General features: G+C 56.0%; 51 protein-coding genes (1 of these 51 only partly in view). 40 read left to right on the plus strand and 11 right to left on the minus strand.

The genetic code is table 11. The features are described from left to right. From E1J53_RS19555 to E1J53_RS19610, 12 genes are all read left to right on the plus strand, one after another. Positions 1–129: the end of a hypothetical protein gene (locus tag E1J53_RS19555; protein WP_134274040.1), read on the plus strand. It extends 1,071 nt beyond the left edge of the window; only the last 129 of its 1,200 coding nucleotides appear in the window; the start codon falls outside the window, past its left edge; the stop codon is at positions 127–129. 334 nt (positions 130–463) lie between these two features. Beyond that, positions 464–958 (plus strand): T9SS type A sorting domain-containing protein, encoded by a 495-nt coding sequence (locus tag E1J53_RS19560; protein ID WP_134274038.1) that lies wholly within the window; start codon positions 464–466, stop codon positions 956–958. Position 959: 1 nt separating this feature from the next. After that, a complete protein-coding gene (locus E1J53_RS19565; RefSeq protein ID WP_134274036.1) occupies positions 960–1,868 on the plus strand; it encodes a hypothetical protein in 909 nt (302 codons plus the stop codon). A 114-nt stretch (positions 1,869–1,982) separates the two neighbouring features. Continuing rightward, positions 1,983–3,539: a hypothetical protein gene (locus tag E1J53_RS19570; RefSeq protein WP_134274034.1), complete on the plus strand. Its 1,557-nt coding sequence runs from the start codon at positions 1,983–1,985 to the stop codon at positions 3,537–3,539. 104 nt (positions 3,540–3,643) lie between these two features. Next, positions 3,644–4,669: a UDP-N-acetylglucosamine 4,6-dehydratase (inverting) gene (gene pseB / locus E1J53_RS19575; RefSeq protein WP_134274032.1), complete on the plus strand. Its 1,026-nt coding sequence runs from the start codon at positions 3,644–3,646 to the stop codon at positions 4,667–4,669. Next, positions 4,662–5,864 carry a UDP-4-amino-4,6-dideoxy-N-acetyl-beta-L-altrosamine transaminase gene (gene pseC, locus E1J53_RS19580; protein WP_134274030.1) on the plus strand — a complete coding sequence of 401 codons (1,203 nt, stop codon included), beginning with the start codon at positions 4,662–4,664 and terminating at the stop codon, positions 5,862–5,864. The genes pseB and pseC overlap by 8 nt, the downstream gene beginning before the upstream one ends. Further along, positions 5,857–6,534, plus strand: a complete 678-nt coding sequence (pseF, locus tag E1J53_RS19585) for a pseudaminic acid cytidylyltransferase (protein ID WP_134274028.1) — start codon at positions 5,857–5,859, stop codon at positions 6,532–6,534. Before pseC ends, pseF begins: the two co-directional genes overlap by 8 nt. Beyond that, a complete protein-coding gene (locus E1J53_RS24730; RefSeq protein ID WP_134274026.1) occupies positions 6,531–8,069 on the plus strand; it encodes a bifunctional UDP-2,4-diacetamido-2,4,6-trideoxy-beta-L-altropyranose hydrolase/GNAT family N-acetyltransferase in 1,539 nt (512 codons plus the stop codon). Before pseF ends, E1J53_RS24730 begins: the two co-directional genes overlap by 4 nt. After that, complete coding sequence (gene pseI / locus E1J53_RS19595) at positions 8,066–9,124, plus strand: pseudaminic acid synthase (protein ID WP_134274024.1); 1,059 nt, start codon at positions 8,066–8,068, stop codon at positions 9,122–9,124. Before E1J53_RS24730 ends, pseI begins: the two co-directional genes overlap by 4 nt. A gap of 38 nt (positions 9,125–9,162) precedes the next feature. Continuing rightward, on the plus strand, positions 9,163–10,665 hold the full coding sequence (locus E1J53_RS19600; protein ID WP_134274022.1) for a lipopolysaccharide biosynthesis protein: 1,503 nt from the start codon (positions 9,163–9,165) through the stop codon (positions 10,663–10,665). Beyond that, a complete protein-coding gene (locus tag E1J53_RS19605; RefSeq protein ID WP_134274020.1) occupies positions 10,665–11,555 on the plus strand; it encodes a glycosyltransferase in 891 nt (296 codons plus the stop codon). Before E1J53_RS19600 ends, E1J53_RS19605 begins: the two co-directional genes overlap by 1 nt. Positions 11,556–11,726: 171 nt before the next feature. Beyond that, on the plus strand, positions 11,727–13,358 hold the full coding sequence (locus tag E1J53_RS19610) for a TrkA C-terminal domain-containing protein (protein ID WP_134274018.1): 1,632 nt from the start codon (positions 11,727–11,729) through the stop codon (positions 13,356–13,358). A gap of 196 nt (positions 13,359–13,554) precedes the next feature. Here the strand turns inward: E1J53_RS19610 and E1J53_RS19615 are convergent, their stop codons facing one another. Then, on the minus strand, positions 13,555–14,136 hold the full coding sequence (locus E1J53_RS19615) for an RNA polymerase sigma factor (RefSeq protein ID WP_134274016.1): 582 nt from the start codon (positions 14,134–14,136) through the stop codon (positions 13,555–13,557). A 599-nt stretch (positions 14,137–14,735) separates the two neighbouring features. Between E1J53_RS19615 and E1J53_RS19620 the strand changes: the two genes are divergently transcribed. The 5 genes from E1J53_RS19620 to E1J53_RS19640 all read left to right on the plus strand — a co-directional run bounded on the left by E1J53_RS19620 (position 14,736) and on the right by E1J53_RS19640 (position 20,323). Further along, positions 14,736–16,856 carry a nitrite/sulfite reductase gene (locus E1J53_RS19620; protein WP_134274014.1) on the plus strand — a complete coding sequence of 707 codons (2,121 nt, stop codon included), beginning with the start codon at positions 14,736–14,738 and terminating at the stop codon, positions 16,854–16,856. A gap of 33 nt (positions 16,857–16,889) precedes the next feature. Next, complete coding sequence (cobA, locus tag E1J53_RS19625) at positions 16,890–17,687, plus strand: uroporphyrinogen-III C-methyltransferase (protein WP_134274012.1); 798 nt, start codon at positions 16,890–16,892, stop codon at positions 17,685–17,687. Next, positions 17,687–18,484 (plus strand): bifunctional precorrin-2 dehydrogenase/sirohydrochlorin ferrochelatase, encoded by a 798-nt coding sequence (locus E1J53_RS19630; protein ID WP_134274010.1) that lies wholly within the window; start codon positions 17,687–17,689, stop codon positions 18,482–18,484. Before cobA ends, E1J53_RS19630 begins: the two co-directional genes overlap by 1 nt. Next, a complete protein-coding gene (locus E1J53_RS19635; protein WP_134274008.1) occupies positions 18,481–19,170 on the plus strand; it encodes a phosphoadenylyl-sulfate reductase in 690 nt (229 codons plus the stop codon). Before E1J53_RS19630 ends, E1J53_RS19635 begins: the two co-directional genes overlap by 4 nt. 115 nt (positions 19,171–19,285) lie before the next feature. Next, positions 19,286–20,323, plus strand: coding sequence for an NAD(P)/FAD-dependent oxidoreductase (locus E1J53_RS19640; protein ID WP_134274006.1), 1,038 nt, complete (start codon positions 19,286–19,288; stop codon positions 20,321–20,323). Between the two features lie 315 nt (positions 20,324–20,638). On the opposite strand, the gene E1J53_RS19645 is transcribed toward E1J53_RS19640, so the two are convergent. Beyond that, the gene (locus E1J53_RS19645) at positions 20,639–21,295 is read right to left on the minus strand and encodes a porin family protein (RefSeq protein WP_134274004.1); all 657 of its coding nucleotides are present in this window, start codon (positions 21,293–21,295) and stop codon (positions 20,639–20,641) included. Between the two features lie 147 nt (positions 21,296–21,442). On the opposite strand from E1J53_RS19645, the gene E1J53_RS19650 reads away from it, so the two are divergent. After that, the gene (locus E1J53_RS19650) at positions 21,443–22,240 is read left to right on the plus strand and encodes a hypothetical protein (protein WP_134274002.1); all 798 of its coding nucleotides are present in this window, start codon (positions 21,443–21,445) and stop codon (positions 22,238–22,240) included. A 256-nt stretch (positions 22,241–22,496) separates the two neighbouring features. Further along, a complete protein-coding gene (locus E1J53_RS19655; protein ID WP_134274000.1) occupies positions 22,497–23,216 on the plus strand; it encodes a glucosaminidase domain-containing protein in 720 nt (239 codons plus the stop codon). A gap of 168 nt (positions 23,217–23,384) precedes the next feature. On the opposite strand, the gene E1J53_RS19660 is transcribed toward E1J53_RS19655, so the two are convergent. Next, entirely contained in the window at positions 23,385–23,786 is a 402-nt protein-coding gene (locus E1J53_RS19660; RefSeq protein ID WP_134273998.1) for a DUF5606 domain-containing protein, read from the minus strand. Between the two features lie 75 nt (positions 23,787–23,861). Then, a complete protein-coding gene (locus E1J53_RS19665) occupies positions 23,862–25,856 on the minus strand; it encodes a thiamine pyrophosphate-dependent enzyme (protein WP_134273996.1) in 1,995 nt (664 codons plus the stop codon). A 69-nt stretch (positions 25,857–25,925) separates the two neighbouring features. Here E1J53_RS19665 and E1J53_RS19670 point away from each other — a divergent pair, with 69 nt between their 5' ends. From E1J53_RS19670 to E1J53_RS19695, 6 genes are all read left to right on the plus strand, one after another. After that, the gene (locus E1J53_RS19670; protein ID WP_134273994.1) at positions 25,926–26,789 is read left to right on the plus strand and encodes a nuclear transport factor 2 family protein; all 864 of its coding nucleotides are present in this window, start codon (positions 25,926–25,928) and stop codon (positions 26,787–26,789) included. Continuing rightward, positions 26,789–27,859 (plus strand): M20 family metallo-hydrolase, encoded by a 1,071-nt coding sequence (locus E1J53_RS19675; protein ID WP_154640251.1) that lies wholly within the window; start codon positions 26,789–26,791, stop codon positions 27,857–27,859. Before E1J53_RS19670 ends, E1J53_RS19675 begins: the two co-directional genes overlap by 1 nt. Positions 27,860–27,916: 57 nt before the next feature. After that, positions 27,917–28,846 carry a calcium/sodium antiporter gene (locus E1J53_RS19680; protein WP_134273992.1) on the plus strand — a complete coding sequence of 310 codons (930 nt, stop codon included), beginning with the start codon at positions 27,917–27,919 and terminating at the stop codon, positions 28,844–28,846. Positions 28,847–29,093: 247 nt separating this feature from the next. After that, entirely contained in the window at positions 29,094–30,311 is a 1,218-nt protein-coding gene (gene hemA / locus E1J53_RS19685) for a glutamyl-tRNA reductase (RefSeq protein WP_134273990.1), read from the plus strand. A gap of 75 nt (positions 30,312–30,386) precedes the next feature. Next, the gene (locus E1J53_RS19690) at positions 30,387–32,096 is read left to right on the plus strand and encodes a M23 family metallopeptidase (protein ID WP_134273988.1); all 1,710 of its coding nucleotides are present in this window, start codon (positions 30,387–30,389) and stop codon (positions 32,094–32,096) included. Positions 32,097–32,154: 58 nt separating this feature from the next. After that, positions 32,155–32,643 carry a hypothetical protein gene (locus E1J53_RS19695; RefSeq protein ID WP_134273986.1) on the plus strand — a complete coding sequence of 163 codons (489 nt, stop codon included), beginning with the start codon at positions 32,155–32,157 and terminating at the stop codon, positions 32,641–32,643. A gap of 113 nt (positions 32,644–32,756) precedes the next feature. Here E1J53_RS19695 and E1J53_RS19700 read toward each other — a convergent pair whose 3' ends face one another. After that, positions 32,757–33,401 (minus strand): hypothetical protein, encoded by a 645-nt coding sequence (locus E1J53_RS19700; RefSeq protein WP_134273984.1) that lies wholly within the window; start codon positions 33,399–33,401, stop codon positions 32,757–32,759. 145 nt (positions 33,402–33,546) lie between these two features. Here E1J53_RS19700 and E1J53_RS19705 point away from each other — a divergent pair, with 145 nt between their 5' ends. The 4 genes from E1J53_RS19705 (at position 33,547) to E1J53_RS19720 (ending at position 39,968) form a co-directional block, all read left to right on the plus strand. Then, positions 33,547–36,660, plus strand: a complete 3,114-nt coding sequence (locus E1J53_RS19705; RefSeq protein WP_134273982.1) for a PVC-type heme-binding CxxCH protein — start codon at positions 33,547–33,549, stop codon at positions 36,658–36,660. Positions 36,661–36,725: 65 nt separating this feature from the next. After that, complete coding sequence (locus E1J53_RS19710; protein WP_134273980.1) at positions 36,726–37,712, plus strand: ThuA domain-containing protein; 987 nt, start codon at positions 36,726–36,728, stop codon at positions 37,710–37,712. 15 nt (positions 37,713–37,727) lie between these two features. Further along, positions 37,728–38,825, plus strand: coding sequence for an AraC family transcriptional regulator (locus tag E1J53_RS19715; protein WP_134273978.1), 1,098 nt, complete (start codon positions 37,728–37,730; stop codon positions 38,823–38,825). A gap of 69 nt (positions 38,826–38,894) precedes the next feature. Beyond that, positions 38,895–39,968, plus strand: coding sequence for a serine hydrolase (locus E1J53_RS19720; RefSeq protein WP_134273976.1), 1,074 nt, complete (start codon positions 38,895–38,897; stop codon positions 39,966–39,968). On the opposite strand, the gene E1J53_RS19725 is transcribed toward E1J53_RS19720, so the two are convergent. The 3 genes from E1J53_RS19725 to E1J53_RS19735 all read right to left on the minus strand — a co-directional run bounded on the left by E1J53_RS19725 (position 39,965) and on the right by E1J53_RS19735 (position 43,057). Beyond that, a complete protein-coding gene (locus E1J53_RS19725) occupies positions 39,965–40,390 on the minus strand; it encodes an SRPBCC domain-containing protein (RefSeq protein ID WP_134273974.1) in 426 nt (141 codons plus the stop codon). The two genes, E1J53_RS19720 and E1J53_RS19725, sit on opposite strands and share 4 nt — an antisense overlap. A gap of 60 nt (positions 40,391–40,450) precedes the next feature. Next, a complete protein-coding gene (locus E1J53_RS19730) occupies positions 40,451–41,020 on the minus strand; it encodes a Crp/Fnr family transcriptional regulator (RefSeq protein WP_134273971.1) in 570 nt (189 codons plus the stop codon). A gap of 144 nt (positions 41,021–41,164) precedes the next feature. Beyond that, positions 41,165–43,057: a sodium/solute symporter gene (locus E1J53_RS19735; RefSeq protein WP_134273968.1), complete on the minus strand. Its 1,893-nt coding sequence runs from the start codon at positions 43,055–43,057 to the stop codon at positions 41,165–41,167. A 237-nt stretch (positions 43,058–43,294) separates the two neighbouring features. Here E1J53_RS19735 and E1J53_RS19740 point away from each other — a divergent pair, with 237 nt between their 5' ends. From E1J53_RS19740 to lysM, 3 genes are all read left to right on the plus strand, one after another. Further along, on the plus strand, positions 43,295–44,437 hold the full coding sequence (locus E1J53_RS19740; protein WP_253932115.1) for a histidinol-phosphate transaminase: 1,143 nt from the start codon (positions 43,295–43,297) through the stop codon (positions 44,435–44,437). Between the two features lie 119 nt (positions 44,438–44,556). Beyond that, positions 44,557–45,699: a permease gene (locus E1J53_RS19745; protein ID WP_134273962.1), complete on the plus strand. Its 1,143-nt coding sequence runs from the start codon at positions 44,557–44,559 to the stop codon at positions 45,697–45,699. Between the two features lie 73 nt (positions 45,700–45,772). Continuing rightward, a complete protein-coding gene (lysM, locus tag E1J53_RS19750) occupies positions 45,773–46,222 on the plus strand; it encodes a peptidoglycan-binding protein LysM (RefSeq protein WP_134273959.1) in 450 nt (149 codons plus the stop codon). Positions 46,223–46,296: 74 nt separating this feature from the next. Here lysM and E1J53_RS19755 read toward each other — a convergent pair whose 3' ends face one another. Further along, positions 46,297–46,878, minus strand: a complete 582-nt coding sequence (locus E1J53_RS19755; protein ID WP_134273956.1) for a hypothetical protein — start codon at positions 46,876–46,878, stop codon at positions 46,297–46,299. 171 nt (positions 46,879–47,049) lie between these two features. Between E1J53_RS19755 and E1J53_RS19760 the strand changes: the two genes are divergently transcribed. The 3 genes from E1J53_RS19760 (at position 47,050) to E1J53_RS19770 (ending at position 48,823) form a co-directional block, all read left to right on the plus strand. Continuing rightward, entirely contained in the window at positions 47,050–47,589 is a 540-nt protein-coding gene (locus tag E1J53_RS19760; RefSeq protein WP_134273954.1) for a hypothetical protein, read from the plus strand. 5 nt (positions 47,590–47,594) lie between these two features. Next, positions 47,595–48,194: a hypothetical protein gene (locus E1J53_RS19765; protein ID WP_134273951.1), complete on the plus strand. Its 600-nt coding sequence runs from the start codon at positions 47,595–47,597 to the stop codon at positions 48,192–48,194. Positions 48,195–48,361: 167 nt separating this feature from the next. Beyond that, positions 48,362–48,823 (plus strand): DUF4174 domain-containing protein, encoded by a 462-nt coding sequence (locus E1J53_RS19770; protein WP_173021573.1) that lies wholly within the window; start codon positions 48,362–48,364, stop codon positions 48,821–48,823. 54 nt (positions 48,824–48,877) lie between these two features. Here E1J53_RS19770 and E1J53_RS19775 read toward each other — a convergent pair whose 3' ends face one another. Both E1J53_RS19775 and E1J53_RS19780 read right to left on the minus strand, forming a co-directional pair. Continuing rightward, positions 48,878–49,396: a C40 family peptidase gene (locus E1J53_RS19775; RefSeq protein WP_134273946.1), complete on the minus strand. Its 519-nt coding sequence runs from the start codon at positions 49,394–49,396 to the stop codon at positions 48,878–48,880. 156 nt (positions 49,397–49,552) lie between these two features. Continuing rightward, positions 49,553–50,161, minus strand: coding sequence for a 50S ribosomal protein L25 (locus E1J53_RS19780; RefSeq protein WP_134273944.1), 609 nt, complete (start codon positions 50,159–50,161; stop codon positions 49,553–49,555). 332 nt (positions 50,162–50,493) lie between these two features. On the opposite strand from E1J53_RS19780, the gene E1J53_RS19785 reads away from it, so the two are divergent. The 5 genes from E1J53_RS19785 to E1J53_RS19805 all read left to right on the plus strand — a co-directional run bounded on the left by E1J53_RS19785 (position 50,494) and on the right by E1J53_RS19805 (position 57,592). Further along, positions 50,494–50,841, plus strand: coding sequence for a cytochrome c (locus E1J53_RS19785; RefSeq protein ID WP_134273941.1), 348 nt, complete (start codon positions 50,494–50,496; stop codon positions 50,839–50,841). 11 nt (positions 50,842–50,852) lie between these two features. After that, a complete protein-coding gene (locus E1J53_RS19790; RefSeq protein ID WP_134273938.1) occupies positions 50,853–52,001 on the plus strand; it encodes an anhydro-N-acetylmuramic acid kinase in 1,149 nt (382 codons plus the stop codon). A 131-nt stretch (positions 52,002–52,132) separates the two neighbouring features. Then, positions 52,133–53,113 carry an NAD-dependent epimerase/dehydratase family protein gene (locus tag E1J53_RS19795; protein ID WP_134273935.1) on the plus strand — a complete coding sequence of 327 codons (981 nt, stop codon included), beginning with the start codon at positions 52,133–52,135 and terminating at the stop codon, positions 53,111–53,113. Positions 53,114–53,324: 211 nt separating this feature from the next. Beyond that, positions 53,325–56,231: a SusC/RagA family TonB-linked outer membrane protein gene (locus E1J53_RS19800; RefSeq protein ID WP_134273932.1), complete on the plus strand. Its 2,907-nt coding sequence runs from the start codon at positions 53,325–53,327 to the stop codon at positions 56,229–56,231. 50 nt (positions 56,232–56,281) lie between these two features. Next, positions 56,282–57,592, plus strand: a complete 1,311-nt coding sequence (locus E1J53_RS19805; RefSeq protein ID WP_134273929.1) for a RagB/SusD family nutrient uptake outer membrane protein — start codon at positions 56,282–56,284, stop codon at positions 57,590–57,592. Positions 57,593–57,671 lie beyond the last annotated feature (79 nt).

Below are 57,671 nucleotides of genomic sequence, written 5' to 3' on the forward strand. Positions count from 1 at the left end.
GGTGCCGTGTTCGCCACCGCGGAGCAGCGCAAGCTGGAAGACTGGCTGCGGGAGGCTTACCGGACGTGGAAGCACGGCGGAAGTTTGCCCTGGACGGTGGATCGCGAGGCGCTGCGGCGATTCCGATGATTTGGGGAGAGGTTGAATTTTGGCTGGAAATTTGTGTATAGTTAAATTACAATCTGTGTAAATTTAATTTTACGGTTTTCTTCAGGTGATCATATTCCGTTTATTATCCTTGCGCACCTTCTGAAACCTTAGTAATTTATTGTATATTGCCGATCCACCATCGCTTGATACCCATTCTTTAGACACCTTCAACCATTCCCCATTTAAGTCCGTAAATACTTATTTAAGAGCCCATCGTGAATGGGGCTTGGATTTGTGTGTTGAATGTTAATTCGGAATCTTTTCTGATGGAATATAAAACACCTATTCCTGCACTAACCTCATCTAACCATCTATGAAACTTTCTTTTACCCTCCTCATCTTTATACTCTTTGCTGAGGCAGGGTTTTCCCAGGAAGGGGATTCTCAAGTAGTTTCTCCGGCGGGCGCGTCCTTTGAAGGAAAGGATGCCCAGTTGGATTGGACTCTTGGTGAACCAGCCACCCTGACCATCCGGCACGATAGCCGCCAGATCACTCAGGGATTCCATCAGCCCAACTTTCAAATTACGAGCCTTCGGGAATTTCCGGCTTCGATAGGGGCCATTAACGTTCTCCCGAATCCGACTTCCGGCAGAATGGACATGCAATTTTCCCTCCATCAAGCGGAAACGATCAGCATTCGTCTTTTTGATTTCCAGGGGCGAACGCTATGGCAAAAGGACGTTGCCGGTACAATATTTACGGAGACTACCAATATTTCCGCGCTACCCGCAGCAACCTACCTGCTCAATTTTTCCGTAAAGGGAACGCCATTTTCTCAAACCTTACGTATTCAAAAAATCAAGTAACGTGAAAGCAATTCACCTAATCATTCTCTTCACCCTATTTGTCGGATCGCTTTTCGCCCAAGCCCCTCAAGCCTTTAATTACCAGGGCGTCGCCAGAGATTTATCTGGTAATCCGCTACCTAATCAAGACATCCAGTTGAGAATAACGGTAAAGCTCGGAGATGTTGCGGGTACTGATGCCTACCAAGAAATCCATCAGGCCACGACTTCTGATCTGGGGCTCTTCAATTTACAAGTTGGCATGGGCACACCGACTATAGGCGACTTTAGTGGGATTAGCTGGGGAAGCAATCGTCATTACTTACAAATTGAAATGGACGAAGAAGGGGGTAATGATTTTGACCTTCTGGGCACCAGTGAACTTCTTAGTGTTCCTTATGCACTTTATGCAGAAAATGGCGGTGGACAATTCGAGGAAGTAGACTCTACTTACGTTACCCAGGGTGGTAGTGAATATACCTTGAGGGGGCTTCAATTCTCCGAAGGATTGTCTTCTATTTCCCTCTATCAGGTCGAAGAGCCAAGGCTATTCCACGATTTTTTCCCGCAGATCAAATTTGTTGACATCTCTCCCACCTGGGGCAGGTCCGCCTACAACATTAGCCTCATTACCCGAGAAGAATACAATAATGTTCCCACTCTGGAATTCATGGCAGGTATTCCTCAGGGGCAAACCAGGCATTTTGCTTTCCGTACTGCCGGAACCGCTAAGCTATTCATTCAGGGCAATGGCAATATTGGATTGAGTACCTCTGAACCTGCCTCCCGCTTACAGGTGGCAGACGGTGACATCTACATTGAAGACGTAAATCGGGGGGTGATCATGCGTTCCCCGAATGGTCAATGCTGGAGGATGACGGTAAACAACGCCGGGCAGCCGGAGATGACCGCAATTGCTTGTCCTGAATAACGCGGAAGGGCCGCAATGGTCCGTTAAATTGCTTTAGAGACTCCATTAGCTGATGGTAAAAACTTCTTTTTTCTGAGAACACTATTCCTTTCTGTGCAGGGCCCCCACAAGCGCATGCAGAAGACCGAATTTGAGATCATGCGCTCGAGGGTTTTATTAGGGGATGAAGTATGGGTTGTACGTTGCGGCGGAGGTTTATTGTCTTGTCGATACAATCTAATCCATCATCCAATCGACTGTGCAAAATGTGACGCCAATTGCACCGACTTGGCCAAGCTTTCGGGGGTGCCTCAAGACCGGATGATAACCCTGGATCATGGACTTACTCCTCCTCCGGGAAGCTTTGCGCTGCCCCAAACTACTGAGGAACTTTTAGCCTATGAGTTTGAAGGAGTTAATGTTGGGAGGGGAGTTGCTTCCACTCTGGTGTCTATGCTAAGAAACCATGATGTAGAACTGGAGGGGCGACATCGGCAAATCGTCGAAATAATGCTTCGGGCATCAATTTGCCTCGCCCGAAATGCGGACAAGATTTTACGGGATATTGCCCCGCAGAGAGTCTTCCTCTGGAATGGCCGGCACGTCCAGTGCCGGAGCATGATTGAGGTTTGTAATAAGATGGGCATTCCTTTTACCACTTATGAGGTAGGGGGTAAACCGGACACTTACCAAGTGTTTGAAAATGGTCTTCCTCACAGTATTCAGGTGCGGGACCGAATGGCGAATGCACTTTGGGGAAATACGGAGGTGGAAACCAGAGAAGCACTGGCTAACAATTGGTTTCGGGCCAAACGTATGGGCAAGAACCTGGATGATAAGGTTTATACCGGAGGGCAATCTAGTGGTGCGCTACCCCCAGAGTTTGACCCGCAGAAACGAAATCTCGTAATATTTAACTCGAGTGAGGATGAGATGAAAAGCATCGCCGAATGGCAGACGAATCTGTATGCCGATCAGAATGATGCCATCCGGCAGATCGCACAAGCAACTCTGGATTGGGAAGACTTCTCAATTTTTGTGCGAATCCACCCAAACCTGACGGGGTTAAAAAATCGACAAATGAGGGAACTGATGTCCTTCGATTTTCCTCACCTTTCGCTAATCGCAGGTGATGCCCCAGTGGATAGCTACGCGATTATGGAAGCTGCCGACGTGGTGCTATCCTTTGGGTCCACTATCGGAATCGAGGCTACCTATTGGGGGCGGCCAAGTATCCTTTATGGTAGGGCCTTTTATCAGGAACATGATGCAGTTTATCGGCCAGATAGCCTGAAGGGGCTACTCGTACTGTTGAAGACAGTTGACCTGCCACCGAAGGCAAAAAGTGCTACGCTGAAGTACGGGTTCTTTGTGAGTCAAAATGGGAAGCCTTACCAATTCATCGAATCCGTTTCTGGAGGTCTGGCCACGGCAGGGAAGAAACTGCCTACACTTCGTCCAATGTTTTTGCGGAAGCTGGTAAAATTTGTGCGTAGGCATGTTGGTATTTATCGCACGAACTTTTATTCCATTTTTAAGTCTAAAGCGCCTTCTTGGTACCAATACTCCCAAAGACCGCAGTTAAAGGATTTTTCTGATTTTGAACAGAAGTATTTGGAAAAGAAGCATTGGTCCTCTACAAATTTCTTAGAAGATTTTAGCGGTGATGGCGCTCCCCGGCTTAAGGAGTAAGCCGGTCAGGGGCGTTTCACGGGGAGGTAAAATCAACCGGAAGTGAAGCAATCAAAGACCTGTTTTGAGAAGGGACTCCTCGCTTCTTGACTATATTTGCCGGCATGAATAAACTTGATCTGACGGGCAAGTCAGTATTGATTACGGGAGGGACCGGCTCACTGGGCAAGGCCCTGACCCGTAGGATTTTTAGCGAATGGCCAGAGGTGGGCAGGTTGGTGATTTTTAGCCGCGACGAGCAGAAGCAGTTCCAAATGGCCCAGCAGTATCCTTCCGGCAAATACCCGGCTATTCGGTTCTTTATTGGCGACGTGCGGGATCGTGAACGCTTAGTACGTGCGATGCGAGGCATTGATTATGTCATCCACGCAGCGGCCATGAAACACGTTCATTTAGCCGAGTACAACCCTTCCGAGTGCATTAAAACGAACGTTGGGGGAGCAGAAAACGTGATTCACGCCTGCCTGGAAACTCAGGTAAGCCGCGTGGTCGCACTTAGCACGGACAAGGCATGTGCCCCGATAAATTTGTACGGCGCTACGAAGTTGACCAGTGATAAACTCTTCATCGCTGCTAACAACATTCGGGGAAAAAACCCTATCCGCTTCAGTGTCGTTCGGTACGGCAACGTTATGGGTAGTAACGGGTCGGTCATACCCTTCTTTCTTAAAAAGAGAGCCGATGGGTTTTTACCGATAACGGACCCGAGAATGACTCGCTTCAACATTAGCCTTGACGGTGGGGTTGATATGGTCTTTCATGCCCTTGCCAATGCCTGGGGAGGCGAAATTTTCATCCCAAAAATTCCCAGTTATCGGATTACGGATGTAGCAGAAGCAATTGGTCCAGAAATGGAGCACCCAATTGTGGGAATTCGCCCCGGAGAGAAGATTCACGAGGAAATGATTACGGCGTCTGACTCCTTCAATACCTACGATATGGGTAAGTATTACGTTATCCTCCCCACGTCCTCCGTTTGGAATCTCGAGGAGTTTAAGCAAGAGTTTGGCGCCAAATTAGTTCCTGCTGGCTTCAGTTATAACTCCGGAAGTAACACCGAATGGGTTAGCGTTGAAGAACTCCGTCAATTAATTCGCGATCATATTGACCCTACCTTCTCCCATGCCTGATCACTCCATCCCCTACGGCCGACAGCACATTACGGACGACGACATCGCGGCAGTTGCTGAAGCATTGCGGCACGACTATCTGACTACTGGCCCGGGAGTGGCCGCGTTTGAGCATGCTTTTGCGGACTACGTTGGGGCTAGGTACGCTGTGGCGGTGGCCAATGGCACCGCCGCCTTACACCTATGTACTCTGGCCTTAGGCGTAAAAGAAGGCCATCGGGTGATCACCAGCCCCATCACTTTTGCTGCGAGTGCAAACTGCGTGCGGTACTGCGGAGGTGAAGTCTGGTTTGCCGACATTGATCCCGATACGCTAACCTTAGACCTAACTCGAGTAAGGGAACTGATCGAAACCCATCCTCCAGGATTTTTTCACGGTATAATCCCCGTAGACTTTGCCGGCTATCCGGTTAATATGGAGGCATTCCGCGCATTAGCGGAGGAACATAACCTTTGGATTATTGAGGATGCCTGCCATGCCCCCGGGGGCTATTTTCACGATAGCGAGGGACAAAAGCAGCTCTGTGGTAACGGTCAGTATGCTGACCTGGCAATATTCAGCTTTCACCCCGTAAAGCACATCGCTTGTGGGGAAGGAGGAATGGTCACCACTAATGACCCCGCTCTTCATGAACAGCTTTTACAATTGCGGACGCACGGAATCACGCGGGACCGTTCCATATTTGTTGGGGAAGATCATGGTGGTTGGTATATGGAGATGCAGCAACTGGGCTACAATTACCGTATTCCAGACATTCTTTGTGCTTTAGGGCTAAGTCAGCTCAAACGAGCTGAAGCAGGTATGGCTCGTCGTCAGGAAATAGCCCGTTATTATGATTTAGCGTTTGCTGATCTGGGCGTAGCCGCAGGTGCTAAGCCTGATCCGGCGGTAAAGCTTATTTACCACGGTGTCCCCGAAGGAAATCTACTGCACGCTTTTCACCTTTACGTCATTGAGGTGGAAGATCGTAAAGGACTTTACGATTATCTGAGGAATCATGGTATTTACGCACAGGTCCACTATATCCCCGTTCATACCATGCCCTACTATCAGAAAATTGGTTACGAAGAAGCGGATCTTAAGGTTGCGGAGGCTTACTATTCCCGGGCATTAAGTCTGCCAATGTATCCATCACTGACGGAGGAAGAACAGCGTTTCGTTATTGAAACGATTGAGGCTTTTGTTAATGGATAAAATTTGCATAATTCCGGCTCGCGGTGGGAGCAAAAGAATACCCAGGAAGAATATTCGGTTGTTTTTGGGGAAGCCAATTATTGCTTATTCAATCGAGGCGGCCATCACTTCAAATCTATTTGATGAAGTGATGGTGAGCACTGATGATGAGGAAATCGCTCAGATCGCAAAAGGATTTGGTGCTGAGGTCCCATTTATGCGTAGCAAGAAAAACGCTGGAGATTTCTCAACGACCCTTGAGGTAATCGAAGAAGTACTCGACGACTACGTACACGATTTCAGTGAGGTTTGCTGCATCTACGCCACGGCACCTTTTGTCACCTCGTCCCTTCTCCGGTTAGCATATACTGAGTTTTCTAATAAAGGCTATGATAGCTGTTTCCCCGTAATTCCTTACGGTACCCCGATTCAAAGAGCACTTAAGCGGAGTGCTGAGGGAGAAACGGAAATGCTAGACCCCTCCAAGATGAATGCAAGATCGCAGGATTTAGAACCAGCGTATTTTGATGCAGGTATGTTTTATTGGCTAAGACCAGAGAAGGTGCTTCCCCAAAAAAGAATGTGGACTGATCATTCTGGAAGTATCGTTCTTTCTCCGCTTCAGGGACAGGATATCGATACCGAAGAAGACTGGAAGCTTGCAGAATTAAAATATCGATTACTTAGGTGAACGTAGCATCAAGAAAGCCAATCATCATTTTTCGTGCCGATGGTAATCGGTCAATGGGGCTTGGGCATCTGTATCGATCAGCGGCACTCGCAAGCATGTTGCGAAGTCATTTTTGGTGTGGATTAATCAGTTTCGGGGCACCGGTTGAAGTACTGGAGAGAATAAAGCTAAATTTTGATCATGTCGACCAGTTGGGTTTCGGGGATAAGGAAACTTTCATCCGTAAGCTTGCGGAAGATGAAGTTCTCGCGGATGGTGAGATTGTTGTCCTTGACGGATACCATTTTACCACAGATTTACAGGAATCTTTAGCGGTCGTTGGGAAAAAGGTTGTTTGTATCGATGATGTGTACCGCTATCATTTTACGGCTGATGTTATCATCAACCATTCTCCTTCAACCGATTTATCGGACAAGTATAGTCATGAGGACAAAACGGCTCTTGCTTTCGGATTAGATTTTGCACTTTTACGAGAACCATTTTTATTAGCTGCCCGAGAGGCAGCACCGGTAGCGCGCAGCGATCGATTTTACATGTGCTTTGGCGGGGCCGATCCACAAAATATCAGTACTCTACTCCTGAGCCGCTTGTCTGATCTTGGATTTGACAATCCCGTTGACGTGGTTTTGGGAGCATCTAATCCCTTTTTGCCGGAAGTACGCTTAGCCGCAGACCAGTATCCCGGTCCGGTTAAGATCCATCATAACCTGGGAGACGAGGAGATGATTGGACTTTACCAAGGCGCTCGACTAGCTTTTTTACCCGCCTCAACGACCATGTTAGAGGCCATCGCCTGTAAAGTACCCATCGTGATGGGCTATGCCGTTGACAATCAAATGGATATTTACCATGGTTTCCTTAACACGGAATTGTTTGCAGGAGTGGGCGACTGGAATAAACCGCAACGCCTCAAAGCAGCAATTGATCAGTGCCTTGCCGAAGACAGAGTGACCTATGGTACGAAGGTAGACCAACTTATCGATGGCTACAGTAACGTCAACCTCTCCGGCATTTTTAAGCAGCTGGCCGCTGGAGTAGAACCCATTGTTTGCCGAAGAGCAACAAAAATTGAAATGCATCAGTATTTCAAGTGGGCGAACGACCCAGTGGTGCGAAGCACGGCGGTAAAAACAGATGTAATAAGCTGGGAAGAACACACTAAATGGTTCAGCCGCAGGTTAGTAGATCAAGATTCCCTTTTGTTGTTTTTCTTGTACCGTAATCGCCCTTGCGGACAGATTCGATACGAAGTTTCCTCGTCGGGTAGTGCCATAGTCAGTATCAGCATTGACCCCGGTTTCAGGGGGCAACGACTGGCCAGCCGGATGCTGGCAATCGGACAAGAGCAATTTCATTCCCGGTTCCCCGAGATACCCTTAATCGTAGCGTACATCAGACCCGACAACCTTGCATCAAGAAAAACTTTCGAACGTGTTCAGTTTTCTCTCATAGAAGAAGTAAATCTGCGCGGCACCGACCTTTTGCGCTATGAAAGACGTGAACGGTCACTATCGGATAAAAACGATGAGTCATGAAAATAGGAAGATTCCAAGTAGGTGAAAATCATAGACCCTTCATCATTGCCGAAATGTCTGGTAATCATAATCAAGACATTAACCGGGCTAAAGCTCTGGTCAAAGCCGCCGCCGAGGCAGGTTGTCATGCTCTCAAATTGCAGACGTATACTGCTGATACAATGACCATTGATCACCGGGGCGGACTCTTTGATATCACCGACCCCGATAGTCTTTGGGCAGATCGGAACCTCTATGAATTGTACCAGGAGGCCCATACGCCATGGGAGTGGCATGAAGAACTGTTTACTTACGCTAACTCGTTAGGAATGGAAGCATTTTCCAGCCCCTTTGACGAAACGGCAGTAGATTTTCTGGAGTCTCTAAATGTTCCTGCGTATAAGATTGCCTCCTTTGAAAGTAATCACCATCCGTTACTCCGAAAGGTGGCGGCAACGGGAAAACCAGTGATTATCAGTAGCGGCACGTCCAAGCTGGATGAACTATATGAGAGTGTTCGGATTTTACGTGCCGCTGGTTCTGGGCCAATTTGTGTTTTGAAGTGTACCAGCACCTATCCCGCTACTCCTGAGAATACCAACCTCAAAACTATACCGGTCTTTAAGTCCGTTTTTCCGGATTGCGAAGTTGGACTTTCTGATCATACGATGGGGGTCGGGGTTGCCCTGGCCGCAGTTGCTTTGGGGGCCACCGTGGTGGAAAAACATTTCACCTTGCGTCGTGCCGATGGTGGTGTAGACAGTGCTTTCAGCATGGAGCCTGAAGAGTTGGCTCTCCTCGTTACAGAAACTGAGCGAGCATGGCAGGCATTGGGTGGGATACAGTTGGACACTCAAAAAGCAGAGGAAAAGAGCAGACAATTTAGAAGGTCTATTTATGTTGTAAAAGATATTCAGAAAGGAGAAATCATTACGCCAGAAAACGTTCGGGTCATTCGTCCCGGAGACGGATTACACCCAAGGTATTTCGACGAAATTCTTGGAAAGTTTGCTGGCACCCCATTGAAAAAAGGTGCACCACTTCGCTTAACTGACTTAAGCGGTACCCAGAATTAGACTTCCGATTTTCTTGAAGCAAATAGTTGTTTAGGTTAATGGGAATAATCGCACGGCAAAGTATTAAAAGTAGTTCCCTGAATGTAATCAGTACAGTCCTGGGCGTAATTGCCATGCTGTTTATTTACACTAAGGATCTCGATGCATATGGTTTTTTACAAACCTTAATTGCCCTGGCGTTAATACTTTCCCCCTTCGCCAGTCTTGGAATGATTGGAGTGGCGATTAAGTATTTCCCAAATTTCAATAAGGACCCCGCAGATCGCTCAGTATTCTTGGGGTTCTTATTGCTAATTACTACCCTTGGTTCCATTCTGTTGGTCGGAGGATATTTCTTGATTGGAATTCCGATTCTCAATTTGCTGGACAAGCCAACAAATAACTTTGATCTCTATATTGATCACGCTACTTCAATTTGTGTCTTGTCGGTAATTCAGGTGTTCATCACGCTGCTGGAGACCTACACCATCAATTTTTATCGACTCACGATCCAAACCGCAACTACGTTACTGCTGCCTAAAATCGGGCTGCCAATTATCATTTTGCTATACGTAAGTCAGGGGTGGGAATACGGCCAATTGGAATTAGCGCTGATCTCACTTCAATCGATTGTACTCTTTAGCCTCGTAGGGTATCTATATTATTTAGGAGAAAGAAAAATTAGCTTTCATATCGGCCCGGTAATAAGGGATGATAAATTCCGTGAACTCGTAGAATATGCTGCTTTCGGTATCCTTGGGGCAGTAGGCTCCAAAATCGCACTATCAATTGATACGGTTAGCCTCGCTTCCTACGTAAGTCCGGAAGAGGTTGGCATTTATCGCATTCTTGTTTTTGCCGCTTTGGTGATCAATATTCCTTTTCGATCATTGGTTCGGATTAGTATGCCAGCACTTAGTAAGCACATCGCAGATGAAAACGTCAAAGAGATCGATCGACTCTATCAAAGAACCTCACTGATTCTCTCGTTTCTCGGGGTCGTCCTTTTTACGGGAATCTACATTTCCCTTAATGACATTCTTGCCCTGACGGGTAAGCCGGATGCGTTTGTCGGTGGCTTGTTAACCTTTGCCTTTCTGGGAGTTGGCAGACTATTTGACTTGTCCAATTCTATCAACGGGCAGATTATTTCTCTCTCGGACATGTTTAAGTACAATCTGGCACTAATTCTATTACTGGCCGTCCTTAACATTGTGCTCAATTGGGTTTTTATCGCTCGGTTAGATATGGGGATGTTTGGAGCGGCTTTGGCAACATGCCTTTCATTGGCTGTTTTCAATACCTTTAAAACGGTGATTGTTTATGTTCGTTTTAAAATTCAGCCATTTCAGATTGCCCAGCTCCTTTTTCTGATACTGGGTATTTTGCTAATCATTGTCTGGATGGTTATTCCGCTAAATTTCCACCCCGTAATCAATATCTTATTGAGATCAGCAATCACCGGAGCATCGTTCGTCTTGTTCGTTATGACAACCAACTTCCTGCCTGACCTGCGGGAGGCTTCCAGGAATTTTTTACAAAGATTTAGTATATTTTCTTGATGCCTTTTCCCGTCCACATCCTCCTGCCCACCCACCAGCGTTACGAGCTGCTCACCCGCTGCCTGGACAGCCTGCTGCAGGTCCGTGAAGAGCTCGCGGAGCTGACCATCCACGTGATTGAGAATGGTTCGGAGGGCGCCGGAGCGCTGGTGCAAACGTATGCCGACCGACTGCCGGTGACCTACCGGCAGATTGCCGAGGGCAATAAGAGCAAGGCCCTCAACGCCGTGGTGGAAGAACTGCCCGACGCGGCCTTTCTGATTTTCTTCGACGACGACATTAAGGTGGAACCCGGCACGATCCGACGGCACCGCGAAGCCGCCGAACGCTACGGCCCCGGACACTATTTCGGCGGGGCCCTGCGGGCCGATTACGAAATCCCGCCCCCCCGGGAGCTCCTGCCCTACTTTCCCCCCAGCTGCCGGGACTTCGATCTTTCCGAAGGGAAAGCCTACCGGGAGTTTGACGGCTTTCGGGGCTTTTTGGGGCCCAACTGGTCCTGCTTCCGCAGCGACCTTCACCGGGTGGGGAATTTCTCGCCACTTTATGGGCCCGGCGCGGTGGGTGGGGCCCGCGGACAGGAATGGGAAGCCCAGAGCCGCCTGGCGGCGGCGGGCGTCACCCCCGTTTTTGTGGGCGGCTCCTGGGCCAGGCACTGGGTGCCCCGCCGGGCCATCAGCCGGCAGTGGGTGGTGGACCGCATCTACCACGGCAGCATCCTCCGGGGAAAAGAAAACCCTTCGCTGGCCCACAGCCTGGTGATGCTGGCCAAACTGGCCTACTCCGCCTTGCTGTTTCCCCTCCAGCTCGACAGCGTCGGCCACCCCTACCGGATCAATAAGGCCGTGGGCTATTTCCGTGGTATGGTGGATCGCTACCTGGCGCCATAAACCAGGAAGAAAGGAAGGGCCGTTAATTTCCTGCGGTTCAACCAAAACCAAAAACCCGGTTCAGGCCTTTTCTTCGGAACGTCGGTCCGGCCATGGCCGCCGGTAAGAACTGTGCACCTGCGTCCTCGCCCCCCCAACTAAAGCCACGCGACGCATTCATCCCCTTCGCCCGTGATTGAGACCTTCCTTGAATCCCCGCTCCTGCTGCTCTTTACCGTCATCGCCCTGGGCTACGGACTGGGCGAAGTCCGCATCCGCAAATTCAAGCTCGGGGTCGCCGCCGTCCTTTTCGTGGGCCTGGCCTTCGGGGCACTGGACCCGGGACTCAGCGTGCCCCAGTTCATCATTTTCCTGGGGCTGGCCATGTTCGTTTACACGGTGGGACTGAGCAGCGCTCCGGCCTTCTTCGCCAGCTTTCGGCGGCACGGCTTCAGCGATCTGTACTTCGCCACCTTCACGGTGCTGTTGTCCGCTGGACTGGCCTATTTCCTGGGGGAATGGTTTGCCTTTGATGCGGCCCTGACCGGCGGTCTCTACGCCGGCGCTTCCACCAATACCCCCGCACTTGCCGGTTTATTGGATGCCATTCAGTTGGGCGCGGACGCAGGTGCCGTGGAGGTCCAGAGTCAGCAAGCCGTGGTGGGTTACTCCCTGGCCTACCCCATGGGCGTACTGGGGGTTATCCTGGGACTGGTGCTCCTCAAGCGGGTGCTGAAGATCAACTTTGCGACGGAGGCCAAAGAACTGGCCCGCGATTATCCGCTGGGGGATAAACTGGTAAACCGGACCTTCCGGGTGGAACATGAGGCTCTGGCCGGCAAAACCCTGCGGGAGTTCATCCGTAACCAGACCGTCCGGGTCGCCTTCGGCCGCCTTTCCCACAACGGCAACACGACGCTGACGACCTGGGACAGTCGCCCCGTGCACGGCGACCTCATCGTGCTCATCGGCACGGAGGAAGCGGTTCGGGAAGCCTCGGCGCTCATCGGTCCGCCGGCCGAAGGGGAGCTCACCTACGATCGCTCGGTTTTTGACGTCCGGCGCATCTTTATCTCCAACGAAGACATTGCGGGTAAGACCATCGCTTCGCTCAATCTGCAGCAAAAGTTCAACGTCCTCATCACCCGCGTGCAGCGCGGAGACATGGACCTGCTGGCCACCGGCGATACCGTGCTGGAGCTGGGCGACCGCATCCTCATCGTGGCTCACCGCTCGGACCTGCCCGAGCTATTCAAAACCTTCGGTAACAGCTATGAGGCGCTTTCCAAGGTTAACCTGCTGTCCTTCGGGTTCGGGATTACGCTGGGACTGCTGCTCGGGATGGTCAACATCACTCTCCCCGGGGGCTACTCCTTCAGCCTTGGGTTTGCGGGCGGGCCCCTGATCGTGGCCCTCATCCTCGGGCAATTGCGCCGTACAGGACCCATCGTCTGGACCCTGCCCTACGGCGCCAACCTGACGCTGCGGCAGGTGGGCCTGATCTTCCTGCTGGCCGGAATCGGCATTCGCTCGGGACAAACCTTTTCGCAGACCATCGTCACCGACCTGGGGTGGAAACTTTTCCTGGCGGGGGGGATCATCGCCATCGTCACCACCCTCGCCACCCTGATCATCGGCTACCGGATCTGGCGTATTCCCTTCAGCTTCCTCGGCGGGATGGTGGGCAGCCAGCCGGCCGTACTGGACTTCGCCATCGAGCAGGCCGGTAACAAGTATCCCACCATTGGCTACACCCGGATGTTGCCGGTGGTGCTCATTGGCAAGATTCTGGCGGTGCAGATCCTGTATAATTTGTTGGGGTAATCTAAAAATCTCGCCAGGGATAAACGAAGAAGGCCCGCTTCCAATCGGAGGCGGGCCTTCTGCTTTGTGCTACTTTCCGCGGCACCTTCGGTGCTTGGTTCCCACGTTGGTTTTATCAAATAGCATTACCGCGGGGAAGAGAAAATATCTTAACGAGTAGTTGAATACGTTGGTGGGTGCAACCACCAATGGGTTACTACTGGAGTGCGATCTGCTTCTCGTCAATCATTTTGCGCATGTTGATCAGGGCGTAGCGCATCCGGCCCAGGGCCGTATTGATGGATACCCGCGTCAGCTTGGCGATTTCCTTGAAGCTCATGTCGGCGTAGTGGCGCAGAATAACCACTTCGCGCTGCTCGGGTGGAAGCGCATCAACGAGCTTGCGCACCTTGTCGTGCGTCTGGCTGCGAATCATGCCCTGCTCGGCGTTACGCTCGGAGCTCTGCAGTACGTCGAAAATGTTGAAGGTTTCCGTCTGGCCAACCTTGGGGCGGCGCTTGTTGCGGCGGAAGGAGTCTACGCACATGTTGTAGCTGATGCGCATCGCCCACTGCAGGAACTTGCCTTCGTGGTTGTATTTGCCACGGCGCAGGGTGTCAATGATTTTGATGAAGACCTCCTGGAAGATGTCTTCGGCCTGACTGTGGTCCTTGGTGAAGAGGTAGATGGAGGTGTAGATCTTCTGTTGGTGGCGACCGAGGAGCTCCTCGAATGCCTGATCCTTTCCTTCCAAGTATAGGTTGATCAATTGCTGATCATTCAGCGACTTAACGTCCATGACTAACGTAATTAAAAAGCAGTTTGGGATTATTCCCGAAGGATGGCCGTTCAATTCCGGCCTTAGTTAGTGTAGACGTTGCTGTATAGAATGTCGCTTTTAATGAAGGGATGAGATTACCCGTAATGTTCTTGGGATGCACCAAAGATAAGTATACGTTTTCCACATACACAAGAAAAAAATGTCTTGACCCCGCCTTTAACGCCCCCTTAACGCCATTTTTGCCATACAGGATTTGGTTTTTTGGGGTCCAACGACGGAAAAAGTGGTTTTTAATTATCTATTCAGTAGAATTATCCGTTGCGCCCTCCGCGCTTCGGGAGGAATTGTTTATTGATTTTGGGGGAGATTTACGAAAGAATCCCCGAATTTCCACCAGATTGCTTCGGTCCGGAGGTCTGACTTCCGGAGCTCGGGTGAAGGAGATGAAATTTCAATTTATAAAAATATTTATTTGTTAATGTTTGAAAGAATAATTTTTTTGTCAATTCGTAGTTGACTTATAATTAGATAGTTGGTCTTGAATATTGTTGGTTTATATGTTTGTTCTTTCATATTTCGATTCGACCGGAACGGCTGCCCACGGGTAGATTCGGCATATGAAAACGACGGAAGTACCCTCCCTGAATCATTTGAACGCCCCCGATCGGGCGGACATTGAAGAACTGACGCGACGCATCTACGCCTACCAACGTGGTCAGGAGGATGAGGACCGTTTCAAGCATTACCGGCTTACCCGTGGGGTCTACGGACAGCGGCAGTTGGGGGTACACATGTTTCGGACGAAAATACCCTTCGGGTACATCACGCCGGATCAGTTAATCGCCCTGGCGGATATTTCCGAGCGCTACACCAATGGTCGTCTGCACATCACCACCCGACAGAACATCCAGCTGCACTACGTAAAGCTCAACGACAGTCCGGCCATCTGGCGGGAGCTCAGCGAAGCGGGCATGACCGCCCGCGAAGCCTGCGGAAACACGGTACGCAACCTGACGGCCAGTCCGCTGGCGGGCGTTGACCCCGAAGAGCCCTTTGATGTTAGCCCCTACGTGTACGCCGCCTTCGATTATTTCCTCCGCAACCCGATTTGCCAGGAGATGGGGCGAAAGATTAAACCCGCCTTTTCTTCCTCGGAAAAGGACAGCGCCTTTACCTACTTCCATGATTTCGGATTTATCCCCCGTATCAAGGACGGTGAAAAGGGATTCAAGGTGGTCGTGGGTGGCGGCCTCGGGGCCGTATCCATGGTGGCCAAAACCGCCTACGAATTTCTTCCCGCCCACCTCATCATTCCCTTCATGGAGGCCGCCATCCGGGTGTTTGATCGCTACGGGGAGCGTGAAAAGCGGATGAAGGCCCGGATGAAGTTCCTCATCAAGGACCTGGGCTTCGAGCGCTTCATGGAACTCGTGGAGGAGGAGTGGCCCGCCATCGCCCACAAAGAATACGTCATCGACGAAGAGTTTGTGCCCCGCCTGGGGCGGGTGCCGGCGGACAACTTTCCCGCAGTAGCACCCCTTAATCCCGCCCTCTACGACCGCTGGCTGGCCACCAACGTGCTCGAACAGAAGCAGGGCGGTTACCGGGCCGTGGCCATCCGCGTCCCCCTCGGTAACCTCGAGGCGGAGCAAACCCGTTTGCTGGCCGGCGTGATCAAGGAATACGCCAGTGAGGACGTACGCCTGACCGTTCAGCAGGGAATGATCCTGCGCTACGTGCCCCCCACCGCCTTGCCTCACCTCTTCAACGCCCTGTACGCCCTCAACCTGGGGTTGCCGGGCTACGATACTACGGCCGACATCACCGCCTGCCCCGGTACGGATACCTGCGCGCTCGGCGTGACGAACTCTACCGGACTGGCCGCCCGCCTGGAAACCCTGGTGCAGGACGAGTTCCCCTACATGGTAACTGAGCGCAAAGTGCGCATCAAGATCAGTGGCTGCATGAACGCCTGCGGGCAGCACATGGCCGCCAACGTCGGCTTCCACGGTTCCTCCATCCGGGTGGGGGAGCGCATCGCTCCCGCGATGCAGATCGTCGTGGGCGGCGGCATCGCCCCGGATGGCCGCGGCTTCATTGCCGAGAAAGTCATCAAGGTGCCCACCCGCCGGGTACCGGCGGCCGTACGACGCCTGTTCGCCGACTACGAAACCAACGCCACCGAAGGGGAGTACTACAACGATTACGTCGCCCGACTCGGCAAGCGTTATTTCTACAGCTTGCTGAAGGACCTCGGCGACGCGAAAACGATCACCGACGAAGAATTTTATGACTGGGGACAGGACCACGAGTACCTTCAGGAAATCGGGGTCGGAGAATGCGCGGGCGTGAGCCTGGACGTGATCGGGGCCATCCTCAACGACGCCAGTAATAAGGTCATTGCGGCGGGTACTTCCCTGAAGGCCGAGGCCTGGGCCGATGCCGGTTACCACGCCTACTCGGCCATGATCACGGCGGCCAAGGCGCTGCTGCTGGCCGAAGACCATAAGTGTAACACCCACATCAAAATCCTCACCGATTTCGAAGAACACTTCGGCGACCGCTTCCCGGAGTTCAGTCCCTTCGCCCAGCGGGTGCTGCGGCTGAAGAAGCAGGATCCCCAGCCGGAGTTTATGCGGACTTATCTGGAAGACGCCCGGGCCTTCGTGTCCAGGGCCATCAAAACCCGGGAGCAGCAACTGGACAAAGTTGTCGTCGGCGAATACTACAAAGCCTAAGCACTTCCCAATTACCCCAAGCAACCATCCGCCATGTCTTTTCCCTCCAGAAATTCCCTTAATACCCGCCACCCACGGGCGGCCCTCACCCTGGTGGGGGCCGGTCCGGGGGATCCGGACCTCATTACCCGCCGGGGCCTGCGGGCCCTACGGTCGGCCGACGTGGTCCTCTACGACGCCCTCGTATCCCGGGAACTACTCGAAGAAACCTCCGACCATTGTCAGTGCATCTTCGTGGGCAAGCGGGCCGGCTGCCACTACAAAAAGCAGGAGCAAATCAACGAATTGATCGTTAAGCTGGCCCTCGAACACGGCCATGTGGTCCGCTTGAAGGGCGGCGACCCCTTCGTTTTCGGACGGGGAAAGGAAGAGCAGGATTATGCCGCCAGCTTTGATCTTCCCGTTGCCGTGGTGCCGGGCATCAGCAGCTGCATCAGCCTGGCCGGACTCCAGGGCGTGGCGGTCACCAGCCGGGGCTACGCGGATAGTTTCTGGGTCGTGACGGCCCATACCCGCGAGGGCGGATTGAGCCAGGACCTGTTTCTGGCGGCCCGGTCGAACGCCACGGTGGTCATCCTGATGGGGCTGGGTAGACTCGATCAGATCTGTGCGCTCTATGACGCGGAGGGGAAAGGTAACCTGCCCGCGATGGTCATTCAGAACGGCAGTCGCCCGAACGAACGGGTCTGGGTGGGTCGCGTCAACGACATCGCCGAGCGGGTGATGACGGAAAAAGACCGGGGGCCGGGCATCATTATTCTCGGAGAAACGGTGCGCCAGCACCGCGACTTCATTCACGCGGTTTCCGCCGCCGTAAAATCTGCTGCCTGATGAACAACCCCCTCTATCCGGCTTTCTTTCGCCTCGATCGCCTGCAGATGCTGGTGGTGGGAGCCGGGGAAGTCGGCGAAGAAAAGCTGAGCTTCATCCTCAAGAGCAGCCCCAACGCCCGGGTGACCATCGTGGCCCCGTGGATGGGCGAGGACCTAAAGCGATTACTGGATCAATACCGGGCCGAAGCTGATACTTTGGGCGACGCCGCGCAGGATGCCGGGAATAGCCCGGAGGCCGTGACCGACGGCGCGGAAACTCCCCGGGGGCACTGGCGGACCACCGCCGGTGGTCACGTCACTTGGTACGATCGGGAGTTTCGGGACGCGGACGTCGATCAGGCGGACCTGGTGGTGGCCGCCACCAACTTCCGGGAGGTCAACCACCGGGTGTGGCGGGCCGCCAAAGCGGCCCGTCGGCTGACGAACGTCGCCGATACGCCTTCCCTGTGTGACTTTTACCTGGGCAGCATCGTGACGCGCGGCCCCCTGAAGGTGGCCATCAGCACCAACGGACAATCACCGACCTTCGCCAAGCGCTTCCGGCAGTGGCTGGAGGCCGAGCTCCCCGAAGCAGAAACCAGTCAGTTGATCACCAATCTTAAGGTCTTCAGGGATCGGTTAACGGGGGATTTTGCCACCAAGGTCCGCGAACTGAATGCAGTAACGAGTGGTTTGCTTAGTTCGCCAAAGCCGGCACCACCATCTAACTTTGCACCTGCGCGTCAGCGCCCAGATGCTGCATCCGAGTTGGCACCAAAAGAAGATGCCGCTCCGGTTGAAAATACTGTTGAATGAGTTTTACGCAACGAAGAAACGCCGTCACCATTGACATTGAAGCCCTGAACGAGACCTTCGCTTCAATGGATTTCGAAGACCGCATCCGCAAACTTTACGAATACTTCCCCGTAGAAGAGGTGCTCTTCACCTCCAGCTTCGGCACCAAGTCCGTGGTGATGCTGACCCTGGTCAGCCGCGCCAATTTGCGGCAGAAAGTGCACATGCTGAACACCGGCTATCACTTCCCGGAAACCCTCGCGTACAAGGACACCCTCCAGGAGTTAACGGGACTGGAAGTCGTAGAAATTCACCCGGATTCGGAGCGTCACCGACTGACCGAAGAGTCGCAGATGTGGGACAGCCAGCCCGGCCGTTGCTGTCACTACAATAAGGTTATGCCCCTCAAGGCCGTCAAGGCGGAGCATACCGTATGGATGTCCGGAGTCCACAGCTACCAGACGATGAACCGGGCGGCCATGGAAATCTTCGAGGAAGTGGACGGGCTCATCCATTTTCACCCCCTCATTGACATCACGGAAGGTGAGTTTCTCTACCTGCTGGAGAAAGATAAACTGCCCCGCCACCCCCTGGAAGCCCAGGGCTACGGTTCGATTGGTTGCCACCACTGTACCCGCCCCGGACAGGGCCGCGCCGGCCGCTGGGCGGGTAAGGACAGAGATGAATGTGGCCTTCACGTAAAATAATTGTCGTTTTCCGGCAGGGTTGAGCTAATTCTCCGACCGGAGTGGCCCCAAATGATGTTGATCATTTTAACCCCGAGTACTGTTCTCTATTTTTCCGCTTTATATTTCCACTGATATGATTCAAACCGATATTCTCATCATTGGAGCGGGCCCCGTAGGCCTGTTCACGGTTTTTGAGGCCGGGCTATTAAAGTTACGTTGTCACCTCATCGACAGCCTCGGCCAACCGGGCGGACAGCTAACGGAGATTTATCCCAAGAAACCCATCTACGACATTCCCGGTTACCCCAGCGTGCTGGCGGGTGAACTCGTGGACAACCTGATGGAGCAGATCGCCCCCTTCAACCCCGGCTTTACGCTGGGAGAGCGCGCGGAGCACATCGAAAAGGTGGGCGAGAAAATGTATCAGGTGACGACGAGCAAGGGCACCGTTCACCGGGCTCCGGTCATCATGATTGCCGGCGGCCTCGGCTGTTTCGAACCCCGCAAGCCCCCCATCCCCAACATCACGGATTTTGAAGACAAGGGTGTGGCCTACGTCATTCGGGACCCCGAAGTCTACCGCAACCGGCGGGTACTGCTGGCCGGTGGGGGAGACTCCGCCCTGGACTGGACGATCTTCCTGGCCGACGTGGCCAGTGAGGTGACCCTGGTGCACCGCCGGGACTCCTTCCGGGGTGCGCTGGACAGCGTGGAGAAAGTCATGGAGCTCGCGCAATCCGGAAGAATCAACCTGATCACCAACGCCCAGGCCGTTGGCCTGGCGGGAGCCGATCACCTGCAATCCGTGGCCATCAAGCACAAGAGCGGGGAGGAAGAGTCCGTCTCGGTAGACGAATTTATTCCGCTGTTTGGCCTGGCTCCCAAGCTGGGACCCATTGCCGACTGGGGACTGCAAATCGAAAAGAACGCCATCAAGGTGGATACCCGCGACTACGGCACGGGAGTGCCGGGCATTTACGCCATCGGCGACATCAATACCTACGCCGGTAAACTGAAGCTCATCCTGTGTGGCTTCCACGAAGGCACCATTGCCGTACAGTCGGCCTTCAGCTACATCTACCCGGATAAGAAACTCAGCTTTAAGTACACTACCGTCAATGGTGTCCAGGGGCTGCCCAAGGACGAAGAAGCCGCGGCGACGGCTTCGTGAGGTTCTCTGATGAATTAAAAAGCCCGGCATCCCAGGATGGATGTCGGGCTTGTTTCGTGATTAATAGTAAAACGAATGCCCCTTCCGAGGGATAGAGGAAGGGGCATTTCAGAATAATGTGTTGTTCAAATGTACTTGCTCGTAGACCTTATTATGCTAAATCTGCCGCGAAAGTACGGCGGATATGCTTAGTGTAAACGGGTAGATAAGCATTAAAGTGATTAAACGCATTAAAATGGTGTCTAATCTGTTTTAAAGGTAGGAACGGAGGGCAGAAGGGAGGCAAAAAAGAGTAGCAGTTGTCTTCATTTGACATTAAAAGTCAAATAAGAAGGCGGCATGTCCGCCGTACCCCTGCCGGCGGCTGATGGCCGCCACCGTCGTGCCCGTTTTGATGAGGTCGTTAAATCCAAGCAGGTAGCGGCCCTGAATCTGGAGGGTAAGGCGCTTTAGCTCGAGGTTAAGGCCAAGGCCGGCAAGGAGGCCGTAGTTTGGGCGGAAGGGAAGGGAGAGTCCGTAGTAAGAATTTTCCGGTAGTACGGACGGGTCGAGCTCTGCGGGCAACTGCTCCTGCTCGCTCAGGGGGAACGACAGGTAGGGGCCGGCCTGTAGCATGGGCTGGATCATGCCGTTGCCAAAACTGAATTGCGTAAACATGGCTACTTCCAAATACTGGGTTTTGCGTTCGTAGCGGCTGGAGAAGCCCTCACCGAGATCTTCCCGCCAACCGGCCTGTACGAAATTTAATTCGGCCTGGAAGCCGACCAGTTTGTTGTCAAAGTACCGTAGGTTCACCCCCAGGGTGATGCCCTCCAGCGGCTCAACGGTTGCCGCGGGCGTGAAGTCAACCTGGTGCGCAAGTTGTCCGCCCCCGAAGCCGAACTGAAGCCGGTTGATTACGGTGGTGGAGTCCTGGCCGTTGGCGGTACCGAGAAAAGAAATCAGGAAAAACAGAACGAGGATCAATCGCATGGGAAAGGGTAGGGTCAAAGCATAAAGGTCGCCTTTAACCTAAATATTCTGTGGCCTTCCCCGGTTATATCTTTACCAAAGCGGAAATTGCCCCGGTAGCGGGCGAGTCCCGTCCCGTTAAAACAACTCATCGGAGTGTATCAGCGTATGCTAGCTATGATTCCCCGGTTACTGGCCCTGAGCCTGGGCCTTTTGTTCGGTGTCTCCGCAAGGAGTCAACCCGACATCGTGGATTTTTACGTCGATCCGGTGGGGAAGATTTACTACCTGAGAACGGATGACCGGCTGGTGACGGACAACCTCCTGGGGCAAAACGAATTTGATTTTTACGACAGTTCCCTGGGGGCACCGGAAGTGGTGGACGTCACCAATCCCTTCTCCATTCTGTTGTTTTATCCCGATTACGGAGAAGTGGTGGTCCTGGACCGGACCCTCAGTGAACGGAGCCGACTGGACCTGTTCAGTTTACCGGATATCCTGCAACCGACCCTCCTGGCCCGAAGTGCCGACAATTTAATCTGGGTCTTCGATAGCTGGGATTACAAACTGAAGCTCATCGACGAAACGGGCCGACCGCGACAGGAATCGAACGACCTGCGGTTAGAGATCGATCTCCGAATGCCTCCGGACCACCTGTACGTAGACCGCGACCGGGTGGTGCTCCACTTCAGGGAAGACCAGCGGTTGGCCGTTTTTACCAACTACGGCCGTTTCACCGGTTGGGTCTCCCTGCCGGAAGTGGAAGATTGGCGGTGGCAAGCTCCCGTATTGTTTGGTCAGCGGGGCACGGAGGCCTGGGCCTGGACCTCCGGCCAGCGGCAGGTGGAGGCCCGGACCCTTTCCCCCGCAATGCGCAACCTCCGGTTCCTGCGCGCCGCGAAGGGGGAAGCCTGGGGCCTGGACCCGGCAACCCAGCGGGTGAAGCGGACAACGCTGCCGAAGTAAAATGTTGGTGATAAAATTTAAAACAAACATTTTGTTTTTATTTGTCGGTAGCCCTATCTTTGTGACGGGCGATTTGTGTAATCCTTCTGCCTGATCATGATTTCTGGTACGATCGGATAAGTCACAACCCAGCGGGCCTTACGCCCCACTTTTCGGACTTAATGAATGGCCGGGGGCTAACCCGGCCGAGGTACACTCAGAACAACCTGGTGATTGGTTGAATGGGGGTGGTTTGCCATCCCGCAAGGTTGCAAAAATGACTACTGTACTACATCAGCTGCTGGGCTTTGCCCTGCGCCACTGGCTGCGCTTATTGATTGTGGGGTGTGCCCTGATCCTCCTGACTAAAAAGCAGGTGAACTTTAACGTCCGCCTGGGCAGCCCGGATTCGGGCCCCGTACCTGAGAAAATGGCCCCGGCCTCGCTCAACGAGGAGCCCTCGGTTTTGACCGACGCGTCCCCCGAGGCATCGGGCGGCAGCTTACTGGATCGCCTGAACGTCTTCGGCACGAAGGATGAGCTTGACCCCTACGAGTTACTGACCCGGACGGATGAACAGCAGATCGAGGCCTTTATCCGCCGGTTCAGCAACGTTGCCCAGGCCGAGCAGGGAAAGTTCGGCATTCCGGCGAGCGTGATCCTGGCGAATGCCCTGCTGCAAAGTCAGGCCGGAACGTCCGGTGTCGCCACGGACTACGTCAACTACTTCCATTTGCCCTGCACCACGGATTGGCCCGGCACCCGCGCGCGCGCCCACAACCAGTGCTTCCGGCGCTACGAGACGGCCTGGACGAGTTTCCGGGACCATAGCCTCTACATTACCCAGGGAGATTTTGCCCGGATGCGGCAATTCGGCGAGACCGACTACCGCCGCTGGGCGGCGGGGCTGCAGGAACTCAAGTTTAACGATAACCCGAAGCTGGCCGAGCAACTGGTGCGGACCATCGATCGGTGGCAATTGTTTCGGTTCGACTAGGCGCAACATCAATAACTTGCGTCAGCTGTCCGTCAACTAACCAGTAGGGATAAGGCATGCAGGGACATGTCGTGCAGGGACAGCAGAGACAAGGCATGCCTTGTCTCTGCTGGGAAATCTAAAAAACGGCTGCGATTCCCAGGGAATCGCGCCAACCATATTTATTGATTACTCCTCTTCGGCGCCGCTGAGCAGGTCATGCTCCCGCACGAAATGATACCACTTCAGCAGCCGCTTGACGTCGCTGGCGTGCACCTGTTCCTGATCGTAATTGGGCAGTACGTCCGCCAGGTATTCAAAGAGTACGTCCTTGGAGGCATTGGCCGCCGGGGCGGGATTGTCCTCCGCCTGTTCGTCCATCCGCTGGAACAATTTACCCAGTGGCTCGGCTTCTCCGTCATCGGTGTACATGGCCATGCTTTCCAGGGGAGCAAACTGGTGCTTGCGGTGAGGGGCAAAGCGCCGCTTACCGTCACCAAGGTTTTCTACGATGAGGCCTCCCTTGCGTTCCGTCACTACTTGGTAGAGACCCGGCAATCCGGTTACGGCAATAATTTCACTCAATTTCATCGGGGACAAATTTTGGGCCGCAAAGGTAAGGGCCAGTTCACTTTTCCGTTCGGTAGATTTCCCGGAGGGGAATTTTTAGTATTCCAGCAGGGCTTGCATCACGGAAGGGAGGCGCTCTTTGGGCAAGTATTGTTCTTCCAGGCTGGCCGCGAAGGGGACGGGAGTGTCCAGGGAAGCGAGCCGTCGTACCGGAGCGTCCAGGTCTTCGAAGCAGTGTTCTCCGATCCAGGCGGCCAGCTCCCCGCCAAAGCCCCCGGTCAGACTGGCCTCGTGCAGCACCAGAACGCGATTGGTTTTGCGAACGGTTTCCCGGATGGCATCGTAGTCCAGGGGCGCCAGGCTGCGCAGGTCGAGCACTTCGACGTCCCAGCCTTCGGCTTCGGCTACCTCGGTGGCCCAGTGGACGCCCATACCGTAGGTGATCACGCTAAGCTCGTTGCCGGGGCGGGCCACCCGGGCCTTACCGATGGGCAGGAGGCGGTAATCCGTTGGCACCGGACCACTCAGGGACCGGTAGAGGGCCTTGTGTTCAAAGTAGAGTACGGGGTTGTGGTCGTCCAGGGCCGTCAGGAGCAGGCCGTGCGCATCCTCGGGGGTGCTGGGGTACACGATCTTAAGGCCCGGAACGGAAGTAAACCAGGCCTCCATCGTCTGACTGTGGTAGGGACCGGCCCCCACGCCACCGCCCACGGGCAGGCGCACCGTCACGTCGGCGTGCTGCGCCCAACGGTAGTGCAGTTTGGCCAGATTGTTGACGATCTGGTTGAATCCGCAGGTGACGAAGTCGCCAAACTGCATCTCCACCATCGCCTTGCCGCCCGCAAGAGACAGCCCCAGTCCGGCCCCCACGATGGCACTTTCGCAAAGGGGCGTATTCCGGACGCGGCCTGCGCCAAATTCTTTCAAAAAGCCATCGGTGATCTTAAAGACGCCGCCGTAGTCCGCAATGTCCTGGCCCATCAGCACCAGGTCGTCGTGTCGTTGCATCCCCTGCCGCAGGGCCAGGGTGATGGCGTCGATGAAGCGGATCTCCTCGGTGGCCGTGGGAGCGGTTTCCACCGGGATGTCCGCGGGCGCAAAGACGTCCCGCAGTTCCTTTTCCTCGGAGGCGACCACGGGGGGCATTTCGGCGGCCAGCCGTAGTCCTTCTTCAATTTTTTTCTTCGCCGCGGCTTCTTTTTTCTTGCGGTCCGCCGCACTTAACAGTCCCTTGCTTTCCAGAAAGTCGCCGTAATTCTCCAGGGGGTCCCGGGCCTTCCAGGTGGCAATCAGCTCCTTGGGGACGTACTTCACCCCGCTGGCTTCTTCGTGCCCGCGCACCCGGAAGGTGTTGCATTCCAGGAGTACCGGTTCGGGGTTTTCCCGGAGTTCCCGGGCCAGGGTGCTCACGGTTTCGAAAACCTCCAGCACATTGTTGCCATCAATGGTCAGGGAGCGCATCCCGTAGCCCACTCCCCGGTCCGATAGTTGTTCGCAGCGGTACTGCTCGCGCACGGGCGTAGAGAGCCCGTAGCCGTTGTTTTCGACCACGAAAATGACCGGTAACTGCCATACGGCGGCCACGTTCAGGGCTTCGTGGAAGTCCCCTTCGCTGGTGCCTCCGTCTCCGGTGAAGGCCAGGCTGACCTTTTGCTCACCCATCAGTTTGTGCCGCAGGGCTACGCCGGCGGCCAGGGCCAGCTGGGGCCCCAGGTGAGAGATCATGCCTACGATCTTGTGTTCCATGCTGCCAAAGTGGAAGCTACGGTCGCGGCCCTGCGTAAACCCGCCGGGTTTACCCTGCCACTGGGCGAAGAGTCGTTCCAGGGGGACTTCACGGGTGGTGAATACCCCGAGGTTCCGGTGCATCGTGAACAGGAATTCATCGGGGTGCAGGGCGGCGGCGCAACCGACGCCAATCGCCTCCTGGCCGATGCCGGAAAACCACTTGCTGATGACTCCCTGCCGCAACTGCTTGAGCATCTTTTCCTCAATCATTCGGGGCAGTAACAACTGGTCGTAAAGGGTAATCAGTTGTTCGTCGTCAAGTCCGGATTGGTCAAATTGAATTGGTGGTAAACTCGCGGTCATAAGCGGTGGTGGTTTGGGCGGCGTAAAAGTACGATCTTTGGTGCTCCGCAAAAACATAACGTATCCAACATGCGCTTTCCTCTTTTCGCCCTGCTCCTTTTCTGTGCTCCCGTACTGTTCGCGCAGCAGGGACCCGAATCTACCATCAAGGCCATCTTTGACCACATGCGGGCGGCGGATACCACCGGCATGTCCGTCTACTTCCATCCCGAGGCGACGCTGCATTCGGTGGTGACCCGACCCGACGGCAGTACGGCGGTATCTACGGGAAGTATCGCCCGGTGGATGCAGGGAATTGCGGGCGCAAGCGCAGGTGCCCTGGACGAGCAGTTGCACTACACCGAACTCCGCGTCGATGGTCATTTAGCCACGGCCTGGACACCCTACGTATTCGTTTACAATCAAGCCGTGCACCACTGTGGAACCAACGCCTTCCAGCTGGTCAAAGATGGCCCGGAGGGCCAGTGGCGCATTTTGCACATCACCGACACCCGCAAGGATTCTCCCTGTGAGCCGGTGGCAACGGAAACTCCCCGCGCGGCCATCGACGCCTTCGCCGATGCCTGGCACCGGGCGGCCGCCGAAGCCGACAGCACCACCTTTTTCGACGCCATGGCGGAAGATGCCGTATACATCGGTACCGACGCCGGAGAGCACTGGACCAAAGAGGAGTTCCTGGCCTTTGCGGCACCTTACTTCGCCAGGGGAAAAGCCTGGGCCTTCGAGGCCACGGAGCGCCATATCTTTTATGACGAAAATGCCCAGACGGCCTACTGGGATGAGCTGCTCGATACCTGGATGGGGGCCTGCCGGGGCACGGCGGTGCTCCGCCGTCGGGCGGACAATAAAGGCTGGGAAATCGCCCACTACACCCTGAGCGTAACGGTGCCCAACGAGAAGATCCAGGGCTTCATCGAACTGACCAAAGAGTAATGCTTGCCGACGAAATTTACCTTGACCTCCTCTCCCGCCTGATCGCCACGCCGTCCCTGAGCCGCGAAGAAAACCAAACGGCGGATCTACTGGAGGGATTTTTCCACCAGCGGGGCCTGGCCCCGAACCGCAGCGGCCACAACGTCTGGTTGCGGGCCCGCAACTGGCGGGAGGGACGCCCGGTGATTTTGCTGAACAGCCACCACGACACCGTAAAACCTGCCGCCGGGTACACGCGAGATCCCTTCACGCCGGCCGTAGAAGACGGCAAGCTGTATGGGTTGGGGAGCAACGATGCTGGCGGAGCATTGGTTTCCCTGATCAGCACCTTCGTGGAGCTGGAAAGCCATCCCGATCTGGACTGTAACCTCATTGTGGCAGCTACGGCCGAAGAAGAAATCAGTGGGCCTAACGGCATCGCTTCCCTCCTTCCGGAGCTGGGACACATTGATGCGGCCATCGTTGGTGAACCGACCTTACTGGACCTGGCGATCGCCGAACGCGGTCTGGTGGTCATCGACGGAGAAACGCGGGGAAAGAGCGGGCATGCGGCCAGAAAGGAAGGCGTCAATGCCCTCTATCTGGCGACGGAGGACATCTTGGCCATCCGGGACCACGTCTTCACGCGCCCCAGTTCCCTTTTGGGGCCTACTTCCGCTGCCGTGACGGTAATCCACTCGGGGACCCAACACAACGTGGTGCCCGACCGCTGCCAGTTCGTGGTGGACCTGAGGGTCAACGAAGCCTACACCAACGCCGAGGCGGTAGCCGAGTTGCAGTCCGTGTGCCGGCACGCCACCCTGACGCCCCGCAGCCTGCGGCTGCAATCCAGCAGCATCCCCGAAGATCATCCATTGGTGACCGCGGGCATGGAAGTCCGTCCGAAGGCCAGTTGCTACGGTTCACCCACCCTGAGCGACCAGGCACTAATGCCGTTTCCCACCCTGAAGTTAGGTCCGGGCGACAGCGCCCGGAGCCATACGGCGGATGAGTTCATTTTCGTGGAGGAGATTAGCGCAGCCCGCAAAATGTACGTTGACCTTTTGTTGTCTGCCTACGGGAAACAGTAGCCGTGAGGAATTATTATCTACCTTTGCGCCCCGCCCATCCAGCGGATATTTGACCTTATGGAGTTATTCATTCAGATCGGGATTTTTGTCGTCGGCATTGTTGCCCTGCTGTGGGCAAGTGATCGTTTTGTGGAAGCCGCCGAACGCATCGGACTGTCGTTAGGAATTTCTCCCTTCATCATCGGGGTCACCATTGTGGCCTTCGGTACCAGCCTCCCGGAACTGGCCACCAGCATCAGTGCCGTCCTGAAGGGGACCTCCGGAATCGTCGTGGGTAACGTGGTGGGGTCCAACATCACCAACATTGCGCTGGTCCTGGGGCTCACGGCGGTAGTAGTAAAGAACATTGACCTCGAGTACAACCTCTGGCACATCGACATTCCCTTTTTGTGGGCGAGTGCCTTCCTGCTGTACTTCGCCGTGTTTGACGGTAAGGTGACCATCTTCGAGGCCGTGATTTTCCTGGGGGGGATCGCCATTTTCCTGGGTTACAGCCTTAAAGACCAGGAGCGACCGGATAAGGAAGACCGACCGCGGGCGAGCTGGAAGGATTACCTCCTGCTGGTTTTTGCCGGAGGACTGGTCAGCTTTTCGGCGACCTACATCATCGACGCCATCATCAAGATCAGCGCAATGCTGAACGTGGCGCCTACCGTCATCGCCCTATCGGCGGTGGCCATCGGTACGAGTTTACCCGAGGTTGCCGTTAGCCTGGCTGCGGCCAGGCGGGGTAAGGCCTCCATTGCCGTGGGCAATGCCCTGGGGTCCAATATCTTCAACACCTTCGTGGTCATGGCCATCCCCCGGTTTTTCGGGCCACTGGAAATCCCCGAAGACGTCATCTCCACCTACCTGCCACTGATGATCGTGATGACCATTCTCCTGGGCGTCATGAGCAACAACCGGAAGATTACCCGCTGGGAAGGTTTAGCGCTGTTGCTCTTCTATTGCTGGTACTTCGGGGCCATTGTGGAGAACCCGACCTGACGTAAGCAGTGGGTAATTTATCCTTCATCCTCGGTCCGGAAATCGCTGCCGGAACCAGTGCGGTAATTCATGCTGGAAAATGATTTTGATCATCCGGTGACAACTGGATGGCAGGGGGCACTGGTTTTCCGGCGAATCACGGCTGATGGGCGAGTAATTTAGATTAATTCTAAGGGGCTTTATACAGCTATATGACAGAACTTACTCGCCCCACCGTTTACCTTTGCGGTACGCTTTTACCACCTTTATGTTACAGCACGTCCACATTCTAACCCTCACGCATCGTCACGCCAAGCTCAAGGCTATCGGAGAGATTGTATCTGCCTTTGAAGGCGATGGCAAGCTGGAGGAACGTCTTGGTAGCCTACGGAACCAGGGACTCGTTCAGGAGATCCTGTACCTGGCTACCTGTAACCGCATCATGTTGCTGTTTACTACGGACCTGGAAGTGGACCACACCTTCCGTCAGCAATTGCTGAACGGTAATGGCCCCGCCGGGGCACTGGCGGAACTGCAGCACCTCCAGGGAATGCACGCCATTTACCACCTGTTTGAAGTAGGTGCTTCCATTGACTCGCTGGTGGTGGGAGAGCGGCAAATCCTCGGTCAAATCCGGGAGGCCTACGACCGCTGTTGGGGCTGGGGCCTGATCGGTGACGACCTGCGCATCGTGCTGGACCGTACGGTACTGGCCGCCAAGGACGTTTACAACAACACCAAGATTGGCGAAAAATCCGTTTCGGTGGTTTCGCTGGCCATGCAGCAACTGCGTAAGCACCGTCCCGCCCAGGATGCCCGCATCCTGATGATTGGCGCCGGACAGACCAACCTGCTGGTCACCAAGTTCCTCAAGAAGCAGGGGCACACCAATCTGACCGTATTCAACCGGACCAAAGAACGTGCCGAGCAACTGGTAAAGGGTTTTGAAGACGGCCGTGCCCTGGCCCTCCACAATCTGGAAAACTACGAAGCCGGTTTTGACGTGCTCATCGTTTGTACCGGCTCCGCGGAGCCCATCCTGACGCCGGAATTGTTCCACTGGCTCCTGGCCGGAGAGGACGCAAACAGTAAGGTCGTCATCGACCTCGGCGTTCCCCACGACGTGGCCGAATCTACGGTGGGACATTATCCTTTTCACTACATCGGCATTGAGCAACTCCGGGCCCTGGCCGAAGAGAATATGGCCTTCCGCCGGGAGGAAGTCAAGCGTGCCCATGCCGTGTTACACCAACACCTGGAAGAGATTGAGGTGAACTACCGCCAGCGACTGCTGGAACGCGCCATGTCTCACCTGCCCGAGCAAATCAAAAGTGTACGGCACACCGCCGTGAACCAGATTTTTGCCAAGGAGCTGCACAAACTTGACCCCGAAGCCCGCGATCTCGTGGAACGGATGATGACCTACATGGAGAAACGCTGCATTGGTATTCCCATGAAGGCTGCCCGGGAAGCAATGCTCAGCTAACGTAAGTTTTCGGTATGGGGCCTGGACCAATTGAGCCGGGAGTACTTATCTTGTCGCTACCCCAAATTATCCCGCTTGCCTTCCCCGTTACTTCGCTTTTTTCTTTCTTACCTACTGATCATCGGTGCCCTCACTTTCCTGTCCGGGCAACCCCTCCAGTACGATGCTCCCCTGAAGGGGGCGCTGAAAATTACCGGCACTTTCGGTGAGTTACGCAGTGATCATTTCCACGCTGGCCTGGACTTTCGGGCCTCCATCAACACCCCGGTCCATTCCGTCGCCGATGGCTACGTAAGCCGAATTTCCGTCACCCGCGGAGGGTACGGCCAGGCCATCTACGTCGACCATCCCGACGGGCGTCGCAGTGTGTACGCCCACCTGGAAAGCCTGCGCGAAGACTTACTCGATACGGTGAGGAAGGTGCAGTACGAACGCGAAACCTTCAGCGTAAATGTGCGTCTTGACTCCACGGCCTTTCCCGTAAAAAGAGGAGAGCCCATCGGCGGAGTGGGGAACCGGGGCTACAGCTTTGGCCCCCACCTGCACTTTGAAATCCGGGAAGCCGAAGGTGATGTACCCCTCAATCCAATGATGCTGGGCTTCGACATCCCCGATACCCGGTCACCGCAACTTCGCCAGCTTCGGGTATACGAGCTCGACGGCCGCGGTAATGAATTGCGGGCCCAGACGGTAAGCCCGCAATCCGCCCCGGAGGGCTATCGGCTGGCCGATACCGTAGTCGTCCGGTCTGGCCGGATCGGACTGGGCATCAAGGCCTACGACCGGCAGAACGCCATGCCCAACTGGAACGGTATCTACGCCGTACGGGTCGTGGCCGACACCACCCTGGTTCATGCCTTTGCGCTGGACCGGATTCCCTACGCCAAAACCGAATACCTGAACGCCCTGACGGACTACCGGGAATGGAAAGAAAATACCAGTTGGTATCACCGGCTGTGGGCCCTTACACCCCGGGCCATGTTTGTGCACGAAGAGAGTCCACCGGGTTTTGACGGTACCCTGCGCCTGCTGCCCAACCGGCCGCTCCCGGTTACGGTGGCGGTCCGGGATTATGCCGGTAACGTTTCTCCGCTCCGGGCCGTATTCCTTTACCGGCCGGACGAAGGCGACGCCCCCGGCCGCCCGCACGAATACTACCTGCCCGGTCAGGAAACCAGCCTGATCAAACGGAATGATCTGGAACTGGAACTACGGGAAGATGCCCTGTACCGGGACGTCTATTTCCGTTATGCCCGGCTCCCGGAAGCGTCGGACGGTTACTTCAGCGCCGTCCATCAGCTACACGATCCTCTCACCCCCCTGCACGGTCGTGCCCGCCTGGCCATCTTGCCCGCCCGTACCGTACCGGACAGCCTGCGGGAACACGTGTTCATCGGCCGTTGTCAGTCGGACGGCAGTTGGGTGAGCAGCGGCGGAAAATGGCGGGACGACGGCTTCATGGAAACCCGCATCAGCAGCTTTGGCGATTATGCGATGTACCTGGACACCGTGCCGCCAAGCGTTGCCATCCGGTATTTTCCCACCGACCTGCGGCGGGCGGACGGATTCAGTCTACTCATTGAAGACAACGTGGCGGGCGGCAGGCTGAATTACCGGGCTACCGTAGACGGTAAGTGGGTGCTGATGGAATACGACCTGAAAAATGATCGACTCACGCATACCTTTTCGGAGGATGAAATCGGTCCGGGAACCCATCGCTTTGAGCTTAGGCTAAGCGATGGAAGGGGCAACGAGACGGTCTTCGCCCGAAACTTTACCCGCTAGTAAGGACACATTTCTTCTGACGGAGGGAGGACCAAAAGCCGTAGAAAGGGAAGTACCTTTGCGGCTCCGGACGTTCACCCGCTTCCCCTTCACCAAGCTGCATGCCGTGTACCGACTCAGTTCCAATGCTACCCTGTTTCTGAAGATTTTTCTTCCCGCTTTCTGGACTACCATCATGCTGGGAATAACCCTGGTAACCTGGTTCGCGCCGGAGCACTATTTCGGGGGCGTTCCGCTGGAGAGCCTGCGCTGGGCCACCCTCTTTACGTTGGTGGTGGGAGTAGTTAGTTTCTGGATTCTACTGTGGCCCCTCAAGCGGGTGGAAACCGACGGCCAAAAGGTCTACGTCAGCAACTATTTCCGGACGGCCTTTTACGATTGGGAACGGGACGTGGAAGCCCTGCACGAAAGCAACTTCCTGTTTTTCAAGGTTGGCACCCTGGAGCTCAACGGCGTGGGAAGCTTCGGCCGGAAGATGCGTTTCCTGGTCAGCAGAAGATTGCTGAAGGAATTTAAGGAAGCCGCACCGGGGGTGATTCCCGAGTAAGGACACAGGTCAATGGGCGACGGGGCGCAGGTGCCTTGTTGCCGGTAGAGACGCAAGATCTTGTGTCTCCACAATTTGTGGCACAAAATCTTGCGTCTTCACTTAGATTGCCACTACACAAAGTGATCTTCGATGTTCCCAGCCCCAGACTCGCGGGCCCAGATGGCGTTGATGCGGGGCTGCAGAAACCAGATACCGATGGGCCAGAACCAGATGAGGAAAAATTCGCCGACAAAATCACTTCCCCGGACGGGCTCCCGTCGCTCGGCGGTGACGATCGTTTTGGCGATGAAGTACATGCAGTAAAGCATGCTGGCGATGGCCATCAGGTGCAAGGGGATAATCATGAGGAAGGCCATCGGAAATTCGGGTTCTGCGTCCGGACTGATGACTGCTTCTCCGCCCGACATACCGAAGCCGGCCAGGGCAAACATTCCGATCACGAACAGGAATACGTACACCAGGGGATAGAAAAAGGCGACCTTGAAGTATTTGGTGTCGAGGCGATACTCGGTGGGTATTTTCCGTTGGAGGCGGGTGCCAACCATATAGTACCAGCCGTAGAGAATGGCCGTGACGACTAGAATGACCAGGAAGAAAACCGGGAGGAAGGCCGTCATGCCGACCGCAAAGGACGCCCCGTCGATGTTATCAATATTGCCGAAAATCAGGGCGGCAAAAATGGCGTACAGTAAGAAGGGAGGCAGGTAGGTAAGGACGAATAGTTGCCAGTGTTTGGCGCTTAGTAGGCGTTCCATGTTTGGGTTTGATTTCAGTTTGTTCGTCTATAATAAGGATGGAGTATAATTCCCAACGAGTCCCTTAGACGAATTCAGGGGCCAACTCGACGAATTTGACGCCTCCGAAATTGTCTATATTTCCCATTCAATTGAACCGTTGACTATGCGCCCATTCCTCCTGATACTCCTGACCGTGTTGCTCTTACGGTGTGAAAAACCGGCGCCGGCCCTTACGGTTGAGGCCAATGATCACATCGTGCTGGTGGGCAATAATCTCTGTAGCCGGATGCAGGAGTTCGGGCACTTTGAGACGGAATTGCAGTTACGCTTTCCGGAGCATCAGCTTTTTGTGCGCAATATGTGTGACGGGGGGAACACTCCGGGATTCCGCCCCCACTCGTCCCGACCACAGCCCTGGGCTTTTCCGGGAGCCGAACGTTACCAGACGGAGCTGGCCCGGGATTCCGACAGCCGGGGCTTTTACCCCTTACCCGATGAATGGCTGACGACCCTGGAGGCGGACATCGTACTGGCCTTTTTTGGCTACAGCGAATCCTTTGACGGACCGGAAGGATTACCCAATTTCCGGAAGGAACTCCGGGCGTTTCTGGAGCATACTTCCATTCAGGAATACAGCGGAGAGGGAGAACCCCAGATCGCGCTGGTGTCTCCGGTAACCTTTGAAGATCGATCCGCGGAGGGACTTCCGGACGGAACCCTCGAAAACGAAAACCTCCAGCGCTACACCGAGGCAATGCGGGAGGTTGCCGACAGTATGGGGGTGCCCTTCGTGGACCTGCTGGCCGCTACGGCCAGCTGGGAAGATTATACCACCGACGGGCATCAGTTGACCGAAGAGGCCTACGGAGACCTGGCCGAAGTGCTGGCCGATGAGTTGTTTGGCGGACGATCGGGTGCGGACGGTAAACGGGACGATGTCAGGGGTTTGGTGCTCGACAAGAACTGGTTTTGGCACAACGATTACAAAATCCCCAACGGCGTCCACGTCTACGGCCGCCGCCACGATCCCTTCGGGCCGGACAACTACCCGATGGAGATAGAGAAGATCCGGCAGATGACCCTGAACCGGGACACGGCCATCTGGGCGGCCCTGTCCGGCGAGGCCTACGACCTGGCGGCGGCGGACGCCAATACCCGGGACCTTCCCCCGGTGGAAACCAACTACCAATCCGCCGACGGCACGGAACCCCGCTACCTGTACGGGGAGGAAGCCGAATCGCGGATATACGTCGCTCCCGGCTATCAGGTAGAATTATTTGCCTCCGAACGGGAGTTTCCCGACCTGGCGAACCCCTGCCAGATGAGCTTTGATAATCAGGGCCGCCTGTGGGTGGCCGTAATGCCAACCTATCCGCACTACCGTCCGGGAGACAGCAAACCCAACGACAAACTGCTGATCCTGGAAGATACCGACGGCGACGGTAAGGCCGACAAGCAAACCATCTTTGTGGACGGTCTGCACGTGCCCGTGGGCTTCGAACTGGCTCCCGAAGGCGTCTACGTCTCTCAGGGCACCCATTTAAAGTTGTACACCGATACCGACGGAGACGACCGGGCCGATCGGGAGGAGATCATCCTGAGTGGATTTGACGATCACGATACCCACCATACGACCTCGGCGTTCTGCACCGATCCTTCCGGGGCCATTTACATGGGCGAGGGGATTTTCCTGCACACCAACGTGGAGACGGCCTACGGCACGGTCCGGGCCACCAACGGCGGATTCTACCGCTTTCAGCCCCAGCGCCGCCACCTGGAGCGGACCGCCCAGATTTCGATTCCCAACCCCTGGGGAATTGCCTTCGACAATTGGGGGCAGCCATTTTTTGCCGAGACCAGTGGCCCGCCGGTGCGCTGGATGCTGCCGAGTACCCTGCGCAACCGCTACGGTGCCGTGGCACCGATGACCAAAAACCTGATCGAGGAGGCCCACCGGGTGCGGCCAACCTCCGGCCTGGAATTCATTCACAGCCGTCACTTCCCCGACGAGGTGCAGGGCGATATGCTCATCAACAACACCATCGGCTTTCTGGGCATGAAGCAGCACCAGGTGATGGACGACGGAACCGGATACGACACCAAACACCGGCAGGACCTCTTCTGGAGCGACGACCCCAATTTTCGCCCCGTCGATATGGAGTTTGCTCCCGACGGAAGCCTGTACTTCATTGACTGGCACAACGTACTGATCGGGCACATGCAACACAACGCCCGGGATCCCCTGCGGGACCACGTACACGGACGGGTGTACCGGGTGACGTATCCTTCCCGCCCGCTGGTGCAGGCACCGGCCGTCGCCGGTGCGCCCATCGAAGACCTGCTCGAAAACCTCAAAGAACCCGAATACCGAACCCGCTACCGGACCCGCCGCGAGCTACGCGGCCGGGATGCCGAAGAAGTACTCAGCGCCCTGGACGCCTGGCTTCAGGGGCTGGACGCCGCCGCCGAAAATTACGAACAGCTCCAACTGGAAGCCCTCTGGGTGAGCTGGGGCTTAGATCGGATTGACGAAGACCTGCTCCGGCAATTGCTGGAAGCGGAAGATTACCGGGTGCGGGCGGCCGCGGTGCTGGCGCTGCGCTATAACCTCCACCGGGTCGGGGAGGCGACCAACTTGCTGGAGCGGGCCGCCCGCGACGATCACGGTCGCGTGCGGATGGCCGCCATTACGGCGGCCACCTGGCTGGCCGAAGACGCTGGTCGCTTCGTGCTCAGTGCCGCCGAGAACGGGGAAACGGACGAATGGTTAACCCCCATCCTGGAGGCCGCCCCCAAACATCTGACGGGAGAAGGACTGGACCGCAACAAGGGCTCCGAGATCGTCGTGAATCACCTCAAGGGAGCCGACCTGGAGCAGTTCAGCCGGGGTTGGGACATCTACCACCAGGACGGATACTGCGGGACCTGTCACCAGAAAAATGGCAAGGGACTCATCGCTTCGGGCTTCCCGCCGCTGAAGGGGGTGGACTACGTAACGGGAGATCCGGAAATCCTCGCCAAAATCATCATGAAGGGATTAATCGGTCCCCTGGTGGTGAACGGCCGGGAGTACCCAGGGCAGGTGCCCATGACGCCCTACGAGAAGCTGCTCAACGATCAGGAAATTGCTGACGTAATGACCTACGTCCGTAACGCATTCGGCAACCGGGCATCGGTCGTATCGGCGGAAGAGGTGGCGGCCATCCGGGAGAAGATCAAGGACCATAAGGGCTTCTACCGGGCGGAGGACCTGGTGGAAACGCCCAGTAAACGCTGATGATCCCCTCGGTCATTTCCGCCGGTAAGCCCATTCCCCGTACTCACTCCATTCATACACCAAGCATGCGCAATCCATTTCACCTTTTCCATTTTCTGCTGGCAGCCCTCGGGCTGCTGCTGGCGGCCTGCACGGCCGAACCCACCGACGCGGCACCTGCGGCCTCGCCAAACGATCAACCCTACGTCGTGCTGGTGACCGGAGATGAGGAGTACCGTTCCGAAGAATCGATGCCGATGCTGGCCAGGATGCTCGAACGGGAACTGGGGGTGCGGACGAAGGTTTGCTACGCGCTGGATTCTGCGGGTTACGTCAATCCGAACGTAAACGATAACATCGTCGGCCTGGCGGCCCTCGATTCGGCAGACCTCATGGTACTGTTCACCCGCTGGCGGGCGCTGCCGGACGATCAGGCAAAACACATCCTGGATTTTGCGGAAAGTGGTAAGCCCATGGTGGGTTTTCGCACCTCGACCCACGCCTTTCTCTATAAAGACGATAGCCTGCGGCAGCACCTTAACAATGAATGGCCCACGAAGGTCTTTGGCCAGCAATGGATCACCCACCACGGGCACTTTGAGGACGGTAATGCTCCCCTGACGGCGGTGTCGTTGATCGAAGAAAAAGGGGACCATCCCATTCTGCGGGGGGTGGAACCCATGGATGCCTACAGCTGGTTGTACCACGTAGATGGAGGCGAGTGGGAGCTGTACGGCGACAGCGACCCCCTGCTGACGGGACGTTCCCTGCGCTCCAACCACGAGGAAGCAGGTCGACTGGATGAATTTCCGATCACAAACCCGGTGGCCTGGACAAAAACGTATACCGGGGAGTCCGGAAAGGCCGCCCGGGTCTTTTTCACCACCCTCGGGCACCCCTACGATTTTAAATCCCCCAGCATGCGCCGACTGGCGCTGAACGGAGCGGCCTGGGCGATGGGGCGGGAAGAAAACATTCCGGAGGGAGGGCACGACCCGACCATCGTCGGGACCTACGACCCCAATAATTCCGGTTTCGGCGAGAAATTCAAAAAGGGTCTGCGGCCGGAATAAAGCACCACAATCCGAATGACCCTACCCTTCAGTTGGCCGGTTTTACTCCTGCTGGGGAGCATCGCTCAGGGGGTGCTGCTGGCATTACTGTTGTTGCTGCGGAAGAAAAATCAGCTGGCCAATCGCTTTCTGGGTTTGCTGCTGCTCGGCTTTTCGCTCTGGTTGCTGGATGGCTTTTTCGTCATCGGGGGTATTTACCGGCAGGACGCCAACTACTATTTCCTGCCCATCTTTTATTCCTTCTCCTTCGGGCCGCTCCTCTACTTCTACGTTCGGAACCTCGTCAACGCAGATTTTCGGTTTCGGGGCCACCAACTGTGGCATTTCCTTCCGGTCGTACTTCAGGCAAGTTTATATGGCTTCCTCACCCTGCAATCCTACGCCTTTCGCCGTTGGTTCTGGATGGAGGTGCACCTGCCGTTTACCTACGGCCTGGAGTTTTACGGGACGTTGCTGTCCCTGACGGTGTACGGCCTTGCGGCCATCGGGCTGTTGCGCCGCTATCAGCACTGGCTGAGGGAAAATTATTCCGAGTATTCCCGCATCCGGCTGCAGTGGTTGCGGACCGTTTTGGTGCTGATCCTACTGCTCTGTCTGCTGTGGACGGGGGACGTTCTGTTTTCCCAGCTATACTGGACGGAGCAATGGGAGTCGATTCATTCAGCCGCCCTGAGCCTCATTATGTTGGTCCTGGGCATCGGGGGAATTCGTCAGGACAGTCTCGGGGAAGTCCGTTACGAACCGCCGCCGAAGCGGGAGTCCGCCCCGGAGATCGATCCTCAACTGCTGGAACGGATCGTGCACCGGATGGAGCGGGAGGAAGATTTCCGGGAACCTGACCTGAGCCTCAGGAAATTTGCCGTCCTGCTGGATACGCCCCCGAGGAAAGTCTCCCAGCACATCAATCACGGCCTGAAGCAGTCGTTCGTAGATTTTGTGAATACCTACCGGGTGGCCGCGGTGAAGGAGCGGATTCGTCAGGGGGCACTTGAAGACTGGACGCTGCTGGCCATCGCCCTGGAGGCCGGCTTCAACAGCAAGGCTACTTTCAACCGGGTTTTTCGGCAGCTGGCGGGGGAGAGTCCCGGGGAATTCGCCAAGAAAGCGTCCTAAAAGTGACCCAGAACGCGTTTTGAGGCGCTGGAAGTCCGGTCGGGCCGCAGGTTTGTGGAAAAAACAGCCATGCGACTATTTCTTCTTTTTTCCCTCTTCATCCTAAGCGCAAGCTGCTTGCCGGGCACCCCGATTGATTCTCTGGCCCTGGACAAAATCGTGCAGGAACACATCGATGATCACCAGTTCTCCGGGGTAGTGCTGGTGGCCCAGGACGGGCGGCCCGTCTATCACCGGGCGGCGGGAGTAGCCGAGTTACCGGGTGGAACGCCGATCACCCCCGAACACCATTTTGGCATCGCTTCGGTCACGAAGTTGTTTACCACCGTTTTGATCCTGCGGTTGGTTGACCGTGGGGAGCTGCGGCTGCAACAATCGGTAGCGGAATTACTGCCGGAACTGGAAATTCCCCGCGGAAACAAGATTACCGTACACCATCTGCTGCTGCACCAAAGTGGGCTGCCCAACGAAGCGGGAACGGTGTACGGGGCCACGAGTGGCCCGCTTACGGCGGAGGAAATCGTATCCCGGACGGTGAAGGAGCGGCAGCGGGGGCGTTTCGGGCAGTTCAACTACAACAATATCGACTACCTGCTGCTGGGCCTGATCATCGAGGCAACCACCGGTCGCAGTTGGCGGGAGGTGATCCGCCAGGAGATTCTTTCCCCCTTCGGGTTGGAGCAAACGGGCTTTCTGGCCCTGGGCCAGTACCCGGAACACTTCGCTAAAACCTTCAGCTGCAAGGGGGAGAATTCCTGCACCCCGGACCCTACCTACTACGTCGAAAATTTTCACGCGGCGGCCAGTATGTATTCGACAACTACGGACTTGCTGCGCTTTGATTGGGCCCTCTACGATCATCAGTTGCTGAGCGAAAAATCGATGGCCCTGCTCGCGCAGCCCTACCCGGAAAATAACTACGCCGGATACAGCGTGTGGAATTATCGTTATCCCTTTACGGAGAGCAAGCCGACCATCATGGAGCGACGGGGCGGGATCATGGGGGCAAACGTTGTCCTGGTCCGGCTGACGGACTCCCGCCACACCATCATCATCCTGAGCAATACGGACCGCTTTAATCCGGACAGCTTTGGCGACCCGAATAACCTGCGGGAGGCCCTTGTTCGGGCGGTTGCTCCCTAGCTCGTGGCTCGTAGTCTATCCCGGAGGGCTTCGTTCATCGCGATAAACCCGGACCGGGTTTTTTCCAGTAGCTGCGCTTTGAACACGGGAAGGAGTACGCCACGGAAGTGTTCGCCGTGCTCCAGCAGGGTCTGGACGTCGGCCTGTGGCGTGAGGCGGAAGTAGTGTTCTCCGTCAAAAATGCCCCGGAAGAGAAAGCTGCCGAGCCAACGGAGTTCTACGCCCGGCTGAAATTGTAGCAGGGTCGGACGGAAGTCCATGCCGCCCGCGGTGATGGAGAGTTTACTGCCCACGCGCTGGGGACCGGAAATTTTGGTGACGAAGGGGTTCCACTCCGGGTAGGCGGGAAAGTCGGTCAGTACCGCCCAGATCGCTGCGGGGGAGTGTGGTAGAAGAATGCTGGTTTCGAGCTGAAGTGCCATGGCAATTGATTTTGTTTGCCAAAGATGTGGGCACTTGCTAGGGGACTGACTTGACAAATGTCAAGAAATGCCCTTTCGGCGGATGCGGCTGAGCGTTTCCGGGGTCATGCCCAGCATGGAAGCCAGGTACTGCAGGGGGACGTGGTTGAAAAGTTCCGGCTGCTGCTCCATCAGCCGGGCGTAACGCTCCGGCGCCGAATACGACAGAAATCCGAAAACGCGATCTTCCAGGGTGGCGAAGCACTGGGCCAAAGCCATTTTCTCCAGCGTTGCCCAGTTGGGCACCAGGGCGGATAAGCGCTGATAATGGTCTTCGGGTAAAGAATACAGCAGCGCTTCTTCACTGATGACCTGAATATTCCACCGGGCCGGCTGCCGGAAAAAGAGGCAGTAGAGGTCCGTTACGAGATAGTGCTCACTGAAAATCCACTGGGTGATTTCTTTATTGGGGGTCGGGGCCCAAACCCGCAGGTAACCCGTAACCAGAAAGGCAAGCTTTTGGTCCGTTTGTCCCCGTTTCAGGAAGTAGTCGCCCTTCTTTAGTCGGTCGTGGCGAAACAGTGACGCAATTTCCTCCCCCTGCGGCAGCGGGATGCGGAGGTGCTGATGTAGGAGGCTGGGTAAGTCCATGGCATTGCGTTAGTGGACCGCGTCTTGCGGTGGGCCGAACCAGTAGTGAGAAATTGCCGGGCACGGCGTGCGGGTGCAATGCGGTGCCCGGGGAGCCGGGTAGTGAAGTCCGGTAGAAGGTTAATTCTACCGGACTTCATTTATTTAGGCGAGTAGAGAGTAAACCGCCACGAGTACGAGGATAACCAGCAGGGCCGCTACGTTAAAGCCCATCCGGGTACGGAACAGCGAGGGTTCAAGGTCAATGGCCTTGTGGTCATCCGAACTTTTATCCGTGTAGATCAGGGCCAGTACGACCAGAGACAGGAGAAGGAACACGTAGGTCACCCAACTGCTGACCATGGGTACGGGCTGCAAGAACAGGCGGACGGCAGTGGCCAGGCCGATGGCGATCACGGCGATGGAAATGCCGTTGCGTAGTCTCATGTCCTTGATGATGGCGCCCGTCCGCTCGCCGGTCTGGGAGGCCTCTGCGTCCTCCGCCGACTGTGGTTTTCCGGTTAACTTGGACAGGATAATCATCAGGGCTGCGGAGATCAGGAAGATGAGGGCCATCCGGTCGAGGAAGGGCAGATCGGGCATCAGCAGTTTGAAGGCGAGAGAAAGTGGTACGGACAGCAGCACCACCGCCAGTGCGGCCTTGGCCGTGCCCCGGCGGTAGAACATCCCGAAGATGAAGACCGTCAGGACACCCGGACTGATGAAACCGGTGTATTCCTGAATCACCTGGAATACCTGGCCGGCACTGGCCAGGGCCGGTGCCACCAGGGCGCCAATGACGAGGGCACCCGCTGCGGCCATTTGTCCGATGCGTACCTGCCGTTTCTCACTGGCCTGGGTGTTGATGAATTTGTTGTAGATATCGATGGTGAAAATGGTCGAGGCGCTGTTCACCATGGAGCTGATGGAGGAACCGATGGCCGCCACCAGGGCGGCGAAGGTGAGTCCCTTAAATCCGGGCCCGACGTAGTTGCCGAGTACCCAGGGGAACGCCTGGTCGGCCTTCTGGATATCTACTTCCGTACCCTTCTGTAGCAGGTAGTAGGCCGCGATGCCGGGAAGGACGGCGAAGAAGGGAATGAAGAGCTTCATGAAGGCCGCAAAGGCAATGCCTTTCTGGGCTTCGGGGAGGTCCTTGGCGGCCAGGGCCCGCTGGATGATGTACTGGTTGTTGCCCCAGTAGTAGGTATTTACGATCCACATACCGCCAAACAGGAGGGCAAATCCGGGAAGGAGGTTGAAGGAGGATTTGATTTCGTCTCCGGGTTGCAGCTCCGTTGGGGTGCCGTCGGCGGTCATGCCGGTGGCCAGTTCGGTGGCCGCGGCGGTATCGATGTAGGTGTCGTCGGGCTCGAAGAGCATCTCAAAGTGACCGGGGACTTCGTTGAGCAGTTCCGCGATGCCGGACAAGACGCTGCCGTCTCCCACTACACTCAGGATTCCCCAGGCGGCCAGCGTGCCGCCCACCATGAGGACGACGACCTGGACGACGTCCGTCCAGACGACCGCCTTCAAGCCCCCGAAAATGGAGAAACAAGCGGAGTAAATGACCAGTCCGGCGATACCCCAAATGAGGCCGATTCCCAGTAGTTGTTCGATGGCCAGCGCCCCCAGGTAGAGGACCGTGGAGATGTTGACGAAGACGAACAGGCCGATCCAGAAGACCGACATGATGGTCCGCACCGTACCGTCGTAGCGTTCCTCCAGGAACTGCGGCATGGTGTAAATTTCCTTTTTGAGGAACACCGGTAGGAGGAACTTGGCTACGATGATCAGGGTGATGGCCGCCATCATTTCGTAGGTGGCGATGGCCATGCCGAGCTCAAAGCCCGAGCCATTCATGCCGATGATTTGCTCGGCGGAGATGTTGGAGGCGATGAGTGAGCCGCCGACGGCCCACCAGGGGAGGCTACGACTGGCCAGGAAATAGTCACTGGCGGTAGCGGCTTTTTCGCGGTTGGCGATCCAAACGCCAAATAGAATAACGCCAATGATGTAGACGCCAAAAATGATCTGATCGATCCCTTGTAACTGCATGATGGTAAGCTAAGCGAGGTGAGGTAAGCTCAAAAACGTCGGCCAATATAAGCGATTGGACATCACATATTTTGCCGCAAACTGACTTGAGCTACGAGCCCCGGTGTCCTAAATTGAGGTTTTCATTCCCCCCGAACCCTCATTTTACCGGGCTTTTGGGGTGATTAACCACGTAGAAAAGGACCAATCAACTGAGCTATGCCACACCCGAATCACACCCAAAGTCGCCGAAATTGGATGAAACAGGCCTCCCTGGCCGGCGCCGGCCTCCTTGCCTTTCCTTCCCTTAACGCTGCACCTGCGGCATCGCCCCACCGACCAGGTTTCCGGGAGTACCTTCCCAGCCTTGAGTGGGAACGGTCCCTGCCCGCCCCGGAGCTCAAGGCTCGTTTGCTGGCCAATGAGAACCCCTGGGGCCCGAGCCCCCAGGCCCGGCTGGCCATCATGGAGTCGGCCGTTGAGGGTAACCGCTACCAGCACCAGGCGGCCAGTGCTCTGCGAAAGGAAATCGCCGCCTTCGAGGGCGTCTCCGAAGACCATATTGTCGTTGCTCCGGGCTCGTCCGATATCCTCGAAAAAATGGCCATCATGCACTACCTCGAGGAGGGTAATCTGGTTACGGCAGACCCAGCCTACATGTCCCTCATCAAGACGGCCCGGCAAATGGGGGCACAATGGAACAAGGTAAAGCTGGCCGCAGACTGGTCGCACGACCTGGAAGGCATGGCCTCGGCCATCGACAAGCACACCCGCCTGGTGTACATCTGCAACCCCAATAACCCCACCGGCACCCTGACGGATCCGGATAAGCTGCGGGATTTCTGCCGTACCGTTTCCAAAGATGTTCCCGTCTTCGTAGACGAGGCCTACCTGGAGTTTTTGCCCAACCGGGCCAAGCAGACCATGGTGAAAACGATCCAGGAAGGGCACAACGTCATCGTGGCCCGCACCTTCAGCAAGATTCACGGGATGGCCGGCCTGCGGGTTGGATACGGCGTAATGCAACCCGAGATGCGTCAGCAGGTGGACGGAATCTGGCGGAACAACATGAGTCTGTGCAAAACTTCCCTGATGGGAGCTATGGCCAGCCTCCGGGATACCGGTTTCCAGGAGATGAGCCGGGAGAAGACCGCTGCCGCCCGGGAGCAAACTTATGTCGGCCTGGAAAAACTGGGGCTGGAGTACGTTCCCTCCCACACCAGCTTTATTCTCTTCCCCCTGGCCGTAGAGGGCCAGGCCTTCCTCGATGATATGTTTGCGCACGGGGTGGGCGTCCGGGTCTTTGACGTACACGGCAAAACCCACTGCCGGGTAAGCATGGGGACTCCGGAAGAAATTGACCTTTTCCTCGAATCACTCGGAAGCGTACTGGCCAAATAAAACCAACCAATCAATCTGAACCCAATCCGACAGCTTTTGCAATTGGGTAGTAGTCCTTTTCACGTTTTCGTTCATGCGGAGTAACCCCGGTTACTCCGCTTTTCCCCCTTCCCCTTACCATGAACCTGGCACTGCAGAAAACCCTGGCATTTCTCATCTTGATGGTCTGCGGATACCTCCTCCAGCGGAAACTTACCGACCGACAGGATCTGCGTGGAATCAAGGTAGTGATCTTAAGTGTGGTCTTGCCGGCAACCATTTTTCTGGCCCTCCTGAAGATTGAGATCTCTCAGCAATTGTTGCTCCTTCCCGTGCTTGCCCTGGGAGGAAACGTGTTGTTCTACTTCCTCCTCCGGCAGTTATTACCGTTGCTGGGCTTTGAGCTGACCACTGCCGGTGGCAGGACCATGTTGTTGCTGCTGCCCTCCCTGGCGCCCGGATTAAGCTGTTTTCCCTTCGTGCTGGAATATCTGGGGGACGAAGCCCTGGCCATGGCCGCCATGGCTGACGTTGGCAACAAGGTTTTCGTGCTCATCGTCCTGTATCTGCTGGCCATGTCCTGGTACTACCGCCAATTTGATCGGGGAGCGATGGATAACCGTAACCTCAGGGAGAAATTAAAGGAGCTGGGAGGAACCCTGCTCCGGGAACCGGTTAACCTGGTCATTCTGGCGGCCCTTTTGATGCTGGGCCTGGGACTCAATCAGGACAGTTTGCCTACTTTTTTCCAGACCACCGTCAATCGACTGGCGGCCATGATGACGCCCATCGTCTTGTTATTCATCGGTCTGGCGGTTCGCTTTCGCCGAAAGCAGATGACCGCCATTCTTCGCTTGCTTTTGTTACGCTCCGGTCTTGCCTTTGCGTTTAGTGCACTTGCTCTGACGTTTGGCTCGGCGCTGAATCCCACGCTGGCGGTTTTGGTGGTTGTTTTTCCTCAGAGCGCGGTGAGCTTTTGGCCCTTCGCCCACCTATCGGCGGTGAGCCAACTGCCTTCCCCGGAGCGTGGGCCCGTCTTTGATGCGGACCTGGCCCTCAATGTGCTGGCGTTTTCTTTGCCTTTTTCCACCCTGATCATGTTAATGGTGCTGTCCGCGGGAACCGCATTCGCTCAGCCCCTCGCCAGTGGCTGGGCGGCAGCCGGAATGCTGGTCGTTCCCCTGCTGTACGTCCTGCGGGGGCTTGACTGGAAATGGCGGAAAGGGGCACAAGCGGCAGCCCAAAAACCCATCATGGCCCTGCGCAGTTTCTGGGAGGAGTGAGGTGGTTGGCCGTTATTGGTATTGTGACTATCTTAAGCGTCTGCGTCCAAAACAATAAATCAAACAACCACCAATGGGACTATTCTCTTTTTTAAAGGAAAAAGGCAAGCAAATCTTCGGCAAAAAGGAAGTCGAAGCCGCCAAGGAAGTTAAACTCTCTAAAGTTGATCAACTCAGAGCGGAGATCGACAGACTCGGTATTCCGGTAAGCGATCTGCGGCTGGAACTCTGCGAGCAGGTCATCGTCCAGGGGACCACGCCCACGACGGAAACCGCCGAAAAACTGGTGTTGGCCCTCGGTAACGTGGAGGGCGTCGGATCAGTAGACGATCAGCTCACCGTGCTCAACCCCGAGCCCCAGGCCGTTTTCTACACGGTCAAGTCCGGAGATAGCCTCTCCAAGATTGCCAAAGCGCAGTACGGAGACGCAATGGCCTACAACCGTATCTTCGAAGCCAATCAACCCCTGATCAAGCACCCGGATGAAATTTACCCCGGTCAGGTGCTGCGGATTCCGCAATAAGCACGTCCGAAATGATCGGTCACGGCTGCCCCGTATCCCCCTGGATGCGGGCAGTCTTAGTTTGGGCTGCTTACTCAGTACAACCTCCGCGTTTCGGTCTGGAGTAAACCCTCAATCGCTTCAAAAACCCGCGATGGTTTTTGTGGGCGCCAGGTCAGGTCATTGAGGTAATCTCCGTAGTGGAGGTATTGATCGAGTTGGGTGTCGTCCATTTCCTGGCGAACGTGCCCCAGGGTATTGATGAGGGCTACCCAACCACCCCCATCACTGATTTCGTCGATCCATTCCTCATAGTAGTCCGTGTCTTCCCCGTGAAAATTGAGGACCCCTTCCATGATGAGGATGAAATATTTAATGCCGTTGCCAATCAGCTGATCCATGGCTTCCCGCTTGAGGTGCATGACGTCATTATGGACGGCATCATTCCATTCTCCGATGAGCTCGATAATGGCGTAGTGCTCTTCGTATTCCACGAAGAGGATTTTCATGTAGAGCGTTTCCGCGCCGAATTCGTCCCACTGCGGGTGGATAAGATAGTTGTACACCCGGTTGCTGAACCCAAATTCGCTGTATTCCCGACCAAAGAAGGGCGAATACTGATCTTGTTCGGCCCGGTACTTATTTCTCCAGCCAAAATGAGGTTCGATGTCGTGCAAAACGGAAGGCTTTTATTCTCCTAATGATTCGGTAGGATACTTTGTTTTGCGGAAGGGGCTAAGTATTCTGACGGAGAGAATTTCTGACGATTAATTTGGAGGAAAAGAAAAAATGCGCCGTAAAACGGGAGGTTGCCAAAACACAGTCCGCTGATTTCCCATTTACTACTTGTGCATACCCGTGACCCCCGCATCCTTAAACATCCCGGTCTGGATCCGTTCTGGGACAGTATCCGTAAAGACCATCGGTGGCAAAAAACCACCGCCATTGCGGTCGTATTGTCGGGCTTACTCCTGACGGCCTACACCATGGGGCCGGGCAAATTGCTCTGGCCACTCGTCGGAGGCAGTATTGCGGGCGTAGGGTTCTGGTGGTACCTCCGGCTGTTCATCACCGAGCCCGTCGCCGCCTGGAGGGAGCAGTTGCAAAATCAGCCCCAGTCCATCGTTTGGGTGTACGGCATCCGGACCGAGCGGATGCCCTACGGACTGAACTTCGCCACCGCAGCGACCCTTTATCTGGTGGACGAAGACGGCGATTTGCATGACTTCAGTATCCCCGCCGGAGAACTTAAACTGGTCACTAAAACCCTGCGCCGGGTGCTGCCCTCGGCGGAGTTCGGGTACACCAAAGACCGGGAACTCCGCTACCGCGGAACCCTGACCCGCTTCCACGGATGGCGGGATCGGGATCCTTTTCAACTTCAATAACGCCTATGTCCTTTTGGGATCAAATTGCCGACATTTTCCGCTCCGCCGAAGCGGGAACCCCCGCCGCACCCACCATTCATGAACTCATCGATCGCGATGACGCCGACCGACAGGATTATGCCCGCTGGAAGCGGACGCTGGGGAGGAGACGATTGATGGACTGGCTGACGGATCAGTACGCCGTAAACCGCGCCGGGGCACGAACGGATGAGGCCGTCGGTTTCCTTGATACCAACAGCTCCAAGGGCTTCGTCATTTATTTCCACCGGACCAACTACGGGAAGGCAGAAATCCAGCATTTTTTCGATTACCTCAAGGAGCGGATGCTGCAGCTGGGCTACCGTAGCCAGATTTCTGATCGCAGAATTTTTCCCCGTAAGGACTGGGTGGAAACCCAGGAAAGACACTACGTGAAGCCCAGAAACACCTACCGGGAAGGCAGTAAGCTCAATCAACGTTTCGGCAACGTGATGATCGAGTTCGAACTCCGTGACGACGTGCCCCACAACCTCCGGTTACGGGCCACCGTGTATCAGGACGCACAATACGAAGAAGCCGATTCTTTCGCCGCGCTGATGATGGCGCTGGCCGCCGAAGAAGAATAACTCAGGTCCAGCTTATCCGGAGAAAGCGGGAGTAACGACCGCACAGGGTGGAGGGAAAGCACCCATCACGTTGTCCGCCAGACCCAGCGGTGAACGGATAAAAAGAACAGCACCCCGTTTTTCGTGGTTTTATGAGTATGAAAACGATATATATAGCCCTGGCATTGATGATGTTTCCGCTGGTTTCTTCCGGACAGTTTCTTAATGATTACCAGTGGAAATCCCGACTGGTGCTCCTGTTTACTCCCGAACCGACGGATCCCCTTTATGAACGACAAATGGCGTTGTTGTACCGTCAACAGGAAGCCTTTGAGGAACGCAATGTGGTGTTTATTTCCATCACCCCGGAGGGAAAGCACGAGAACAGTGGCGTATTTCTGGACGAAGCGATGTCGAGAAAGTACTACGACCACTTTGGGGTCTATCAGTACCAGTTTGAAATGATTCTGGTGGGCTTAGACAGTCACGAAAAATTTCGGGCGAAGAATACCATTACCCCACCGAGCATCCTGCTGAATTTAATTGACGAGATGCCGATGCGGCGTCTGGAAATCCGTCGGGGACTGAGCAACAAAAGCCAGATCGCCAACGACGATAAAGGGAAAGGCGGCGGAAGGAGGCAGTACTAACCCATGCGTGGAGCCTAAGCACGATTCCCCGCATTAATCTTTCGGGATTCCGGCTCAGCGAATGACGTTGCGGACCTGATATACCTTTGGGCGCCAGTAAGACGACGCCAGAATATCTTCCCTGATTACCCCGCGGCTGCTGGTCGAGTGAATGACCCACAGGTTACGGCCAGTATTGTTGACGACGAGCGAGACGTGAAAGACGGGTTTACCGTTACTGCGTTTATAAAAAATCAGGTCGCCGGGTTGCGCTTCCTGCAAACTGATGCGGGTGCCGTAAGTCGCCTGGTCGCGACTCGTACGGGCGATCTCCAGCCCCGCATTCTGGTAGACGTACCGAACGAAGCCCGAGCAGTCAAATCCTTCCCGCGGAGTATTCCCTCCGTATTTATACCGTACGCCCAATAATTCGGCGGCGTGGTCGGTCATACTGGCCCGGATGTGCGTGTCCGGTCCGCCGCTCCGCGGCTGGCGGGGAGCGTTCCGCTCTCCGACGGTCCCCTCGGCCGGGCGGAACAACGCGCAACTGCTCAGACAGAAGAGGCACAGAGCCAGCGGAAGAATCTTGTCCATTACGATAAGTTAACTGGGGTGAAGGAGCAGAGTACTAGGAAAACGGAGCTACTTATCAATTAATTACTAGGGGAAACGTTACCAAAATACAAAGGGTGAGGCGTACCGCAGTACACCTCACCCTTTGACCAAAACAGCGAATGGGGCTGTTGTCCCTTACTTGGCCTCCTTGGCGGCTTTCTCGGCGGCCTTCTTCTCGGCCGTAGCGGCAGAACGAAGGGCACGGGGTACTTCAACCGTAGCGATGGGCGTACCGCCCGGGTTCATGATTTCGACGCCTTCCAGCGGAGCGATGTCGCGTACACGAATGGCTTGTCCGAGCTGAAGGTCGCTGATGTTGAGCTTCACGTGGTCAACGAGGTTCTCGGGGGTAGTCTTGATCTTTACCCGACGCACGGAAACCTGCAGCTTACCACCGCTGCGGACACCGGGGCTCGTACCTTCAAAGGTTACGGGAACGGTTACCTTGATGGGGTGACCATCCTGCAGGGCGAGGAAGTCTACGTGGACCAGATCGTCCGTTACGGGGTGGAACTGAGTATCTTTGATGATCGCCTTGTAGGTCTTTCCGTCTACGGAAAGCTCGGCGAGCTTGAATTCTGGCGTGTACACCAATCCACGAACATCAAGGGGCTTGATGGTGAAGTGAACGGGGTCTCCCACACCGTAAAGTACGGCGGGTACCAAGCCTTCCCGGCGGGCGGCTTTGCTATCTTTCTTACCAAGATTCTGGCGGACGTCACCGCTTACTTGTACGGTCTGCATAGTTCTAATATTTGGGCGCTGTTTCGCTTTCGGCCCGCAAAGATACGATATTTTTATAAGCCTGCCAGGTTTACGGCGGAAATTTATTATTGAAATCCTCCAAAACCACCTATCCCCCAGTTGATTACTCCCGTCCTGACACCCAATCCCCTCCCGGGTAAGGGAAAGTATACTCCCAAAGCGTTCAGAACGGGGAGGTTCCGCTACGCCCCTTTGCCGTCGTAAATTGTAATCATTCCACATAAGCGACCCCCGGGAACCCCGGCCCGGGCGATCTCCTTTAAGTACTATATTTGACCTCGTCAATTGACCAACCTCACAAAAATCATACCATGCAAAAGTTCTTTGTACTCCTGATCCTGGCCCTCATCGCGTTGGCGTGTGGCGGCGGGGAAGATGCTCCCTCCGAAGCCCCGGCCAAAAAAGAAGCCGCCGCCCAGGAAATTGACGTAAAGAAAATCTGGAAGATCCGCTGTATCGCCTGCCACGGTCTTTACGGAGACATGGGAACCAACGGCGCGGCAAACCTGCAGGAAGTAACCTCCTCCCTGGAGGACCGGATTAAGATCATCACCAACGGAAGCGAAAACGGGGTGATGACCGCCTTCGGAGAAATTTTGAGCGAAGAAGAAATTGAGGCCATGGCAAAGTACACCATGTCCTTTAATGAGGATCTGTAGGCAACCCCCAATTGGCTAGCAAAGCATATACGGTACTGGGCATGATGTCCGGCAGTTCTCTGGACGGGCTGGACCTGGCCATCTGCCGCTTCCGGGTGAACACGGAGGTGGAGTGGACCCTCGAAGACTGGGAAATCCTGGCCAGTTCCACGGACCCCTACCCCCCGCAGTGGCGGGCCAGATTGCGCACCGCCCCCGTACTTCCGGGGCGGGAGTTGTGGCGATTGCACGCCGACCTGGGAACCTGGATCGGCCGGCGGGCCGCGGCCTTCCTCGCCGACCACCCCCAATATCCGGTGGATCTGGTCGGCAGCCACGGCCACACCGTCTTTCATGATCCGGATCTGAAATTCACCACCCAGATTGGTGATGGCGCGGCCATCGCCGCGGAAATGGGGCTTCCGGTCGTGACGGAACTTCGGGGGGCGGACGTCGCCGAAGGCGGTCAGGGTGCTCCCCTGGCCCCCCTGGCGGATAAGTACCTCTTCTCGGCCTACGGCGCCTTTCTGAACCTGGGGGGCATCGTAAACCTGAGTGTTCGCCAGAGCGACGGTACCTACCTGGCGGGAGACGTGAGTGCCTGCTGTCAGGTAATGGACCGCCTGGCCCAGAAGCTGGGGCACGACTATGATGCTGGTGGTCACCTGGCCGCCGGGGGAAAGCTGGCACCTGCGGTCACGCCACCCCTTGATGCCCTCGACTACCATGCCCTTCCTTATCCCAAATCGCTCGATAATGGCTGGGTGACGGAAACCGTCTGGCCCCTGCTGAAAAATGCGGATGCCGAGCCCCGGGACGTTTTGCACACCTTCGTCCGCTGGCTGGCGGGCAAGATTCATGACGATCTTTTGGGCGCGGGCGCAGGTGCCGGGCACTCCCGGGACGCCGTCCAAACGGAAGTCCTCTGTACGGGGGGAGGTGCCCACAACGATTTTCTGATTTCCTGCCTGCGGGAAGCCGCCACGAAGGCCGAAAGCGGTTTGCGGTTCGTGGTGCCCGAAAGCACGGCGGTCGAGTTCAAGGAAGCAGCCCTGATTGCCCTGGCCGCTTTGCTGCGCTCCGCAGGACGCCCCAATGCCCTGGCTTCCGCCACGGGAGCCCCCTTCGATACCGTCAACGGGGCCCTCTTTCTGCCCACGAAACCAGTGGTGGCAGGGTAGGGCTATTAGCCAGGAGGTGATATGTTTTCCAACTACTAATGCAAATGCATCTACTTCCGGTACCGCCAGCACTCAGACGAGTCAGAGACATCGGAAGTAAGCATTATTGATTTCCACTTCATTAAATCCTCATGATCTTACTCACCGGCGCAACGGGATTTTTGGGCAGCCACCTGGCCCCGGCGCTGGCGGCGCGGGGAAGGGAATGGGCGGCCCTCGTGCGGGAAGATTCGGATCGCAGTGAGCTGCTGCGACTATCCAATCCGCCCGTATTCCGGGAAGGAGACCTCCTGGACCCGCAGAGTCTGTTTGAGGCCTTCTCCGGTGTGGAGGTGGTCATTCACGCGGCCGCCATGGTGTCTTACCGGACCGCGGACCGGGACGAGCTGTTGCGGGTCAACGGAGAAGGGACGGCCAACCTGGTCAATATGGCGCTGGAAGCAGGCGTCCGTCGCCTGGTCTACGTGAGTTCCGTGGCGGCCCTCAACCGGGAGCAAAAACCGGGGCACCTGATCACCCTCAAGGATCGCTGGCCCGAAAAACGGCCACCCACGAGTTACGCGGAGAGCAAGTTCGCCGCCGAACGGGAAGTCTGGCGGGGGCAGGCCGAGGGGCTCTCTGTGGCCGTCCTCTACCCGTCGGTCATGCTGGGTGCCGGCGACTGGTCGGGCCACAATACCCCCGCTTTGTGGCGGATGGCGGCCAGCGGCCGCCGCGTATACCCGGAGGGAACCAATGGCTTTGTCGACGTACGGGACGTTGCGGACGCAGTCCTGGAAGTGGTGCACCGCGATCGGAACGGCGACCGGTTTTTGCTGAACGCCGAAAACCTGAGTTGGGGGGAAGTGCAGGGCCTCATCGCCCGGAGTATCGACCAGGCACCGCCTTCGATTAAACTTCGTCCGTGGCAGTCTGCCCTGCTGTGGCCCCTGGAGCAAGTTCGTGCGGGACTGCGCAACGAACGCCCCCTGATTACGCGGGAGGTGCACCGGAACGTACAGGCAAAATATCAGTACGACGGGAGCGATTATCCCCGGGAGACGGGAAAAGGCTATCGTGACGTGCGGCAGACCATTCAGGAAATCGGCGAGGCATTTTTGCGGGAACGGTAGGGAAATGGTGCGTAAAGGTGAATTTTCACTATGTTTGGTCCATTGTTCCGACAATTATTGCGGTGCCGTTATAAAATTTTGTAATCTGCGCCGCGAACCAAACATTGGATTCGTTATTCTATAGCGCACCCCGGAGGGATTGTTCTTGAGAGGCTCAATTGCCGGCGGTGTACGATTAACTTCCTATTTGCTCACTAGATCCTAATCATTCATGAGATTTTACTTAGAGCGGGCGGGCCTGTTATTGGTCTTTGCCCTTTTCTTTCAATCCGCCCTCCTGGCGCAGTATGCGGTATCCGGTACCGTCAAGGACTTTGACGGAGAAGCCCTCATCGGGGTGTCCATTCAGGTGGTTGGCACGACTTCGGGTACCGTAACGGACCTGGACGGTAACTTCACCATCAACGTCCCCGAAGGGAAAGACCAACTGCGCTTCAGCTACACGGGGTTTGCCTCCCAGGTGGTTTCCGTAAGCCCCAGCTCGGGGCCGGTCAGCATCACCCTGGAGGAAGACGTGGCCAACCTGGAAGAGATTGTGGTTACCGGGCTTGCCTCAACCATCAAACGAACGAACCTGGCTAACGCCGTCTCCACCGTAAGCGGTGACGAACTGGCGGGCGTTACCAGCCAGCAAACGGTCGACGGGGCCCTGTACGGGAAACTTACCGGGGTGAATATCACCCAGACCACGGGAGCTCCCGGTGGTGGATACGCGGTGCGCCTGCGCGGTATTTCCTCCCTTTCCGGCAACAACCAGCCACTCATCATCGTAGACGGGGTGTACATCTCCAACGTGGAAATCCCCAGCGGATCCCGCTTTGCTTCCGGGGCCAACTCCGGTTCAGAAGAAGGAGCTTCCAACCGCCTGGCCGACCTCAACCCCGACGACATCGCCAGCATGGAGGTGCTTAAAGGGGCTTCCGCGGCGGCCATCTACGGTACCCGGGCCAACGCCGGGGTAATCATTATCACCACCAAGAAGGGAGAAGCCGGACGGACGGAGGTAAGTTTCAACCAGGACCTCGGTTTCAATACCATCATCCGTAAGGTCGGACGACGCAGCTTCACGCCCCAGCAGGTAGAAGACGAATTCAGCGCCGCGGACCGTGCCCTCTTCGAAGCCGCCCAGGCCCGGGGAGAAGTCTTTGATTACGAAGACGAAATCTACGGAGAGCAGGGCTTCATCAGCGACAGCCGCCTCCGCATCAGCGGCGGCAACGGCAAGACGAGCTTCTTCCTGAGTGGTAGCTACCGCGACGAAGCCGGCATCATCCTGAATACGGGCTACGAGCGTTTCACCACGCGCCTGAACATCACCCACAAATTCAGTGATCGCCTCACGGTGCAGTCCAACACCAATTACGTACAGTCCACGGCCAACCGGAGTTTCTCCGGAAATGAGAACGAAGGGGGACTGAGCTACGGTTATACCCTGGCCTTCACCCGCGACTGGGTCAATCTGTTCCCCGACGAAAACGGCGTTTACCCCGATAACCCCAACTTTGCCGGTAACCCCCTGCAAACCCGGGATCAGACCCGCAACGAGGAAAACATCAACCGGGTCCTTCAGGGCATCAACGTAAACTTCAAGGCCCTGCAAACGGACAATCAGGTGTTGAGCCTGATCCTCAACGGTGGTCTTGACTTCTTCCTGAACCAGACGGAGGTTTACGTGCCCGAAACCTTCCAGTCCCAGCGCGGCCTGCAGAACGGTTTCTTTGGCGTAGGTAAGAACAATGTGTTCAACTACAACTACAGCGCCATTGCCAAGCATGACTACTACACCGATAGTGGCATCAACTTCACAACGCAGGCGGGAATTACCTACCTGAACTTCGACAATGACTTCGTCTACAACCAGACCACGCAGCTGATTCCGCTGCAGCAAAACCTCACCCAGGGTGGTGCTCAGTCCATCACCCAGGCCCTGAGCACGGTGGAGGAATTTGGTATCATCGCCCAGGAGGAGATCAACTTCCAGGATAAGATCATCGCTACGGTGGGTATCCGCTTCGATAAGTCTTCCCTCAACGGTGACCCCAATAAATTCTTCGCCTTCCCCCGGGCCTCGCTGGCGCTGAACCTGACGGAGTTTGACTTCTGGAACCAGAACAGCATCATCAACCAGTTCAAGCCCCGGATCGCCTACGGTCAGACCGGAAACAGCGCCGACTTCGGATCGCTCTTTACCTCCCTCGCTCCCGTGAACATCGGCGGGCAGGCCGGCTTTACCGTTACCGGCTCCCAGGGTAACAGCGAACTGGAGCCCGAAACGAGTACGGAACTTGAATTTGGGGTGGACGTAGGTTTACTACAGAATAAGGTTAACCTGTCTGCCACCTACTACATCCGTGACGTGAAGGACCTGCTCTACGCGCGCTCACTGCCCACCTCTTCCGGATTCGGTAACGAGATCCGCAACGACCTCGATCTGCGGAATACGGGACTGGAACTGCAGTTAGGCTTGAACCCCATCCGCACGCCTAAGTTTGATTACCGTACCACCATGAACTTCTGGTACAACCGCAGTGAAGTAACCCGCCTGGGTATCCCCGACGGCGATGCCGGTGAGGACATTCCCAGCTTCGTGCCTCCGGGCGTGGCCTTCGGTCTTGGCCTGGGTACCTTCTTCATCGACGAGGGTAGCCCCATCACCGGCCTGTGGAACAACGGCGACAACGGTCCCGAGATTAACGGAGACACCGAGCCGGACTTCCAGTTCGGGTGGAACAACAACCTGACGATCAACAACCGTCTGGACATCAACTTCCTCTTCCACTGGCGCGAAGGCAGCGACGTGTTGAACCTGACGCGCCTGCTGACCGACATCGGTGGTACGACGCCCCGGGAGTTTGACGATCTGGGCTCCTTCATTGAGGATGGCTCCTACTTCCGTCTGCGGGAGGCGGGTGTGTACTACCGCGTGCCCCTGCAGAGCGACTTCATTCAGGGACTGAAGATCGGGGTATCCGGCCGTAACATCTTCACGATCACGGACTACAGCTCCTACGATCCCGAAACGTCCACCAAGGGTGGTTCCGGCTTGTCGACGAACATTGAGGTTACGCCCTTCCCGTCTTCCAAGCAGTTCTACTTCCACCTCGGAGTTAATTTCTAAACGATTCACTAGTGATCACCCCCTGGTGATGACCAGTAAAAAAATAAACTATGAAATTTTATCACGCACTTCGCGTAATGCTGCCGCTTCTCGCCCTGGTGCTTTGGTTGCCTTCCTGCGAGATCGACGAGCAGTTCGACCCCAACGGGCCGAGTCTCAACAGCGTCTTATCCAACGCTTCCCCCCAGGAACTGAACCTGTTGGTGTCCGGGATTGAAGCCCGGATGCGGAACGGTTTCGGTACCTACGTAACGGCTTCCGGTACGGTGGCCCGCGAACTCTATATTTTCGATGCTGACCCCCGGAATACGGAGGATTTGCTCGGCAAGGATGACGCCGTGCTGGACGCCAATACCTTTTACCTGACGGCACCCTTCAGCACCCGTTACCGGGTGGTGAAAAACGCCAACATTTTGCTGGAGGCGGTCAACAACACCGATCAGATTTCCGCCGCCGAGGCGGCCGGCTACCGTGGCTTTGCCAATACGGTCAAGGCCCTGATGCTGAGCCAGATTCTGGATTTTCTGGACGAAAATGGCGTCCGGGTGGACGTCGCTGACCCCGATAATCTTGGCCCTTACCTCAGTAAGGAAGCCGGTTACGATGCCATTCTGGCGCTGTTCGACGAAGGCTTCAGCCAGCTCAGTGGAGCGGAGTTCGCCTTTGCGCTGTCCAGCGGTTTTGACGACTTCAACACGCCCGCCACTTTCGGCCTGGTTAACCGGGCGCTGGCCGCCCGCGTAGCCACCCGGGCTGGACGGTACTCCGAGGCACTCACCTACGTAAACAACAGCTTCCTGGACCTGATGGGAGACCTTTCGGTCGGCCCGGAGCACATCTTCAGTACGGCTGCGGGTGACATCCTCAATCCCCTGTTCAAGGCACCCGGTCAGAGTGGTGATCAGTTGGTGGTGCACCCCCGCATCATCGATAACGCGGAGGCCGGAGATAACCGGCTCGACAAATTCCGCATGCGGGTGGAAGCTACCGTCCAGGACGGCCTGACGGGCGACTTTGAAACGGCGCTCTACGCGACGGCGACCTCGCCCATCGACATCATCCGCAACGAGGAGCTGGTCCTGATCTGGGCCGAGGCCAACATCAACAACAATGACCTTGACGAAGGCATTCAGGGCCTTAACATCGTGCGTAATGCGGCGGGACTGCCGGACTATTCCGGTCCCGAAACCCAGGAGGCGCTGATTGACGAACTGATCATGCAGCGTACCTACTCCCTGTGGGGCGAGGGGCACCAGATGTTTGACCTCCGCCGCTACGGCCGTCTGCAGGATTTGCCGATCGACCGTCCGGGAGACGACGTGTGGGAACGCTTCCCCATTCCGCTGTCGGAGGGCGTATAAATCGCTCCGACATCAACTCGAAATTACGGGTGCATCTCCGCTGGGGGTGCACCTTTTTTTGTTGTCGAGCACGCGGGTG

Source organism: Lewinella sp. W8 (assembly GCF_004375085.3).
In the GTDB taxonomy this organism is placed as follows: domain Bacteria; phylum Bacteroidota; class Bacteroidia; order Chitinophagales; family Saprospiraceae; genus Neolewinella.

Bases quoted from the DNA above. Each gene is read 5' to 3' on its own strand.
- E1J53_RS19680 (WP_134273992.1), top strand. From the start codon at position 27,917: ATGGAGTTATTCATTCAGATCGGGATTTTTGTCGTCGGCATTGTTGCC.
- E1J53_RS19730 (WP_134273971.1), bottom strand. From the start codon at position 41,020: ATGGACTTACCCAGCCTCCTACATCAGCACCTCCGCATCCCGCTGCCG.
- E1J53_RS19735 (WP_134273968.1), bottom strand. From the start codon at position 43,057: ATGCAGTTACAAGGGATCGATCAGATCATTTTTGGCGTCTACATCATT.
- E1J53_RS19600 (WP_134274022.1), top strand. From the start codon at position 9,163: ATGGGAATAATCGCACGGCAAAGTATTAAAAGTAGTTCCCTGAATGTA.
- E1J53_RS19670 (WP_134273994.1), top strand. From the start codon at position 25,926: ATGCGCTTTCCTCTTTTCGCCCTGCTCCTTTTCTGTGCTCCCGTACTG.
- E1J53_RS19765 (WP_134273951.1), top strand. From the start codon at position 47,595: ATGTCCTTTTGGGATCAAATTGCCGACATTTTCCGCTCCGCCGAAGCG.
- E1J53_RS19645 (WP_134274004.1), bottom strand. From the start codon at position 21,295: ATGCGATTGATCCTCGTTCTGTTTTTCCTGATTTCTTTTCTCGGTACC.
- E1J53_RS19640 (WP_134274006.1), top strand. From the start codon at position 19,286: ATGATTCAAACCGATATTCTCATCATTGGAGCGGGCCCCGTAGGCCTG.
- E1J53_RS19705 (WP_134273982.1), top strand. From the start codon at position 33,547: ATGCGCCCATTCCTCCTGATACTCCTGACCGTGTTGCTCTTACGGTGT.
- E1J53_RS19780 (WP_134273944.1), bottom strand. From the start codon at position 50,161: ATGCAGACCGTACAAGTAAGCGGTGACGTCCGCCAGAATCTTGGTAAG.
- E1J53_RS19615 (WP_134274016.1), bottom strand. From the start codon at position 14,136: ATGGACGTTAAGTCGCTGAATGATCAGCAATTGATCAACCTATACTTG.
- E1J53_RS19805 (WP_134273929.1), top strand. From the start codon at position 56,282: ATGAAATTTTATCACGCACTTCGCGTAATGCTGCCGCTTCTCGCCCTG.
- E1J53_RS19650 (WP_134274002.1), top strand. From the start codon at position 21,443: ATGCTAGCTATGATTCCCCGGTTACTGGCCCTGAGCCTGGGCCTTTTG.
- E1J53_RS19720 (WP_134273976.1), top strand. From the start codon at position 38,895: ATGCGACTATTTCTTCTTTTTTCCCTCTTCATCCTAAGCGCAAGCTGC.
- hemA (WP_134273990.1), top strand. From the start codon at position 29,094: ATGTTACAGCACGTCCACATTCTAACCCTCACGCATCGTCACGCCAAG.
- E1J53_RS19675 (WP_154640251.1), top strand. From the start codon at position 26,789: ATGCTTGCCGACGAAATTTACCTTGACCTCCTCTCCCGCCTGATCGCC.
- E1J53_RS19800 (WP_134273932.1), top strand. From the start codon at position 53,325: ATGAGATTTTACTTAGAGCGGGCGGGCCTGTTATTGGTCTTTGCCCTT.
- E1J53_RS19770 (WP_173021573.1), top strand. From the start codon at position 48,362: ATGATGTTTCCGCTGGTTTCTTCCGGACAGTTTCTTAATGATTACCAG.
- cobA (WP_134274012.1), top strand. From the start codon at position 16,890: ATGTCTTTTCCCTCCAGAAATTCCCTTAATACCCGCCACCCACGGGCG.
- pseC (WP_134274030.1), top strand. From the start codon at position 4,662: ATGCCTGATCACTCCATCCCCTACGGCCGACAGCACATTACGGACGAC.
- E1J53_RS19560 (WP_134274038.1), top strand. From the start codon at position 464: ATGAAACTTTCTTTTACCCTCCTCATCTTTATACTCTTTGCTGAGGCA.
- E1J53_RS19700 (WP_134273984.1), bottom strand. From the start codon at position 33,401: ATGGAACGCCTACTAAGCGCCAAACACTGGCAACTATTCGTCCTTACC.
- E1J53_RS19660 (WP_134273998.1), bottom strand. From the start codon at position 23,786: ATGAAATTGAGTGAAATTATTGCCGTAACCGGATTGCCGGGTCTCTAC.
- E1J53_RS19665 (WP_134273996.1), bottom strand. From the start codon at position 25,856: ATGACCGCGAGTTTACCACCAATTCAATTTGACCAATCCGGACTTGAC.
- E1J53_RS19715 (WP_134273978.1), top strand. From the start codon at position 37,728: ATGACCCTACCCTTCAGTTGGCCGGTTTTACTCCTGCTGGGGAGCATC.
- E1J53_RS19605 (WP_134274020.1), top strand. From the start codon at position 10,665: ATGCCTTTTCCCGTCCACATCCTCCTGCCCACCCACCAGCGTTACGAG.
- E1J53_RS19740 (WP_253932115.1), top strand. From the start codon at position 43,295: ATGAAACAGGCCTCCCTGGCCGGCGCCGGCCTCCTTGCCTTTCCTTCC.
- E1J53_RS19635 (WP_134274008.1), top strand. From the start codon at position 18,481: ATGAGTTTTACGCAACGAAGAAACGCCGTCACCATTGACATTGAAGCC.
- E1J53_RS19785 (WP_134273941.1), top strand. From the start codon at position 50,494: ATGCAAAAGTTCTTTGTACTCCTGATCCTGGCCCTCATCGCGTTGGCG.
- E1J53_RS19775 (WP_134273946.1), bottom strand. From the start codon at position 49,396: ATGGACAAGATTCTTCCGCTGGCTCTGTGCCTCTTCTGTCTGAGCAGT.
- E1J53_RS19795 (WP_134273935.1), top strand. From the start codon at position 52,133: ATGATCTTACTCACCGGCGCAACGGGATTTTTGGGCAGCCACCTGGCC.
- lysM (WP_134273959.1), top strand. From the start codon at position 45,773: ATGGGACTATTCTCTTTTTTAAAGGAAAAAGGCAAGCAAATCTTCGGC.
- E1J53_RS19725 (WP_134273974.1), bottom strand. From the start codon at position 40,390: ATGGCACTTCAGCTCGAAACCAGCATTCTTCTACCACACTCCCCCGCA.
- E1J53_RS19710 (WP_134273980.1), top strand. From the start codon at position 36,726: ATGCGCAATCCATTTCACCTTTTCCATTTTCTGCTGGCAGCCCTCGGG.
- E1J53_RS19570 (WP_134274034.1), top strand. From the start codon at position 1,983: ATGCAGAAGACCGAATTTGAGATCATGCGCTCGAGGGTTTTATTAGGG.
- E1J53_RS19745 (WP_134273962.1), top strand. From the start codon at position 44,557: ATGAACCTGGCACTGCAGAAAACCCTGGCATTTCTCATCTTGATGGTC.
- E1J53_RS19655 (WP_134274000.1), top strand. From the start codon at position 22,497: ATGACTACTGTACTACATCAGCTGCTGGGCTTTGCCCTGCGCCACTGG.
- E1J53_RS19620 (WP_134274014.1), top strand. From the start codon at position 14,736: ATGAAAACGACGGAAGTACCCTCCCTGAATCATTTGAACGCCCCCGAT.
- pseF (WP_134274028.1), top strand. From the start codon at position 5,857: ATGGATAAAATTTGCATAATTCCGGCTCGCGGTGGGAGCAAAAGAATA.
- pseI (WP_134274024.1), top strand. From the start codon at position 8,066: ATGAAAATAGGAAGATTCCAAGTAGGTGAAAATCATAGACCCTTCATC.
- E1J53_RS19630 (WP_134274010.1), top strand. From the start codon at position 17,687: ATGAACAACCCCCTCTATCCGGCTTTCTTTCGCCTCGATCGCCTGCAG.
- pseB (WP_134274032.1), top strand. From the start codon at position 3,644: ATGAATAAACTTGATCTGACGGGCAAGTCAGTATTGATTACGGGAGGG.